Genomic DNA, 57671 nt, shown 5'->3' with positions numbered 1-57671 from the left:
AGGTTATGTCAGTTATTCTTCCTTTTTGGTCTCCGATCTGAATCCTGTCACCCACCGATAATTGGTCTGAAAACATAATAATCAACCCAGAAATCATATTGGTAATATAATCTCTAAATAGGACTGCAATAGCCATTGCAACAATTGTCATACTCGTTATAAAATCCTTTGGATTAATACCAAAGGCGATCATTAATGCAACCACTGCAAATACAGTATTTAAGACGGCTGTTAAACGATTTATCCCAAGAACGAAATTTCCTCGAACAGGTTTTAAAGCATGTTTTGTGTTATACAAAATAATGACCACGAATCTGAGAATAGACAGAACTATACTTGGTATCAAGAATGAATGAAGCCCTTTGATTTTTTGAGGTAGCCAGGCATTTTCTTCAATTTGAAAATAAAAAAGGATCTGAGCTCCAATTAAAAGAGCGACAATGATGATTTTTACAATAAAACCTATCGGTAATTTAGATTTTTTGGGTTCAGCGGGTCCATTCATAATGATGAAGATATTATTTTTTTGCCTTATGCGCAAAACATGAATCAAATGTAATTCCGTATTTTCTTAATTATCAATCTAAAAATATTACGATATTGATTCAGAAATTTAAGTCCAATCAATAAAGGTTTTATTTTTCTTAAAAAAACAACTAACTTAGCTTCGCTTTAAAGGGCAGAAAACAGTTAAATATGGAAACAACATTTGATTTTGAGAAGCCAATCGCTGATCTGCAGACTCAGATTGAAAAGGTTAAACAGGTAGAAGATAAGACCAAAGTTGACATGGGTGCGACAGTCCGCGAGTTAGAGGAAAAACTCGAACAAACCAAAATCGACGTATATAATAACATGACCGGGTGGCAAAAAGTTCAAATGTCAAGACACCCTGACAGACCACAAACCTTTGATTATATTGACCTTATATGTGATGACTTTATTGAATTACATGGAGATAGAAATGTTAAAGATGATAAAGCTATAATAGGTGGTTTAGCAACTATTGGTAATCAATCAGTAATGGTTATTGGTCATCAAAAAGGAAAAAACACGAAAGAACGTCAATTCAGAAATTTTGGTATGGCAAATCCTGAAGGATATAGGAAAGCTTTACGATTGTTGAAAATGGCTGAGAAATTCAATAAGCCTGTAGTTACTTTAATTGATACTATGGGTGCCTATCCAGGCCTAGAGGCAGAAGAACGTGGACAAGGTGAAGCAATCGCTAGAAACTTGTTAGAAATGTCCGTATTGAAAGTTCCGATTATTTGCATCGTTATTGGTGAAGGAGCATCAGGCGGAGCTCTTGGGATTGGGATTGGAGATAAAGTTTATATGTTAGAAAATACTTGGTATTCTGTAATTTCTCCAGAATCTTGTTCTTCAATTCTATGGAGAAGTTGGGAAAATAAAGAAAGAGCTGCTGAAGCTTTAAAACTTACTGCTGAGGACATGTTGGGAAATGGTCTAATCGATGGAATTATATCCGAACCATTGGGTGGGGCTCACCAAGATCCAGAAAAAACGGCTTTAAGTATAAAAAATCGAATATTAGAAGATTTATCAATACTCTTGGCAAAAACTCCTGATGTTCTTGTTAAGGAACGGATTGATAAATTCAGTAATATGGGTGTTGTTAATGAAGGATAAATAACTCTTAACAATCATTCTTATCTGTTACTTTTGAATATACGTTACAAGGTCTTGGATATTTTCAAGACCTTGTATTCTAGAATTCTAGTTAATCATCATTAAATTTTCTCGGTATTTTCTACGTATGGAATGGGATCTTCAAGAACGAATGAAAAATCTAGGTCCTGCTCTCCCCTTTTAACAGTTATTTTAATAAATTTTCCATCACCATTTTGAAGTTTATCCATAATTTGGTTCAATTTTAGATCCCCGACTTTACGACCATTGATTTTAAGTAGCTGATCATCTTTTAAAAGTCCAACCTTGGCTGCAGGAGAATCGTTCCTAACATCAGAGATGACATAGATAGGTTTTAAGGAGAATTCGTATTTAAATTGTTCCTGCAGATAAACCGTAGTTCCACCTGAATTATCATCCCTATTTTTTAAACTTACCTTTGTTGGAACTCGACTTTGAGTCCAAATTAAACCATCATGTTTAATATCCATACCCGTCATATTAATCAGAAATGGTTTCCCAAATTTTTTATTAGGTTTTAAAAACAGTTCCTTCTCGCGATAATTAAATATCACATGAAAATGCTGTAAAACCTGGTTTCCTATCGATCCTTTTCGGTCTTGAGCGAGTTTAGCAGCATGTACTGCATTAGAATCAGGATATGAAACGATAGGTTGTTTTATTTTAAAGCCTGACCAGTCGAAACCTCTAATTCTATTTCTTCGGCCATAGATAACTCCGCTGAACCCTCGGCCAATATAACCATATATACTAGGCTCCCCGATTTGCAGAGAATCTATTAAAAAAGGAAAAATCAACAATCCGTCTGAATTCCCCATATCGACCAACATTTTTGCATCATCTAACTTGATTGTCCCAAGATCTACATCAATATTTACGTATGGCCTACTTCGTTCTATTGATATTGGAATTCTGGTGTAGTTTCTAATTAATTTTTTAGGATAATTATCGGGTGGATATAAACTTATGTTTAACCTACTATAGTCGATCTTAACCATAAAATCCTCAAATAATTTACTTCCTAATATCCCATTTATTGGAATACCTACGTGACTCGATATATCCAATTCTTGAGCATTTATAACATATAAATTATGAGTTGTATCTAATAAAACCTCGCCAACAATTAATTCATTACCAACCGACATAATCCCATCCACACCTTCCTCTATTCCTATTCCAGAAAATTTCACTTTATGAATATTTTCTAAAGGGACCGAATCTTGCTGAGAAGCAAACAAAATTGTCTCTTTAACTCCTGTGTCAAATAAAAATGAGAGTGATACTCCATTAACCTTTACTGGTAGGATTGTCAGATTACCCATCATTTCAAAGGAAAATTTATTTTTATGTTCAGAAATTAATTGAAAATTTTTCTGGCAATACACCTTGCAGCAAGTGAAACTTATAAAAAGTATCAGCAAAATCTTCATCATAAATTAGTTTAAACAATCTAATTTAATGAAAAATAACCTGGAAATTGTTTTTATGACAGAATCAAAAAAAAATAATATTTATTTTAGAATGTTGTAGCGAATTGATTTACTTCAACGTCTTCATTAAAAACCACTTTAATTTTAAAGGCGGTTTTTAAGTAACACATTCCTAATACAACATTTATTAAGTAGAAAATGACCGATATTCTCGGTCATTTTTTTTATTTATTATAAGTATTGCTCACACTAACTTCTCTTTTTATTTTAGAGCATCCTGTACCCCTCTAAAATAACCTACGGATTCGGACAAACCTGCAAGAGGGTCTTTCATATCTTTTTCAAATTCCAAGCTACAACATCCTGTATACTTTATTTTTTTTAATGCAGTTACAAACGCTGGAATGTTAATGACTCCTCGACCCAATTCGCAAGTCGTTCCTTTTGCGGTTGCTGATGTGACATTTTTCAAATGAATATCAAATATCCTATCCTTGTACTTGGTAATATCCTGAATAGGATCTTGGCCATCACGCATATTATGTCCCATATCAAAGCACAATCCAATATGTTTATTTAAATCCTTAATTAGGTTCCAAATAACGGTTGCATTGGGATAAATTTTATCCTCGGGACCGTGATTATGAATTCCAAATCGAATATTATACTCTTTTGCTTTTTGAGCAACATATCCCAAATCTTTAATTTCTGGAATTCCAATCATCAAATCAACAGAGACGCGCTTGCAATACTCAAATGCTCTGTCGATATCTGCCTTGGTTTTCATGTAAAGTGGACCAACTGCATACCCAACAACATTAAAGGAGGTTATTTTTTCATGAAAGTCATTGATTTGCTCGGAGGTACTATCAAGTGGAAGATGAAAATCCTTTATACACAGATATTGAACATCCATCCTTTTCATCATCGCTAAAGATTGGTCAAGATTGAAGTTAACAAAACTATAGCCCGCTATCCCTAGTTTTAAATCCTTTTTTTGATCTAAGTTAAAGCTTTCATTTCTTGCGCGCGCATTTAATAAAGATGACCCAGCTAATAAGGATGATCCAGCAAGGATACTTTTTTGTAAAAATGCTCTTCTACTGTTCGGTTTATTGTTCATGATTTTAGGTTTACGATTAGTCAATATAAATTTATAAAAACAACTGAATTATTCAAACTCTCATAAGATTAAGTTATATACCAAAAAGAGTTTCAAATTAATTTGAAACTCTTTTTGGTATATAAGTAAGCAAATATATAATTCCCTTTTATATGGAATCAATCACTTTGTTTAACGTTGCAGAAGGGCGCATTGCCTGAGCTATTAACTCATCATTTGGGAAATAATATCCATTTATGACTTGAGGTTTCCCCTGAGCGGCTATTAATTCATTATTGATGATGTCTTCATTTTCTACGAGCTGTTCCGCAATTGTTTTAAATTTATCGGCTAATTCTGAATCCTTATTTTGATTAGCAATTGCTTCAGCCCAATAGGTAGCTAAATAAAAATGAGAACCACGGTTATCAATTTGACCCAATTTACGCGACGGAGATTTATCATTTTCCAGAAACTTAGCATTCGCCTCATCTAAGGCATCCGCAAGAACCTGTGCTTTAGTATTATTCTGAGTTTGAGCCAGATGCTCCAAAGAAGCTTGTAGTGCTAAAAATTCACCTAACGAATCCCAACGTAAATATCCCTCAGCCAAGAATTGTTCTACATGTTTAGGAGCAGACCCGCCCGCACCTGTTTCAAATAAACCTCCTCCATTCATAAGTGGGACAATAGACAACATTTTTGCAGACGTCCCTAGTTCTAAAATTGGAAATAAATCTGTTAAATAATCACGCAATACGTTTCCAGTTACAGAAATAGTATCTTCACCATTACGAATTCTGGAAATTGAAAATTTTGTAGCTTCAATTGGAGATAAGATACGGATGTCAAGGTCACTTGTATCATAATCAGCTAAATATAAATTTACTTTTCTAATTATTTCCCTATCATGTGCACGGTTTTCATCAAGCCAGAAAACAGCTGGTGTATTCGACAAACGTGCACGGTTAACAGCCAATTTCACCCAATCTTGAATAGGCGCATCTTTGGTCTGACACATACGGAAAATATCGCCTTGTTCAACCGCTTTTTCAATCAGGATTTGTCCGCTATTATCTACAATACGTATTGTACCATTCGATTCGGCTTGGAAAGTCTTGTCATGTGATCCATATTCTTCAGCTTTTTGGGCCATTAATCCTACATTTGGAACGGAACCCATTGTTTTAGGATCATACGCCCCATTTATTTTACAATCCTCAATCGTCGCCTCATAAATACCTGCATAAGATCGGTCTGGAATAATTGCTAAGGTATCGCGTTCAGCTCCTTGTTTATCCCACATTTTACCACCTATGCGAATCATTGCAGGCATCGATGCATCAACTATAACATCAGATGGAACATGAAGATTAGTTATACCTTTATCAGAATTAACCATCGCTAAATCAGGACCATTAGCAATTGTAGCATCAATGGCCTCTTTAACTTCCTGCTCTTCAGGAATTCCAGCTATTCTCGCATAAATTTCCCCTAAACCATTATTTTTATTAATGTCTAACTCTTTAAATAAAGTACTGTATTTTTCAAAAACATCTTTAAAATATACTTCTACAATAGCCCCAAAAATAATTGGATCTGAAACTTTCATCATCGTTGCCTTAAGATGCGCGGATAAAAGCACGCCACTGTCTTTGGCTTCCTTAATTGTCCTAGAAACAAATGATTTCAATTTGGAAATATCCAGTACTGAAGCATCAATTATTTCGGAAGCTTTAAGATTTGCTGTTGATTTCAATTCTTTAATACTCCCATCTTGAGCAACAAATTCAATTTTGAATTGACCATCAGATTCTACAGTAACAGATTCTTCTGAATCATAAAAATCTCCCTCAGTCATTGAAGCGACCTTCGTCTTGCTCTCGCTAGACCACGAACCCATCCGATGTGGATTAGCTTTTGCATAATTTTTCACAGCCTTAGGTGCACGACGATCCGAATTTCCTTCACGGAGAACTGGATTTACAGCAGATCCAAGGATTTTTGCATATGTATTTTTAATTTTCTCTTCTTCTGGACTTGATGGAGAATCCGGGAAATTTGGAATATTATAGCCTGATTTTTGTAGTTCGGCGATTGCTGCTTTAATTTGTGGGATCGAAGCAGAGATGTTAGGAAGCTTAATGATATTTGCATCTGCCTGGGTTGCTAATTGCCCCAATTCCGCTAAAGCATCATTTGTTTTTTGGTCTTCTGAAAGATATTCGTTGAAATTAGAAAGAATTCGACCAGCTAATGAAATATCCCTTAACTCAACTTCAACGTTTGCCGTTTTAGTAAACGCTTGAACTATAGGTAAAAATGAATACGTAGCCAACAAAGGCGCTTCATCTGTCTTTGTGTAAATGATTTTAGATGACATAATTTTCTCTTGAAATAATTTTTTTTTCCATTTAATCTTAAAAAAAAAGCGATTTAGAACCTATTTTTTAAAATTCGCCTAAAGATAACAAATTGAAAATTAAATCTCCATAAATGGAAAAATATTGGTAGGCAACTAAAAATGTTTAACCGAAAACCGCCTTAAATTGATTAAATATGGATGGACAATTCTGAACATCCTGATTTAGTGACTTAAAATAAATTGATTATCATACACTTCGATTGCTTCATCATTTTCATCAAAAGAAACGTCAATCATAATTTGAGCTAATTTTATTGTACTTATTGGTTTATAGCTTTTTACTAACCCTATTTTATTTAAGAATTTAAGAATTGGAAATAAAATTTTTTCAGAGTTCCGATCGGTATTTGGTCGATCGATTGGTCCAGGTTGAACAATTATAAGTCTAGGAAAATTTAATTCTTTGATTTGGTCCTCCAGACTACCTTTCATCCGACTATAAAAAAACCTAGAATTTCGGTTTGCTTTCCAAGCGGACAATAGGACGAACGTATATATTTTATTTTGTCTGGCTATTTTTGCGAATTGAAGTTGATAATCAAAATCTACATGCCACTGCGATTCCTTACTTTTGGCAATTTTAAGTGTAGTCCCCAATGTGGAGAAAGCTACATCCGCTTCAATATCTTGGATATGATCATTTAACTTATCAAAATCAACAACTACTTCCCTCAATTTAGAATCAGGTGGGAAAAAGGGTTTGCGTACGAAAACAATTACTGATTCGACTCTACGATCAGCTAATAGTTGCAACACTAACTCTCTCCCTGTAGCACCAGTTCCACCTATTACAATCGCTTTCATGACCTAAATTTTAATCATTAAAATAAAACATCTCGTATGTTTACATCTCGGTCAAAAGAAGCCTTCGCAAAAGGACATAATGGTAAAATTTTCATTTCTTTCTCGCGAGCATATTCCACTGTCTTGTCAAGCAAAACATGACCGATCCCCTTTCCTTTTTCCTCCGGATTAACCTCTGTATGATCGATGATCATTTTTTTTGGACCAGCCATAGTGTAGGTCATTTCTCCTATTTTTAAACCATCTTCAATGGCAAGGAATACCCCCTTGTTTCCATTCTCTTCATGTTTGATTAGCATATTATTTTTCAATTTTGATTGATAATGAATCAATAATTTTGTTTTCAATTGGTGCTTTAAATGGTAAGATATCCGAAATTACATCGTTGGGTATCGTCATTGAAAGTACGTATTGTTTTATTAACCATTTTCCATTCACCAGTTCTAAAACACCTGAACCTCTACAAATGTTCATCTGAGTTTTTAATAATTCATCAATCCATGCCGTTTTACCATCTGCAGAAAAATTCACAAATCGTTCTAATGCAGAAAAATTCCAGGATTTGCCGGCTTTAAAATAAGGCCTTGAATAGGTCATAAAATCACTTTTATTCCATCGCTCAGTAGCATCTGTTCCAATAAAAACCGATTCTTCGGCCATATATTTAAAATAGGCATCAAAATCACCTACAGCAGCTGCTTTGTGCCAATTATCTAGAGCCTGATTAACAGCTTGTTTGCTATCTTGAGCTAAAGTTATACTTATGGTCACGAATAAAAAATAAAAAACACTAAAGATTTTCATATTATTAATATTTCATTAAATATAATGAATTCATGCCATATATTAGGTTAAGAGATTATACGGTTAAAAACAAAAAAATAGACTTACTCGATTAACTAATCTACTGCCGTAAATAACGAGTATTGAATTTCAACTACTTCGATATATTCCTAAAATGCTTCATGTTTCTAGTAACATTCATTGAGTTCCAATCTATATGCCTACTAAATTCCTCAGATCGAACTGGACAATGCTCGACCTTGCAATAACAACAGCATTCTGGCATACATGGATCCGGATGAATAAAAAATTCTGATTTGGCCTGTAAATTTGCATTCAGTACTTTGTCAAATTCAGATATGCAATCGTGTACTTGATCCAGAGAGTAATATCTAGGTAGCGTTAAATGACAATCTATGTGTAATTCTTGTCCATATTGTTGGATCCTTAAATTATGTACATCGATCCATTCAAGTTTTCTATTTTTATTTAGAACTGTAATCACCTCTTCCACAACAGCGTTATCAGATTCATCCATTAAACCAGATATAGATCTTCGAAGCAGTTTATAACCATTGTATAAAATAAATGAGCCTAATACGATAGACAAAGCAATATCTATCCAAGCTAATTGGGTTAATTTCATAATGAAAAGACCCGCAATAAGTCCGATAGAACTAATTGCATCAACCTTTAAATGATTTCCATCTGCTTCAATGGTCAATGAACGTAATGCTTTGCCCCTTTTAATTAAATATACACCTACACCAAAATTAATAAGAGAGGTTATAAAAATCAGGAAAATCCCATTTTCTATATTTGTTACTATTTCGGGATAAAATACATTATAAGTTGCTTTTATTAATATTATGCTCCCGGCTATAAAAATTAAAGCACCCTCAACAAATACGGAGAAGAACTCAACTTTTCCATGACCATAAGGATGGTTCTCGTCTTTTGGTTGTGAAGATAAGTAAATACTATAATAAGCAAACCCAGAAGCAACTATATTCACAATACTCTCAGCTGCATCAGAAAAAATTGCACTAGATTCAGTTATGAAATAAGCTATAAATTTGATTAGCATTAATACAATCCCTGTAATTAGGGACAATAGAACTAATCGCATTTGTCTTGACATCTTTCTTTTTTTAAAGCCGCAAAAGTACAAAAATATTATTCCCTCATGTCGCATCATTTCATTTGATGAAAACCGAGATAGGATATCAAAATTATGAGTGACATTATCAAGAATTACAAATGCTTGAGACCCATTAAGTGACATTAAAGTTAGAAATTAAAAGGCAAACAAAAGTATTTCTAAAAGAAGAAAACTTCTAATCCCTTGCAGGTCATGTAAACCTGATATCGATTAAATATAGAATTTATTAAAAACTTCATAATTTATTACATTTTTCTCATCAATAATAAATAGTATATAATATATTTGCAATATCATGAGTACAACATCTTTTTTATCGGATAGAATTAACAATCTATCAGAATCAGCAACGTTAAAGATGACCAAGTTAGGTCGTGAGTTAGCGGCCAAGGGCATCAATGTAATTAGTTTAAGTGTAGGAGAGCCAGATTTCAACACGCCTGAGCATGTTAAAAATGCTGCAAAGAAGGCTTTGGATGAAAATTACACACGGTACTCTCCCGTACCGGGATACCCTGAGCTGCGTCAAGCTATTGTGAATAAACTAAAAAACGAAAATGGGCTGGATTACGATATATCTCAAATCGTAGTTTCAACCGGTGCAAAACAGTCGTTATCAAACGTTTTATTGACCTTAGTAAATCCTGGTGAAGAGGTAATCATACCAACACCATATTGGGTTTCATACTCTGAAATGGTGACATTAGCGGAAGGTAAATCTGTATTTATAGATACTGATATTGATTCTAATTTCAAAATAACTCCAGAACAATTAGAGGCGGCGATTACTCCAAACTCTAAAGTGTTTATGTTTTCTTCCCCATGTAATCCAACCGGATCAGTATACACAAAGGATGAATTAGCCGCTTTAGTTAAAGTATTTGAAAAATATCCAAATATATTTATAATCTCAGATGAGATTTACGAGCATATTAATTTTGTTGATCAGCACGAGTCAATTGCTCAATTTTCATCAATAAAGGACCGTGTTATTATTGTAAATGGATTCTCAAAAGCTTTCGCTATGACTGGCTGGAGACTTGGTTATATTGCAGCGAATAAAGAAATTGCTGCTGCAAATGATAAAATGCAGGGTCAAACTACATCAGGTACATGTTCGATATCACAACGCGCAGGAATTGTTGCTTACGAACAAGGTTTGCAAAGTGTTTTGGAAATGAAAGAAGCATTTTTACGAAGACGTCAGCTTGTTTTCAATTTATTAAACGAAATCCCTGGTGTAAAAACAAACTTACCAGATGGCGCTTTTTATTTCTTTCCAGAAATCAGCTCTTTTTTTGGTAAAAAAGATCCAGATGGTAATTTAATTAACAATTCAGCAGATTTGTCTCTATACCTTTTGAACTATGGTCATGTAGCAACTGTTGGTGGAGATTCATTTGGTAATAACAATTATATTCGCCTTTCTTATGCAGCCTCTGATGAAAATTTAGTAGAAGCGTTACGTCGTATAAAAGAAGCTTTAGAAAAACTCAATTAAGATAATTGGTTCGCCCATTAAGATTTGGTTATTTTTATAATGACGACATCAGGTGATTTTCATTATAAATTCCATACAAATAATTGGTAAATAACAAAGTAATCCCTATCTTTGCACGGCTGTTAATATAAATACAGCAAAAGATTAATTAACATAATTATTTAAACAATGCAACAGTACGAATCTGTAATCATTCTTACCCCGTTGCTTTCAGAAGATGCTGCGAAAGAAGCAATTGCTAAATTCAAAAGTATCTTGACAGAAGGCGGAGCCGAAATTATCGCTGAAGATAATTGGGGTTTGAGAAAATTAGCGTATCCGATCCAGAAAAAAACAACTGGGTTCTATTACTTAACTGAATTCAAGGCTCCAGGAGAATTAATTAAAAAACTAGAGGTTGAATACAAACGTGATGAACGTGTGATGCGTTTCTTAACTATCTCTTTAGACAAGCATGCCCTTGCTTATAATGAGAAAAAACGTAGCGGTGCATTCAACAAAAAAGCTGAAACTAAAACTGAGGAGGTAGCAAACTAATGGCAAACGAAAATATCCAATACGTAACTGCTCCCAAAGTTGAGGACAACCGTAAGAAGTACTGCCGTTTCAAAAAGAATGGCATTAAGTACATCGACTACAAAGACGCAAACTTCTTATTGAAGTTTATAAATGATCAAGGTAAAATTTTACCTCGTCGTTTAACAGGAACATCATTGAAATTTCAACGTAAAGTAGCTCAAGCCGTAAAACGTGCGCGTATTATCGGACTACTACCTTATGTAACTGATTCATTAAAATAGGAGGATACGATATGGAAGTTATATTAAAACAAGATGTAAAACACCTTGGAGAGAAAGACGATATCGTAGTAGTAAAACCAGGTTATGGTCGTAACTACTTGATTCCTCAAGGATTTGCAACGATGGCTACAACATCGGCAAAGAAAGTTTTAGCTGAGAATATTAAACAAGCTCAGTTCAAACAAGATAAAATTAAAAAAGATGCTACTGAATTAGCTAGCAAATTAGAATCAGTAAAATTAACTATTGGTACTAAAGCTGGAGAATCAGGTAAAATCTTCGGTAAAGTTAACAGTATTCAAATCGCTGATGCCCTTAAAGCTCAAGGTTTTGATGTTGACAGACGTCGAATTACTTTCGAAACTGAACCTAAATCATTAGGTGAATATATTGCAAACTTAAACTTACACAAAGAAGTTAAAGTTCAAGTTCCTTTCGAGGTAGTAGCTGAATAAGCTAAATTACTGCATAAATTAAAAAACCATCTTGATGAAAAAAATCAAGATGGTTTTTTAATTATATCGTTAAATATTTCCCTTATATCTTCAGATCATCCCTGTACCTCGACTACCCTATCCATCCTAATTTGTAGTCGACAAAATGAAGAAACCATTTGAAATCTTCAAATGGTTTAAATAACTATAATATATAATGTTTTAAAAGTTTAATACCCTGGCCACATCACATCGTGACGTTTGTATGGCTTATTAGATTTTTGATTTTTGCCTTTGTATTTTTTCTTTTGTTGACCAGGTGCATATCTTTTAGCAGATTTACCACCATATCGTTTCTTCGCTTTTCCTGGAGGATAATGTCCATGTCTATGACCACTCACATAACAAGAGCTGACACTGAAAGCCATAATCACAACCAATAACAAACCTAAATATTTTTTCATCATATTCTTTTTAAACTCTAATCATATACAAGTCAAATACCAAGCCAATTTACAACATATAACTGATTCCATCAGAATCTCACTATTCTTATCAAAGGTGTTGTACAGCACTTAAAAAGTAAACACTATAAAAAATGGATTAGTAATTATATTTTTCCACAGACTTAATTTGATTATTTCCTTCAGTGAAAACCAAAGTAGGTTGATATGATTCTGCTTCCTCTGGAGAAAGATTGATAAATGACAAAATATGTACCGTATCCCCTAATTTAGCATGAAGTGCGGCACCACCATTCATACATACTTCACCACTACCCCTTTTCCCAGGAATCACATAAGTCATAATACGACTGCCATTAATTGCATTGTTAATATAAACTTGTTCATATTTAACAATTCCAGCTGCATCTAATAAATCAGCATCAATAGTAATAGAACCGTTATAACTTACATTTGCTTCTGTTACTTTAACGGTATGAATTTTAGCTTTTAAAATTTTTAATTCCATGATATTTTTTATGTTATTCCTTTAGATTGATTTTTTTAGCTCAAGATCATTCAATTCTTGGGTTAAAAATTCAATTTTTTGATTATTTTGCTCTATAACGTGACGTTTATATTGAACATGATAACTAAATGCATATTTAGCGTGATGGTCAAAGGTTTTATCCGGATAACATTCAACAATATAATCCAAATCTCCTGAAACATTGTATCGACTTATTTCAATTTCTCCTGCTTTATAGTCCAATGCAAACCAACAACCTTCGCCTATTCCACCTAACCACTGAGAATGAGATGGAATATAATTTGGCTTTTCTGGTTCATAAACAAATCCTAGGAAAGAATCATCAGGAAGATTCTTGGATTCATTTTTAAAAAAGTTCGGTTTTAATAATTCGATCTGAAATTTTAAAGATTTCCATCGATTCATATTCCATGTTTTTAATTTCCTCTTTTGAAAGCAAAATATCATTTGTTCGAATGAGGCGTTAACCACATTGCTCATTGGACTTGCTTTTAAGCTTTCAGGATATAAAATTTTGTTTATTCGATAATCTTTTTTTTGCATCGATTCCACTAAAATCTGTGCAACGTACCGTGAACAACTATTGTTATTGCGGGCTAATGCACCGTACAATATTGGACCTTGATTTACTATTTTTTCTGCATATTCAACCCCTTTTTTGAAGGAGACTCCTTTGCAAATTGAGCTGATCAAACGACCACCACCATGGGTTATTTTTTCTTTTGATTCAAGTTCAGATAAGATTTCTTCAAAATTCAAGAGTTCATCTTCTTCAGAAAATGTTGCCTTGGTTTCAAGCATTAATCTAGGATCAAACTCGCTGGATCTCGCCCTACCATACCCCCGTGGTGTTAAATACCTGCCGAAATCGAAATAGCGTAAATTACCAGTACTTTTTTCAACAAGTACAATGGCAGCATGCCCTACCTTAAAATTTAAATTCTTTACAATCCCCAATTTTTTAAAAAAGGCCATCCATAATTCATCACCTCTGGCGGTTTGATCTGGCCAAGCAATTGGGATTGCCAAATCGTTATATTGAAACATTCTTTATCTCCTTTAAGCAATATTCAGTCTGTGGAATGTTATTATATAGTTTACTAACATATCGGTCACCATGGTCTGGAAAATATAGTACTATTTGATCGGATTTCTTCAAATTCATTTTTTCAATATGAAAATCCAGGGCTGCTAAAACTGCTGCACTTGAAAATCCCAACAAATTTCCGGTTTGTACATTTACCAAATTTGCCATTTTACGACTTCTTTTTTCGCTTATTTGAAAAATATCATCAACAGCATTTCTATCAAATGTTCCAGGAATAAATGTTCGACCTATTCCTTCAATTGAATCAAATTTGATTTCATTATCTGGAAATGGTTTGTAATCCATGAATAACGAGTATACAGAGTTATTTGGCTCTACACCCCATATCTTAATATTCTGGTTCTTTTCTTTCAGATATTGACCAATTCCTGATATAGTTCCCCCCGTGCCTACTCCAACCAAAACATGTGTAATTTGCCCATCAGTTTGTTGCCATAATTCTGGTCCTGTCGTCTTATAATGAGCTTTAATGTTGTTGGAGTTATAGTATTGATTTGTAAAATAGGTATTGGGATTATTTGCAGCAAAATTCTGTGCTAAATATTGAGTAGAATTAAAATCATGAAGCCCATTGGAGTTATCACAAATTTGGATTGATGCTCCCAAAGATTTTAGAATTTTTAATTTTTCCTCCGAACAAGAAGCAGAGACAAAAATCTTTGACTTAAATCCTAATTCCTTAGAAAATAACGCTAAGCTAATTCCAGTATTTCCACTACTTGCTTCAACAAAAGTCCCTCCTTGAATTATTTTTTTTGTTTTTATAGCATCTTCAATCATAAACCAGGCTACCCTATCCTTTGATGATTTACCAGGATTATGGTATTCCTCTTTTATTAAAATATTAGTATTATATCTAGCCGTTAAGCCATCGTTTTTCCTTAAAGGCGTATTTCCTATTAATTTTTTAATCAATGTTTTTATAATCTCTATGTTTCACTTTCCAAACTTAAACGTTCGATTTAATATTATATTTTTACAAAAAAACAAATAATTTAAAAGAATCGTGGTGAAACTAAGGTAACATTTTAATCACCTATTTTCAAAAAAATGAGTTTTTAATGTTTCTCAATTGAAATTTATAATATTTAAAAGCCAATAATAATTATGCTGTTTTAGTGTATTGTAACTTGAACAAATTCATAAGTTGATCCACTTAAAGGATATTGACTATCAATTTATTTTTTTAAATTTGGCTATTAAATCAATGACTATGAAACCAAAAACAATTATAATTTCAGTTTTATTAGCAATAATATCTATTGTATTATTTAATAACAAAGAGGAAGCTAGTTTTTGGTTATTTGGTGAAATAAGGACGTCCAAGCTTATTATACTTGGAATATTTTTCTTAATCGGTGTAATTGTAGGGGCTGTTATATTTAGACGACGTTCAAAGCATCCTAAAGAATATGGTATTAGCAATAATACTTCTCCCAATTCTAATTTTATGGAAGAAAATACAAATTCATTAACAGATGAAGATCGGGAGTTCCTAAGTAAGGATTAGTGAATTTTAGACCTACTCTTTAATTTACAAATAGTAAGTTTAGGTACATTTGAAACAAATAGTGCTTTAATACCGAATAAAAATCGATTACTTTTTGCTAAATACTTAAAAAATGAAATAATTCATTAAAACGTAAAATTTCAAAACTCATAAACAAAATTTAAAGAAATTTAATTCTTTTAAAATGAGATAGTTTAAGCTCTACTATAAAAAAAATAGGCTTTAACGTTTGCAAATTCAACGAAAAGCTCTACATTTGCATCACTCTAAACAACGGAGGAGTTCTTTAAAACATCAATGATTCTGTAGCTCAGCTGGTAGAGCAATACACTTTTAATGTATGGGTCCTGGGTTCGAATCCCAGCGGGATCACAAAAAAAGCTTCACAGAAATGTGAGGCTTTTTTTATGCCCGATCCGAAAAAAGCGTTGGGTTTGATTTTTAGAGCATTATAAGGATTACAATTTTATTATTTAGAGCTGTTGCAAGGCTTTTTTCACAGTGTCCTTGTTGGGTTTAGAAATGGGTATTTTTTCTCCAGAAATTAAGAGTAGAATACCACCGTCTTCTTTTAACCAGCTTTTTATGTATTTTGGATTTACTAAATGGCTTTGGTGAGTTCTTAAAAATCCATTGGGACGCAATAAATCTGCATATTCTTTAAGAGATTTAGAAACCAATATTTTTTCATTACTCGAAAGGAAGAAGTGGGTATAAGTATTATCTGCTTCGCAACGTATAATTTCTGATAAAGAAACATACCTTATTTCGCTTTGCATCTGTAGAGCAATTTTACTAACGTTCGTTTCTGGCTTTTTTAGTTGTTGCAGTAAAAAATCGAGCTGCGAAGTTTGTATTTGTGTAGCCAATTTATGTTCTGCTTTATTTACCGCATTCACCAATTCTTCAATATCGACAGGTTTTAAAAGATAATCTAAAGCAGCAAATTTTACAGCTTGTATCCCATATTGGTCGTAAGCGGTAACAAAAACAACTTCGAAATTACGCGTTGGAAGTAGCTTTAGTACATCAAAACCTGTTTGCTTGCCCATTTGAATATCCAGAAACACTAAGTCAGGAAAATGTTTTTCAATGGCATCAACTGCATCACTTACATTTTGCACTGTGGCGATTATAGTTACCTGCGGACAGTGCTTTTCTAGCAAAGTCCGTAGGTTTTCTAAGTTGGAAATTTCGTCATCTATTAAAACTGCTTTCATTATATTATAGCCAATCGGTTAATGTTAAGCTTATTTTAGTGCCGTTAGTTGTTGATTGTATTACTAAGGTAAAGTGATTTTCTTTATAAACACTATTTAATAGTGCTATTCTACTGTCGCTTAATTCAAGCCCCAAACCATTATTCTTCTTTTCCGTGTCAAATCCGTTTCCATTGTCGGTAACAGTTAAGACCAGATCATTTGCCTGCTTAATAAATTCAATCATAATTTTTCCATCGGTAGCTTTTTGCGATATGCCATGCTTCACTGCATTTTCTACAAAAGGTTGTAGCAACATACTTGGTATTTCAATATTATCTAAATCTAAGTTTTCGGAGTAATTAATTTCGTACATAAAGCCGAACCGCAATTGCTCCATTTGTAGGTAATCGTCTAGTAAAGTTTTTTCTTGTGATAAACTAATCAGTTCTTTATCATCAAGTACGTTACGCGTTAAACGAGCGAATTTAGAAAGGTATTTGTTGGCATTATCTATTTCACTTTTGTTTATTAAATTTTGAATGCCAGCGAGTGCATTAAACAGAAAGTGAGGGTTTAATTGTGAACGAATTGAGTTAAGCTGGAGCTTCGCGATATTCTCTTGCTGCTCTTTTTCCGCCAGCTTCTTTTTGTTTCTATTTTTGATGAAGTAAAGAATAATGAGAAAGACTAGTCCAATAGAAAATGTTGCGATTAGCGTATAAATTAAAAGTTCTTTTTTGGTATAGCTCTCTTCATCGAGCGTTATAGAAAGCGTATATCTGTTTATATAATTTTCTACTTCATCTGCTGTAATATCGCAATCAAAGCACTTATCCCATCTAATCAATGGCTGAATGATGATTTCATAATCCCCCGACTTTTTGAAAACGCTTTTATCGATCTTTACGTAAGGTGAAAGTTTACCTGCTTCATTAAGGTAGCCGCCATATAGCCATGAAGTGGATTCAAAGATTATTTTATGTGTTTTCTTGTCTTTTATGGAGGTGTAGTAGAGATAATCAATATCCGACCTTTCTTTAACAATGGTCAGTTCGTCGTCTTTTTCAGTGAAAGTGAGATCTATTCTTTCTTTTGGCTCTGTTATATAGCTATAGTCAACGCCTTTTTCAGTTGCAAAACGCTTTGCTAAGACTTCGATTTTAGCTTTCGGAATAGGCTTCCCGTAAAACACAGTTTTGTAAACATCCTGTGGTCTTTGGATGTCATAAGTTAGTATTGTAATGGTTTTGTCTTTTATAGGAAAAACACCAAGTGTTGTGGAATCGAGTACTTCGTCTTTCCATTCATAATCTTTCCTGAGGACATCTTGTAGTTCCACTTTATTGATCGGCTTGTTTACCACGATTGGTTCATCATCGGCCAAAATGGTGTACCGGTGGTTCTGCGGATTTTCTGTCTTTTGAAAATACATTTGGACACTTACACTGTCAACCTCGGGTAAATAACTAAAGGCGATGTTGGGTTGGTTTGGAAATTTCATGCCATAGTACACGTTTTTAGCAGCGCTATCAACAGCCATGTTTAGTCTTCCTCCAGTAGAGTACCTGACATTATAACCGATGCCCTTTTGCGCATTTACTGTAGATAGCGCAATGATGAAACTGAGAAATGTAAAGACTATCTTTTTCATAATGTTAGTTTAGTTTTCATCAAACTTGTGGCAATAATAGCAAAACGACAACCATAAAACAGGAAAGGTAGTGTTTGAAATAGTAAATGTAGTGTTTTGTGCAGTATTTGAATATTGCAAAAGAGAATACCTTTGTTAAATAAACCCAATTACGACGTTAGCCGAACGGCAGTTCCGATAAAAAGCAGAATTGCATTGATGCCCCTTATATTCTAGCCTTATTTCCCGAAGCTGCAAAGCATAATAGTTTTGGTTGAAATCGCCATTGTCATCTTTTTCAATTTGTTTACCTTTGTCGAAATTTGAAGCTGTTTAGGTTTAGGTTGAGGAACTTTTCCACGAATATATCAGATTGGTATAGGCTGTCTTTTAGTTGATTGATTTTCCTTAAATCTTCCAAAAAAGAGTTCGAGTTTTGTACCAGTGTTCACAAAGAAAGCCATTCTAATAAAATAGAGTGGCTTTTTTAATTTAACGTTATCGGTTTCGGTATCAATTTGATTAGAGTATGGATCATACCGAATTCTTGGATGAAAGTACATTTCAATCCTTCTATTGTGCGACTGATATTTCTACCCGCCGATTTTGTTCTCTCCCGCTTTCTGTATCGTTGGATGCAACCTGCTGGGAAGCACCAAATCCTCTGGCCCTAAGATTTTCTGGTGACACTCCAGCGTTGACGATATAGAGCATGACCGCATTGGCTCTATCCTCAGATAGCGATTGGTTGTATTCGGCCGTACCTTCGACGGATGAATGACCATTGATGATAAAATTAGCCGATGTATCTTTCAGCATTTCTCGGACGATATTGTCCAACACAGTGTAGGACTCTGTTTTGAGTACACTAGAATTAAATTCAAACAGGACGTTCTTGAAATTGAAATTCGGTTTTTCGATCACCGGTTCAGAGTCTTTGGGAGGTTCTTCCTGAGCAATGACAGGTTCTTCTACCATCTCTATGGGTTCTTCTCGTACGGGAGTCTGTTCAATCTGGCTACTTGGATTAATTGTTATTTTTTTGGACTTGCAAGCTGACAGGTTTAAGACCAATAGAGCGCAACTTGTTGCTAAAAGGCTTTTTATTATATGCTTCATAGTATGTTCTTTTATTAATGTGTATACCCCAAAGGTACCATATATTCTCTTATCCTCCTGAGCAAAACGTATGATTTTGGCTTGCGCCATACCTCTTGTAGGTAAACTGTTATTCTATTGCCTCGTCAATAAAACTGGCCGTCTCGGCTAAATTCTTTTCTCATCCTTAGATTTAATGAACGATATTATATCTTTTTGATGGGCTATCTTTTAGCCGATTTATTGTGCTTAAATCAGCTAAAAAGCGGTTCGGATGATATAAATGCAATAATTCAATCCCAGGATTGGTTTTAGGGATCAAGTTGAATTCTTGGGGGGAAATAATAAAAATTTCCTAGTTTAGCGTCATACATATTGATATCTCTTGCAAGACGCTGAACGTAAATTACTATCCCTATTAATGTCCGAAGGGCTTTTAGGCTACTTTCAAATTTTAGAAGTTGATGAGTTTGATGACCAACTCCACTTTTATTTAGATGAACTTAATCTAGCTCCAGCTGGTTTTGAGAATAGTAAGTTGGAGTCGAAAGGTTTTATGCCTTCCACCGATATTATCGACTTTCCTGTTAGAGGTCAGAAAGTTACACTTCATATTTGACGTCGTTGGACCGTTCTTGAAACCGGCCAAATAATTACCAGAGATTGGAACCTCGTGCGTGAGCGTGATCGAATGACTACAGAGATAACCATCCTGTAAGTGCCCATTTTTGGTAGGTCTATTTCTTTCAAATGGACGGCAAGCAACTGCAGGATCAAAAAATTAAATTATGAATAAACCAATTAATCTTGTAAACTTATTATCATTGTTTTATCGACTAAAAATAGGGTCAATAGAATATCTGTTTTTTTTATAAAATAATCTAAATTCGAGAATTGATGTTTTGGTGTTTAATAAAAGATGAACATGAAAGAATTTTATTTGCAAAAACTTTTAAAAATCTCGGGAATCTCTGCCGCCTCAGGCATCGAATATGCGGACGGCCGAATCTATCTCATATCCGACAATAGCAACTACCTATATGATTACCAAGCATCAAAGGGTCAGTTGACCAGACATCTTCTCTTACAGAAATTGCATAAAGAACAGATAGAGAAATCAGAAAAGATGGATCTTGAAGCAATCCTAATTAAAGGTGATACACTATTTGTTTTCGGATCTGGTTCTACCTCTATTCGTGAGTTAGGATTTTCCTTTTCCAAAAGAGATGGACAGGTCACTAAACTTCGTTTAAGCAAATTATACCTTGCTATGAGAGAGTCAGCTAACATTGACCCATCTGATTTTAATATCGAAGGTGTTGCTCTTCACGGGAACAATTGGTTGTTCCTCAACCGAGGAAATGGTCCTGGTGGACGTAATGTCATTTTTAATATCAAAGGTGTTAGTCTGATTGATGATTTCCAAATTACCAGCTATGAAATCATATTGCCTCAAATTGAAGGAATGTCTTTTGGTTTTTCAGGTGCTACTACAATAGATAACACGCTTTTTTTCATAGCCACAGCCGAGGAGGGTAAATCGACATACGACGATGGCAAAATTGGAGGAACAATATTCGGAATGATCAATCTAAAAACAATGGAAATCCATTCCTACCAAAATATTTCGAAAATTCGAAAATTCGAAGGAATATCAGTATACAAGGTGCAGACCAATAGTATTTCTTTTCTATTGTGTGAAGACAACGACGGTACTTCCAATATTGCCACCATTTTCAAACTCGATATACCCTACCCTTTCAACCATTAATCTTTTTTACCTAAGACTGATTTTTTCTATCAAACCCAAACCAGATTGTTGATATTCGTCACTCATAAAACACCTTCATAATACATTCCCAAGCCAGTACTTCTAGCTTTATCTGAATAGGTCTCAGTTGAACTTAGTCAAGTTAAATAATGGTTCTGATCTGTCATCTGTGGTATAGCGATATCATATAACAATTCGAAAAGTCAGATTAATTCTTCCAGTCATGGGTAAAGCTGATTTAGCAATTCTATGCTCCCAATACCTTTGCAGATCTCCTTTCATAAGCAACAGCGAACCATGGCCCAAATCCAAACTATACTTTATTTTATGATTCTCTTTATGACGGAAGTCAAAAGACCTGACCTGTCCTAAACTGACAGAAGCGATTTCTGTTTTAATGCCAGGTACTGTATCCTTATCACTATGCCAGGTAACAGAATCGTTGCCGTCACGATAATAATTCAACAAGACACTGCTGAAGTATATTCCGGTTTTCTCTTCTATCCGGGATTTGATGGCTAAGAGTTCCGGAGTCCAATCCAAGGCAATACTTTCTGATTTCTCTTTTCCTTTACCATACCACGCGGAAAGACGCGGCCGAATCAACATTTTATCATACATTTTCATCTCTCGTTGCTCCCAGGGAACACTGGCTTTGAGTACACGGAGATAGACATCACTTTCCTCTTTGCTGAAGAAATTGGGATAATATTCCATAAGATCACCCGGCAGTTTATAGAAATCAGCATCCTCAAATAGTTTCATTTGTTCCATATCCTTTTATTATCCTTTACTTTCTTGCACTTCCTTTCAATCCCCTAATCTCCCGCAAGATGACCGCTAGATCTGTACCAGCTTCAGGCATCTCCCTGCTTGTGTAGGCATAGAATTTCCAGATTTCTAATACATCTTCAGCTTCAACAGTGTAAGGTTGATAAGTTATATTCAAAGATTGTAAGAGAATGTTCCCGTCTTCCTGAAATGTCATTAGCTTAAATACAAAATCCTGCTGTCCTCTTAAAATTACAATAGCCGGGGTACTCGGTTTCAATTTGGTCCAATCCTCCACAAACTGACCAGTTATATCAGAGCCCTCAGGTATAGGTAGCATTGAATCTCCGCTTATAGGAAAAATGCGAAATGTTCCTTGTTCTGGAATATGAGGGAGTTTGTATTTGGGCAGTTCTGCAATATACTCTGGATCAGAATAACCACCATCTGAATAACCGGCCTTAGCTTTAACAGGAACATATTCTGTATGTTCTGTATTCCTATTGTCTACACTAATTGCAAGCACTCGAATATTTCCACCTTTAACATAGATATCGTTCCCAGCCTCCAATTCCCTTAATTTAAGTTCTCCTAACTTACCCAAGTCTACTTTCAATAAGCTGTCTATACTTATCTTAAAATAATTAGATGTTGCAATATAATCCTCGGGTTGTGGCGCTTTGGTATGTCGTGACTCCAGTGCCGCAAGTTTTGCCCTTGATATATTTAACCTTTTTGAAAGCTCTTCCTGGCTCATTTTCCTGCGTTCCCGAAGAAATTTAAGATTCCCTGCGAAAAAAAAATTTTGCTCCTTCATTTTGAATTACTACTTTAACAAACAACACATTGTTACATATTGTAACAAAAATACATAAAACATTTTGATTATGGAGGGTTTGGCAAAAAAAGAAATCATCAAAGAGCTTAAGGATAGGATACTGGTTCTAGAAGGGTTCAAACACACTGTCAGACAGGAAGATCACCGAGATCTCGGTCTGGATGTTATGGTTTCAGCATTTCCCTATGGGGTCTTCCCTTTTAGTGCGGTGCATGAATTCATAAGTCCAACCGCTAGCTGTTCGGCAGCAACAAACGGTTTTGTTATGGGCCTGTTAACCGCGCTTATGAACGATAACGGAAATTGCCTCTGGATTAGCACAAAGCGAAGTATATTTCCTGTTGGGTTAGCGTATTTCGGGATTGAAGCGGACCGGTTTATTTTTGTGGATGTAAAGAATGATAGAGATGCGCTTTGGGTCATGGAACAGGCACTGAAATGTAATGCCCTTGCTGCAGTAGTAATGGAAATGAACGGAGAGGTAACTTTTGCCCAATCCCAACGATTGCAACTTGCCATTGAAGAAAGTAAGGTTACTGGCTTTCTCCACCGTAAAAGGCCACGAAGGGAAAATACACTGGCCTGTGTTTCCCGCTGGAGGGTTAAGCCGGCACAGAGCATTTTATCGGACGGACTGCCCGGGGTTGGTTTCCCTGTCTGGGAAGTACAGTTGGAAAAGATGCGGAACGGCAGACCAGGAACCTGGCTATTGGGATGGAGGGATAAAAAATTTGTGTCTATCCAACCTCATGCACAAGCCGGTCCATTGGTCAATAAAATCGAACGTTATGCCTAAACGGTTCTTATCCATATGGCTACCCTACCTTGCTATAGACAGGATAGAAAAACTTCATCCGGAGTTGAAGACCAGGCCTCTTGTGCTGTCTGCAAAAGATAAGGGCAAGATGATTGTCAGGGCCGCGAACTTACCTGCTGTCCGAGAAGGAATCACGGCCGGAAAAGTAGTAGAGGATGCTAGGGCAATATTTCCTTCCCTGAAAATCATTGACGACACACCGGAAGAAACAATCAATCTCGTGAAGTCGATTGCCCAATGGTGCCTCCGTTTTTCGCCCATTGTCGCTGTTGATGGGACGGATGGAATTATGCTCGATATCTCAGGATGTCCTCACCTTTGGGGTGGTGAAGAACTTTATCTTAAAGCCATTCTCCATTGCTTTTTCAATGGGGGCTACCAGGTAAGATTGGCTATTGCAGACACTATCGGAACTGCCTGGGCGATTGCAAGGTTCGGAAAAAGACAGACAGCCATTGTACAAGAAAACAAGCAGGCCCAGGCACTGATTCCACTTCCTCCTGAGGCTTTGCGATTGGATGGGACGGTAACCCAGCGGATGCAAAAATTAGGATTTCGTTCTATAGGGCAATTCATGAACATGCCAAAGGCTACTCTGAGACGAAGATTTGGTGAAACTCTTTTACAGCGCTTGGAGCAAACCTTAGGTTCCTACCCCGAAACATTAAAGCCTGTACAGCCCTTAGAGCATTACCAGGAAAAGCTGCCTTGCCTGGAACCAATAAACACATTGGTAGGAATAGAAATTGCGCTCCGACGTCTATTGGAGAAACTTTGCAAGAGACTGGCACGTGAAGGTAAAGGCATGCGCAACGCTTTTTTTAAAGGCTACCGGATTGACGGCAATGTGCAGCAGATAAGTATCGGGACAAGCATGGCTTCCAACAAAACGGAGCACCTCTTCCGTCTTTTCAACTTAAAGCTGAATACAATTGAACCTGCATTAGGTATAGAACTATTTACCTTGGAAGCGCTGCTTGTTGAATCTACTTGCGATGTTCAGGATACCTTATGGAATACTAAAGGGGGCAGTAACAAAATCGCGGAATTACTTGACAATATAGCCGGGAAGATCGGTATGGATGCCATTCGTCGCTTTCTACCCGCTGAGCACCATTGGCCAGAACGCACGGTTAAAACAACAACCTCGCTGGATGAAAAGCCGACTACGCCATGGCCTGTAGATAAATTAAGACCACTTCATCTATTGAAGACACCTGAGCCTATCGATGTCATGGTGTCGCTGCCGGATTATCCTCCGGCCCTTTTTACCCATAAGGGAAAAATATTCAAGGTGGTCAAAGCAGATGGTCCCGAGCGCATTGAACAGGAATGGTGGATAGAGAATGGACAGTCGCGAGATTATTACCGGGCAGAGGACGAGAAGGGTGCACGCTATTGGCTATTCCGATTGGGACATTACGCCGATGGTGATGTAAAATGGTTCTTACATGGATTTTTTGCTTAACTATTGATGGTGGTGGAAATGGAATACGCAGAATTACAGGTAACAAGCAATTTTTCTTTTCTCCGAGGAGGATCACACCCAGAAGAGTTGGTAGAAACAGCAATAGCGCTCGGGTATAAGGCTATTGCCATCACCGATCGCAATACACTTGCCGGTATCGTCCGCGCGCATAGAGTGGCAAAAGATAAAGGCATCCATCTCATCCCAGCTTGCCGTCTTGAACTGCAGGATGGTTATCCGCTATTAGCTTATCCAACCAATAGAGATGCCTACAGCTCGATTTCCTCTTTATTGACCAAAGGAAATATGCGTGCGGAAAAAGGACAATGCTATTTGTATAAGGCTGACGTATACACACACGCAAAGGGAATAAAATTCATTTCTATTCCACCTGCTATATTGAACAGTCACTTTGATTTTGAACCCGAATATATCAGCGCGCTCCAGGAATACAGAGAGGTGTTGGGCAATAACCTGTTTTTGGGCGTTTCCATTCTATATTCAGGTGACGACCTGAAAATGCTATATAGATTATCCCAATTGGAAGACCGGCTAGATATCCCTTTGGTTGCCATCAATGATGTCCATTATCATATTCCCGAACGCAGGCAGCTACAGGATGTTGTGACCTGTATACGCGAAAAGTGTACCATTCAATCCGCAGGTTTCCTGCTTCATGCGAATGCTGAACGATATCTTAAACCTATTGATGAAATGCACCGGCTGTTCCGAAAATTCCCGCATGCTATAAGCAATGCTTTATCGCTTGCTGCAGCCTGTAAATTTTCACTGGATGAACTTCAATATATTTATCCGGAAGAGATCGTATCGGAAGGAAGAACACCTATGGAAGAGCTCATTTATCTCACTTGGAAGGGTGCTCAAGAAAGGTTCGGTGAAAATCTGGATGAAAAGATTAAAGTCACCATTGACATGGAGCTGAACTTTATTTACACAAAGAATTATGCCTCCTATTTTCTCACAGTATATGATCTGGTACGCTTTGCAAGGGAGAGAGAGATTCTCTGTCAGGGACGAGGCTCAGCAGCCAATTCTGTAGTCTGTTATTGCCTTGGCATTACTTCAGTCGACCCGTCGAAATTCAAATTGTTGTTTGCAAGGTTTATGAGCGAAGCCCGTGACGAACCGCCGGACATAGATGTAGACTTCGAGCATGAAAGACGCGAAGAGGTCATGCAATATATTTATAATAAATATGGCCGCGACCGTGCAGGTATCGTAGCTACAGTTACACAAGTCCATTGGAAAGGAGCCGTCCGTGATGTTGGTAAAGTGATGGGGCTGTCTGTGGATACCGTGGACAGGCTATCAAAGACTCGGTACGAGCTTACCGAAGAATGGCTCAATGGTGGTGGAAAATCATCAGAGGGTTTCGATGCCGGTGATCTGCATTTGAGAAAGGTCTTGGAACTGACACATGAATATATAGGCTTTCCTCGGCAACTCGGCCAGCATACTGGGGGCTTTGTGATCACACAAAACAAGCTTTCTGATCTATGTCCAATCATTAATGCGCGTATGGAGGACCGCACGAACATAGAATGGAACAAGGACGATATCGAAACATTGGGTTTCCTGAAAGTGGATATACTGGCGCTCGGAATGTTGACCTGTATCCGAAAGGGGTTTGATCTGGCTAAGCAGCACTACAACTTAGATCTGACTTTAGCCAATATACCGCAAGATGACCAGAAAGTCTATGACATGATCAGCCATGCCGACACGTTAGGGGTTTTCCAGATAGAGAGCCGGGCTCAGATGAGCATGCTACCAAGGTTAAAACCAAGGAATTTTTATGACCTGGTGATTGAGGTCGCCATCGTTAGACCTGGGCCGATACAGGGTGATATGGTTCACCCCTATCTGAAAAGGCGCAATAACGAGGTTCCCGTCGAATATCCATCAAAGGAGCTGAAAGAGATTTTGGGTAGGACGCTAGGCGTACCGCTCTTCCAGGAACAGGCTATGGAGATCGCCATTGTAGCTGCCGGGTTTACGCCCGCAGAAGCGGATGGTTTACGACGAAGTATGGCTACTTTTAAAGCTAAAGGAAAAGTGTCTGAGTATGAGAAAAAGCTCGTAGAAGGTATGATGAAAAAGGGTTATAAAGAAGAATTTGCAAGGCGCGTGTTTCGGCAACTAGAAGGTTTTGGCTCATATGGTTTTCCCGAAAGCCACGCGGCCAGCTTTGCCTTGTTGGTGTATATCTCGTCATGGATAAAATGCTTTTATCCTGACGTCTTTGCGACCTGTCTTTTGAACAGCCAACCCATGGGATTTTACTCTCCTGCCCAGATCGTGATTGATGCCCGAAAGCATGGCGTGGAAATTCGCCCTGTGGATATCAACCATTCACTTTGGAATAATACTCTTGAAGAGCTGTCCGGGAAGTACCATGCTCTGCGTCTAGGTTTTCGGCAGATAAAAGGGATACGGGAAGAAGACATGGCACTGTTACTAACCGGAAGAAGAAATCCTTATAAAACGATCAATGAATTGCTCAACTCGGGGGTAACTCCTTCTGCCCTGGAACGACTGGCGGATGCCGACGCTTTCCGATCTATCGGCCTGGACAGGCGCCAGGCACTATGGCATGTATCAGCTTTAGCAGACCATCCAACAGGTGTCTTCGAAGGGCAGCCATCCGACAGTGAGCAAGAAGATAATGTGGAGTTACCCGCTCAGTCAGAAATGGAGCATGTGATGCAAGATTATGCAACTACCGGGTTATCGCTCAAAGCGCATCCCTTAAATTTCGCAAGGCCGAAGCTCGATACATTAAATGTAACCCAGGCAGGCAAACTGAATACTTTGCAAGATGGCATGCTGGTAAAAGTTTGTGGGCTGGTCACTGTACGGCAGCGCCCAGGTACAGCTAAAGGAGTTCTTTTTATAACAATCGAGGATGAAACGGGATTCGCAAACCTAGTAGTATGGGTCAAAACTTTTGAACAGTTTCGCAAGGTGATCCTCCAATCGCGCCTGTTAATGGTGATGGGTCATGTACAGATAGAAGGTGAGGTTGTCCACGTGATCGCGCATTCCTTGCACAACATGAACCATCTGATGCGCATAGAACCAGATATACAGTACATAGCATCAGACAATCCTATAGATTCAAGTAAAAAGGATTCAGAAGCATCTATCGGAAAAGCGATGCAGGGAGAATTGTTTCCATCCAGAGACTTTAAATAATCTCTGTAATCACATTATTATCAAACACAAGCAGCCAATCTTTACACTATTCTTCTCATTACAGTTTTTATACGGAATCCTAAAAGCATCTATCAGACGAGGTGTATTAAAACGATTGAATTAACATCTATTCCTTATTTCATGGATTAAAAAGGCTCTATTCTCTTCAACTGATTTACCAAAAGTTAATTTACATTCCAGCAATTTCAATGTGAGGATCATAATAGAAATTAACACTTACATTAAAAATGAAATAAGATATTCGAACAGGAAAGCACAGGACAGTGCTTGTTATTTTCTGATTATCTTTAATGATTATTCCGCCCAGTAAAATACAAGACCAATTATGTATAGCAAAAATCGGCAATTTATTTTTAAGAGCTTAAGAATCTCGTTGATTTTCAGTACTATTTTTCTGTTCTATTTTTGTGCATTAGCTATAACACAAGAAACCAGCAATAGCGCTATTTTAGAGCTAGACGAGGTTGATCAAACATGGTGGGGCTGGGTGTTATTAGGTAAACTTCATCCCTTATTAGTGCATTTCCCTGTGGCTTTATTGATTATTGCTGGGATTATGGAGCTTGCAAGGCTACGATCATTTCAATCCACCTTACGTGGGGGCATCAATTGGTTAATATTTATAGGCGCAACAGGAGCAGTACTTGCTGCATTGCTTGGCTTACTGTTGGCTAACACAGGAAATTATAGTGGCGACAGTTTTGAATGGCACCAATGGGCAGGTATAAGTACAGCTGGTTTTTCAGTGCTTACTGCTTTACTGCTTTGGATAATTACGAAATATAATCGTAATGGTTTGATTGCAAGTTATAGAACTGCATTAATGATTACAGTATTGAGTGTTTTTATAGCGGGTCACTATGGCGGATCGCTCACTCATGGGCAAAATTATTTACTCAATACAACACCCTGGGCACCTGTAGATGAAGACCTTGCAGAAATCGCTGGTGGGGTATCATCGAGTGAATTTGATTTTGCATCTTTCAAAAACACGTCCGACAGCCTCACTTACGAGCAACAAGCAAACCTTAACCTAGGAGCTCGAACGATATTTGCACATCATTGCTTCCAATGTCACGGAAGCGATAAAATCGAAGGGAAATTACGCTTGGATAAAAAAGAATTTGTTTTTCAAGGAGGAGAATCAGGAGCAGTAATCCGACCAGGAGATGCAGAAAATAGTGAATTAGTACGGCGTATTTTATTGCCAGCAGGGCATAAAGAGGCTATGCCTGGAAAAGGAAAACCTCTTAAAAAACAAGATATTGCCCTCATTAAACTATGGATAGATAAAGGTGCTCCTTGGCCAGATCAGGTTAAAAGTATCTTCCGCGTAGCTCCCCTTGCCCCTCGCAAACCTATACTTCCTCCGTCTACTTCTGGTATGAATAACCCTGTAGATCGACTGGTTAATGCATATTTCGAAGAAAACAATATTGTATGGCCAAAAGTTGTAGATGACCGCACTTATCTGCGTAGAGTCTATTTTGATCTAATTGGAATACCTCCAACAGCACAGGAACTACATCGTTTCCAGCTCGACACAAATAGTAACAAACGCGAAACCATAGTAGAAGAACTTCTTGATAGAAATCACGAGTATGCTACGCATTGGACCACATTTTGGAATGATCTTCTGCGAAATGATTATACAGGGACAGGTTATATCACTCAAGGTCGTTTTAATATATCTGCTTGGCTTTATAAATCTTTATTGAAAAACAAATCCTACAAGCAGTTTGCAATGGAGTTGCTGGATCCTATGGAAGAATCTAAAGGGTTTATCAAAGGTATTGCCTGGCGAGGCGCAGTTAATAGTAGCCAAACTACCTCCATGCAAGCAGCTCAAAACGTATCACAAGCACTATTAGGTGTGAACCTCAAATGTGCGTCTTGTCATGACAGTTTCGTGAGTGATTGGAAGTTAGAGGATGCTTATGGATTTGCAAATATATTTTCTGATAAACCTCTGGAAATCAACCGTTGTGATATTCCTACCGGCAAAATAGCCGATACTCGAATCTTATGGCCAGAATTGGGGAGTATACCAAAAGATGCAACTGTAAAAGAAAAATCCAAACAATTATCAATCCTGCTCACTCAACCAGAAAATGGTCGCATATACCGAACACTGGTAAACCGTATATGGGCACAATTCATGGGACGTGGTATTGTAGCACCAACAGACGAAATGGACAATAAACCATGGAGCCAGGATTTGTTGGATTGGATGGCTGTCAATTTTGTGGAAGAAGGGTATGATATCAAGAAATTGCTTTATCTTATTACCACATCAAGGACATACCAATTACCTTCTATTAGTGTGAATGATCCTGAAATGCTGAATGCGTCTGATTTTGTTTTTAAAGGTTTTTTGAAGCGAAAGCTTACAGCCGAACAATTCTCTGATGCTGTAAGTACACTAGTATACCCCGTATATACTTCTCAAGCAATTAAATACAATCCTTTTGATAGTCCTCAGGCGTACTTGAATGCTTCAGCTTTCGTACGAGCTGCACTTGTTCAAAACGATCCTTTCCAGACCGCTCTAGGTCGTCCAAGTCGTGAAAATATTACCAGTGCCCGTGAGAGCCAGGCAACCCTGTTGCAGGCGATGGAACTGACGAATGGAAGTAAGTTGAATGAGACCCTAAGTAATGGAGCAAAGAAGTGGACATCGAACTATGATAATCCTGATAAGTTGATCCAAGCAATTTATACACAAAGCCTTGGACGTACTCCTTCGGATAATGAATACCGAATAGCGAAAGAATTATTGGGCGATAACGTCGTTGAATCAACTGTCCAAGACTTATTATGGGCGATTGTCTTGCTTCCGGAATTCCAGTTTATCGAATAACTTAATGTCAGTTTCAAATTTATTCAAAAATTAGTAGATAAATTTTAAACAACATTTGTAAAATTAACGGCAAAAGATGAAAAACAATTATGATAGAAGAGATTTTTTAAAGACCGTCAGTGCAGGCACAATGGCTGCATTGGCTGCTGGCGCCCCCCTTACAAGTTTTTTAACCTCTTGTACGAGTAGCCAAAAATCAACAGCAGACACTGTGATTTTGCTATGGATGGCTGGAGGTATGGCACATACTGAAACTTTTGATCCGAAGACTTACACGCCATTTGAAAAAGGCTTAGATTCCAACAAGGTCTTAAGTACATTTAAGTCAATTCCTACAGCATTGGATGGTATAAATTTTTCGGAAGGTCTCGAATCTATGGCAGCATTAGTGGATAAAGGTATACTTATTCGATCCTATGTTGCGGCAGACTTGGGACATATCCTTCATTCGAGACACCAATACCACTGGCATACTTGTTATGAACCTCCGCAAACTGTGGTAGCACCACATTTTGGCTCCTGGATTGCCCAGGAATTAGGCCCCAAAAATCCTGTTATACCCGCATTTATCAATATTGGTCAGCGATTGACCCTCGGCGAAGGCGAGGAATTGAAAGCATTCCATACCGCAGGGTTTTTAGGTAGTGAATTCGGTCCATTTATGATCCCTGACCCCTCGTCGGGTTTAGATGCAGTAAGACCTCCAACAGGAATGTCCTTCAGTCGTTTTGAACGACGAAATCAGTTATATGCTGAACTATTAGAAAAAAATCCTATCGGTGAATATGGTAGTGACTATCAAAAGGAATCGTTTAAACGATCGATGGAACAGGCCTACAGACTACTTAAATCACCTGAAGCCAAAGCGTTTGATTTATCCCAAGAACCAAAGGATAGCTATGCTATCTACAACACTGGAAAATTCGGATTAGGTTGTTTGATGGCGCGTAGACTTGTCGATCAGGGAGCACGTTTTATAAGCGTAACAACTGAATATGAGCCATTTATGGGCTGGGATACCCATGAAAATGGTCACACACGTTCACGTGATATGAAAAAACTGATTGATGCACCCATTGCTCAATTAATCAAAGATCTTGATCAAAGTGGTCGTCTAGATCGCACACTGATTGTTATTGCCAGCGAATTCAGCCGAGACATGGTAATGGAAGGAAGACCTGGTGCTGAGGTTTTACATCAAGTTCAACAACCAGATGTGATTAATGATATTAAGAATTACGGTATGCACAGGCATTTTACAGACGGGTGTTCTATGTTGATGTTTGGTGGTGGAATCAAAAAAGGGTATGTATATGGTAAAACAGCAGATGAACGACCCTGCAAGACCATAGATAAACCCATTCGAATTGAGCAGATCCATCAATCAATTTACCACGCTTTAGGCATTGACCCACAAAAGCATGTGGTTGTTGAAGGAAGACCTTTTTACACGACCCCAGATGGAATTCATAAACCTGAGCTTGATTTCTTTATTTAATAAGTACTTCTTGTGATTTAGCAAAAAATTAGGTATTTATTTTCCTGATCCATACCATTCTTTGCATCACCTCTTTATTTTAAATATCTGAATACGATGCAGGGGTACAAAGGACTGTCACATTTTTAGATACGTTGTTTTGGTATTCAGGAAGTTGACTCATGGGTTTATAAAGTGGACCAAATGATTTCCAATGAGCATCTCTATCGTCCATATTTTCAAAAGTTGTTAAATAGATTAAATTGGGCATTGTGCTTCCAGCAATAACTTGCCCGTAAAAAACTGCATTAAAATTTAATTTATTAAAAATTTCAATCTCTCCATTATTAAACATAGAGATTTTATTAGCTGACAGCTTTTCGGTTGCTGCTTCATAACTTCTTAGTTCATAAACTCGCTTACTCTTTTCAGAATTAAGCTTAGGGGTGTTCAAATAGGGCATTCCCTCAAATGCTTTCATTATAATCGTTTCTATCCTTGAAAATGGAGCCTCACTATGAACGGCATCCAAGTAAGCTTTACCAGTTTCTAAATAATGGTTGTCTTTCAATAAATTAACATCCAAATTTGCAAATTTTCCAAAGTCATTGGCAGAAAAGAAAACATAGATCAATTTATCATTTGTTATTTTATTTTCAATCGGTTTAAAAACTCCTATTTGCTTAAAGCCTAATTTATGCATTGCCGGAATATATGCATTTTCTAAAAAATGGTCAATAATCTGTTCTTGCTTAGAAGTTTGAAAATGGTATACTTTCAATTGATAGTAATTAATCTTTGGCCTTGAAGAACCATAGGCTTGATTTCCAATGAATAATACCGTAAATAGAATACACATACGGTAGTTCATAAAGTTGATAAACTTTGACATTTCAAAAAGAGTTAGGTTTAGATTCCTATTAATAGGAGATTTTAATTCTCAAGTTCAGTTAGGTTTTAGACTAAAGACTGAACCCTAAATATAATGTATTTTTTTTACAATAAAAGAGCACAATCTATGCAAAATACCATAAATTTCGGTTTGAGATACCTCTCACAATAATATTTTTACCCCATGGATATTTACTCGAGGAATAAAATTGTGAATACAATACTATTTGGGTAATTGCTGCCTCCTTACAAATGCTGGTTGGACTAGCATATTTTATTGGAACCGTTTGCTCGAGATTGTTGCATCCAAAATTATATGGATGAGGCTATGTATTTCAATTGAACTTGGCGTCGTATATGAGAAGATACTTCTCCCAAAAACAGTTTTCGAATATGAATAAAAGACTAATATCTTTTCCTTGTGAATTAGTATAGAAATATCGAGCTACCCCCTTTTGATAAAACCTAAGTACTTTTCTATTTGTACTTACCTCAAAATGAGGGAATTCTTTTCAAAAACAGGTTGTATCCATATTCTTCAAGGTTTTCCATCACAATAATTTACGTATAGATTCCGTGTTCTGGAAAGAAAAATGTCACAAACGAGTGAACAAAGCAACTTTATGATTTATCTATAATATTATAAATTAGTTGATTCTATGCTCTGAAATATAGTGTTGAATTATATTAAGGTCATGTTTTTTTGCCTATAGTTTACTAAGAATTTATCATTCGGATCTAACTCTGTAACTAAAAAATTAATTTGGCTTGTTGGACATATATTTAACCATTTGGTACTATTGAGTTTTTCAGAGATGCTGATTACCGCAACTTTTTTTGCTGATCTTATTAACGCCATTTTTACTTGTACGACTTCCCAGTCCATATCTGTCAATCCTTCTTCAGCCGAAAAAGCATTAGCACCAAGTATGCATAAATCGGCTTTCACCCCAGCCAGTTGATTGACTACACTTGCGCCAATGTGAAGGTTTGCATTTTTCATTAATTTTCCACCAATACTGATTACATCCAAGTTATCGTGTTCGGAAAGGGTAATTGCTACTTGTGGACTAATGGTAATTATTGTGACTTTTAAGTTGTTTGGGATAATTTTTGCCAACTCAAGAATTGTGGTTCCTCCTTCTGTGAGAAGTACCATATTGTTTTTAAAAAGTGATAATGTTTTTTTTGCAATTATTTTTTTAGCCTCTAATGCATAAACAAGGTTTTCTGTATTAAAAGGTTTAACAAACGACTTACTGACGGCTCCACCGTGTACCCTAATAATTTTTCCCTGTCCCGCCAATTCTTGTAAATCCCTTCTGACGGTGTCGTCTGAAACATTTAATTGTTCACTTAAATCAACAGAGAGTACTTTATTATGTAGATCTATTTCCCGCAGAATTACTGCTTGTCTTTTGTCTTTTTTCATTAGCTACTGAGGATAAAAATAATTAGTCTTTTGTAAAACCAGTAATAATACAGTATTTACGCAAATATATCAATTTTTTACATGATACTACTCCAATCAACATGCGAATAAATTGCGGTTATTGATTTAACAATATTTAAAGTACGCATTTTCAAATATCGTGTCACAAAAATATTATAAACAGCCGATTAACGACTAAATAACTGATTTAAAGAGCATATAAACCTATTTTCATCTATACATTAATTCAATTTAACATTGAAAAACCAATTATATACTATTTATATTATGCGGTTTTAATTTGCATTAATCAAGTAATATATTTATTATTGCTCATATTATGCAAGTATAACCAACTCGCAATAAAACCTAATAAATTAATATTAACCTTTCAATAACCATTAAACATGATGCGACTATTTATTAAATCACGACGGCTCCTTCCTAGAATTATAAATTCTCATGTTGGGATATTAGCTATCTTGCTTTTGCTTTGTCCTCAATTTTTACAGTCACAAACGAAAGAAATAGTCGGTCGGGTTATCGATGCCGAAAGCAGGATAATTGCTGGGGCTTCAATTACCATTAAGGGGAGCAATAAATCTACAAAAGCTGATGACAACGGTGAATTTGCTATAGCAGCAGGAAATTCTGATACATTAGTATTCTCCTATATTGGTTATAAACCGTATCAAATTGTTGTGGGTGACCAGACGAATATAACTGTCATATTGATTTCACAAGATAATGTATTAGACGAGATTTCTGTAGTAGGTTTCGGAACACAGCGAAAAGTAACTGTTACAGGAGCCATATCAACAATATCTGTCCGGGAGATGCAAAAAGTTTCGACACCGGCTTTGTCGAATGCTATTGCAGGTAAATTACCTGGTATAATATCTAGACAATCAAGTGGCGAACCCGGATATGATGCTGCACAAGTCTTTATTCGCGGACTTTCTACGTTTGGAAATAATTCACCGTTGATTTTGATTGATGGAGTAGAACGTGATATGAACCAAATCAATGCACAAGAAATTGAAAGTTTCACTATTCTTAAAGATGCTTCCTCGACTGCTGTTTATGGAGTTAGAGGAGCAAATGGAGTAATTTTAATAAACACAAAAAGGGGATCACTGGGAAAACCTGCAATTAATTTTAGAAGCGAATATGCTATGTTAAGAGCTATGCGTTTGCCAAGCTATATAAGCGGAGGTGAATATGCATCTTTAATGAATGAGGCAAGAGTTTTTTCTGGTGAAGATCCACGTTGGAGTGATGAAGAATTGCAAAAATATTATGATGGGTCTGACCCTTATTTATACCCAAATTCCAATTGGACTGATGCAGTGTTGAAGAGAGATACTTGGCAAACAATTAATAATCTAAGTGTAACAGGTGGTACTGATGCAATTAAATACTACACAAATGTCGGATATACTGTTCAGAATGGAATTTATAAACAAGATCCAGAAAATAAATTTAGTACCAATGCAAATATAAAACGATACAACTTTAGAAGTAATGTTGATCTGAATTTGTCAAACTCTTTGACAATGCAATTAGGGATAGGTGGTATTATACAAAATGGCAATTATCCAGGTACTGCGGCGCCAAATATTTTCAGTATGATGCGCGTTATATCTCCGATTGCCTATCCAATTTTAAATCCTGATGGCTCTCCAGGTGGAGCATCAACTTATGTAGGAGGCAATCCTTGGGGTCTGGTCACCCAATCAGGTTATTCTACTCAGGACCGAAGCACACTGCAAGGTACCTTTGGTACTCGTTGGGACCTTTCCAAACTTGTAACTCCTGGGCTTTCAGTTAGAGGTTTGTTTTCATACGACCGCTATGCACAGACAGATAACGCGAGAATCAAAACTTTTGAGGTGAAACGGTATCTCGGGAAAAATCCTGAAACTGGTGAAGATATGTATAGCATACCATTTAGAGAGGAGCAGCCTCTTGGCTATTCAATTGGTAATAGCAGTAACAGAGCTATTTATCTGGAATCACAAATAAATTACGAACGTACTATTCAGGATCACCTCATCACAGGTATGTTGCTATATAACCAGCGTGATTATGTTGCACTAACTGCTGGCAGCTCCATTTTAAACCTTCCCTATAGAAGACAAGGATTGGCCGGACGAGCTACATACAGCTATAAAGACAAATATTTAGCTGAAGTAAATTTCGGATATAACGGTTCAGAGAATTTTCCAAAAGGTAGTCGATTCGGCTTTTTTCCTGCTTATTCAGCAGGCTGGGTAATTTCAAATGAAAGTTTCTGGAAGGTACCATTCATAAGCAACTTCAAGGTAAGAGGTTCACATGGTAAGGTAGGAAATGATCAAATCGGTCAACGTTTTTTATTTTTAAATACCATCAATACACAAGGGCAATCTTATTTATTTGGTGCAGATCAACAACTATTTTATGGAGCTGAAGAAAATCAAATTGGAAATCCAAATGTGACCTGGGAACGATCAACCAAAAATAATATTGGACTTGACCTCGGATTTTTCAACGATAAGTTGGTATTGCAGATTGACGCTTTTAATGAGAATCGTACAGGAATATTGCTACAAAGAAGAACAGTACCGTCATTAGCTGGTTTCTTTCCATGGTCTATTCCATATGCTAATATAGGATCTATTAAGAACAAAGGAATTGACGGTTTAATTGAAGCAAGGAATACAACTTCAGGAGGATTTTTGTATTCTCTGAGGGGAAATTTCACTTTTGCTAAAAATGAGGTCATTGAAAATGACGAACCTGCTCCTCGTTTTTCTTATCTCTCTGGAAAAGGTTTGCCTTTAGGACAATCGTTCGCATTTATCTCCGAAGGGTTGTTCGAAAATCAACAAGAGATTGATTCATGGCCGCGTCAAACTTTCTCTACTCCTCGCCCAGGAGATGTTAAATATAAAGATATTAATGGGGATGGAATGATCGACGCATTTGATCAAATTCCAGTAGGATATCCGCGCTTACCTCAGATTTCATTTGGTTTTGGTGGCACAGTAGGCTATAAAAATTTAGATTTAAGCATTTATTTTACAGGAGCTTCCAGAACTAGCCTTTTTATGTCAGGTCTTTCCATGTGGCCATTTTATGATGGTTTGGGTGTAAACAACGTAATGAGAGAATATTACGATAACCGATGGACCCCTGATAATAAAGACGCAAAATATCCGGCCATCGATATCGGTAATAATCCAAATAATTTCTTGAACTCAACAACTTGGATGAAGAATGGTAATTACCTCAGGATCAGAAATGTTGAAATTGGGTATAGCTTCCCCAATGCGCTTATTAATCCTATAGGTCTAAGTTCCCTCCGACTATTTTTAAATGGAATGAATCTGTATACCTGGGATCACATTAAAGTAATGGATCCAGAGTCCAACGATGGAACAGGTGGATATCCTTTACAGCGTTCATTTAATTTTGGTTTACAGATTGATTTTAAATAAAAAAGAAAAAGGACAATATTAAGTTAATTCTAAAAATATGAAAAAGTTTATTGCTCTATTACTCTTGCAATTCCTCCTATTTACCTCCTGCCAAAGAGACTTTCTCGAGAAAGGACCTGAAGAAGATATAACGATTGAAGAGGCGTTTCTTCAAAGAAGATATGCGGAGGCATTTCTGACAGATATCTATGCTGGAATTCCAAATGAAATATATTTCACTGATATGGCGGACATTAACCCTTTTGTTATTGCATCCGATGAACTGAATGTTCCGTGGCCTGAAAAATTTGCTAAATTAATGAATCGTGGTTCATGGAATTCGTTTAATGTGGCGGGACAAATTTGGAAGAACATGTATGAGGGTATTCGAAAGGCAAATATATTTTTGAAGCATATAGAGACTACGCCTCTTGATGAAACCTTCACCGCCGATGATAAGCAACGCTGGATAGGAGAAGCAGTCTTCTTAAGAGCCTTTTATCACTTCATGCTGATCCGAATTTATGGGCCCGTTCCGATCTTGGATTATGATGTAAAACTTGATGATGATTTCTTAAAGATAAAACGCAATCCCCTTGATGAGTGTGTGGACTTCGTGGTAAGGGAATGTGATGCCGCAATTGGTTTACTTCCAATGAAAGTTGTTGATGACAGGCAATTGGGTAGACCTACTGCCGCTGCCGCTTTAGCACTCAAAGCACGGATACTTTTATACAGCGCTAGTCCACTTTGGAATGGAAACCCGGATTATACTGATATTGCGGACAAAGATGGGGTGAAGCTATTCCCTGCAAGTTACGATAGTGAGAAATGGAAAATAGCGGCTCAAGTCAATAAGGAGTGTATAGAATTAACCGAAGCTGCTGGATATGGGCTTTTTTATGCGACAAATAATAAGCCTGTTGAGAATTACCAACAACTCTTTATAGAGCGAAATAATAAAGAGGTTTTATTCGCAAGAAATTCTGGGATGGATGGTTGGATGGAGAAGTGTGCTTTCCCTGGAAGTATGGGGGGATGGAATGGATGGAATCCCACACAGGTTCATGTGGACGCTTATGAAATGTCGAATGGGATCGCTCCAATTATTGGCTATCAATCTAATGGTGACCCAATTATAAATTCAGAATCAGGATATGTTGAGGCTGGATATGCCTTAACTGATGATCCCAACGGAAACTGGTTGGAAGGAGTTAGAAATATGTATATAAATCGTGATCCTCGGTTTTATGCTACTATTAATTTTAACGGATCAACCTTTATAAATAAACGTTTAGAGTTCTGGCAAACTGGGGCTGATGGTAGAGGGAATGCAGGCAGAGACTATAATACCACCGGATATTTATTAAAAAAGTTTTTAAATCCTACAGTAAGTATTACTCAAGGCAGATTCTCTTTAAAAACATGGATTTTCTTCCGATTAGGTGAATTTTATCTTAATTACGCAGAAGCTCTGAATGAAGCGGATGGACCTGTATCAGACGTTTATAAATATGTAAATGCAATTCGCCAGAGATCAGGGATGCCTGTGTTACCAGCGGGATTGACGCAAGATCAGATGCGCGATAAAATCAGACATGAGCGTCGGATTGAACTTGCCTTTGAAACTCATCGATATTTTGATTCACACCGATGGAAAACAGCACATTTAACTGATAGCGGGCCTGTTTATGGGATGACCATCAGTGCAGGAACACATTTAAAGGATGATGCGTTTTACAAACGAACTGTTATTGAAACACGTGTTTTTCAGAATCCAACCCACTATCTGTTTCCAATACCGCAAAATGAAATAGACAAAAATCCAAGCATTGTACAAAATCTTGGATGGTAATAAATACGCTAAAATTAAATTGTAAATAACTATAAACAGCAAATATGAATACGAAAAAGACGACAATTGACAAAAGCAGAAGAGATTTTATAAGTAAGCTTGCAATAGCAGGGACTGGTTTAGCCGTCGGGTTACCTAATTTTGCTTTCGCAGACAATGGAAAACCTGCAATTTTAGGAGGAACTCCAGCGCATTCAGGTAAGTTTCCTGGGTGGCCCATTTTTGATAAACTAGAAGAAAAAGGTATAGTAGATGTTTTAAACAGTGGTCAATGGGGCCGTTTAGGGGGGCAGGTCATGCCTAAATTTGAAGCTGAATATGCAAAAACCCTTGGTGCAAAGCATTGTTTGGGAGTTTCTAGCGGAACGAGTGCTTTATATACAATTTTAGGATCATTGGATATTGGACCAGGAGACGAAGTCATTATGCCCGTGTATACATTTATTGCGACTTACAATGTCGCTGTGCTAAATTATGCGCTACCTGTATTCGTCGATACCGATATTGAGAGTTTTCAGATCGATTCCAAAAAAGTAGAATCTGCAATCACTAAGGAAACTAAAGTCCTGATGCCTGTTCATATAGGTGGTTCTCCTTGCAACATTGATGATTTTCTCAACATTTCAAAAAAATATAATATCCCCTTTATTGAAGATGCTTGTCAAGCTCACTTAGCCGAATGGAAGGGAAAGAAAGTCGGGACCTATGGTTTAGCTGGCGCATTTAGTTTCCAATCATCCAAAAATTTGAATTGTGCTGAAGGGGGTGCTATCACAACAAATGATTCAGATTTTATAAAGACCTGTTATGGTTTCCACAATCAAGGTCAGGGAGGAAGTACGACTTCTTACGGTACAGGTTCTGGAACCCGTGGCACGAATTTGAGATTGACCGAATTTCAAGGAAGTTTATTGCTATCCCAAATGACACGTTTTGAGCAACAAGCAATTCTGAGAAATAAAAACGCAAAGTATTTAAGCAAAATATTGAGAGATATTGGTGGTGTTGAACCTGCTAAACTTTATGAAGGCACAACCATGAGTGCCTATCATTTATTCATGTTCAGATACCTTAAAGAACAGTTTGGAGGACTTAGTAGAGAAAAATTCATGGATGCCCTACAAGCAGAAGGTATTCCATCCGCCGTGGGATATGGGCAGATGAACAAGGACGAATACGTTACAAGTCTTGCTAAAAACCCTCATTATCTTAAAGTTTATGGAGAGAAAAAGATGAAGGAGTGGCTGGATAGCAACCATTGCCCGCAGAATGATAAACTGACCGGGGAGCAAGCTATTTGGTTTTCGCAAACCATGCTTTTAGGCAGTCTAGATGATATGGATAGAATCGGAAACGCAATTAGAAAAATAAAGAAACATGCCTCGGCAATTGCAAAGTTATAAAGTCAATATATACCCGAATTATGAAAAAGTTTTTGACGAATTGCATATATGTGCTTTTGATAATTAATGTTCTTGCTTGCAGCAAAGAAGTCAAGGTTAATTTAGATTTCCCATCAGCTGATCAATTTGGGAGCTTATATATACCTCAGGCAAATAAAAACCCGATTCTAAAACAAATAAGTCTAACAGATGAGGTATATAATTTTGAATTAAATGCTTTTTATGGCGGTTCAAATAAGGCAAAAAAAGAGATTTCAGTAACCTTTGATGTGAACGAAAGTAAAGTGGATACGTTTAATCAGAAATATAGAACTTCTTATCAAATGATGCCAGCAGGAAGCTTTTCATTAGAAAAGAAGGATACCAAAATTGAAATTGGCGCATCTTCTTCAGAAACTATTAAACTAAGTGTGAAAGGAAAAGGTTTTCTCAATCCTTTCACTTCTTATATATTGCCCGTTACGATTAAATCCAATGATGCACCAATCAACGAGTCGCTAAATACCGTTTATTTCGAAATTGTGGGCTCATATGCTCCCGGAGAGGTTCCAAGAGAGAAAGTTCTATCTCTTGGTAATTACACTGGAGGATTACTTTTTAGCATTAATGATGGCAAGTTAATTGGTAAAAATCCAGCGGGCGAATTACTTCTCTATGAAGCAAATAATGAAGGTATATATGACGAGGGTACACAAATCGGGGCTGGTTTTACTATTTTTCCAAACATGTTTTACTTCCCCCCAAATCGTATTGTGGGGGTCAATATTGATGTAACGCAGTATGAATTTAATAGCAATGGAACTATAGGCGGCAATCGCGTTATTGGTTGGGGATGGAATATTTTCAAAAATGTAATTCCATATAAGGATTACCTCATCGGGATAAGACCGGAGGGATTGACGACCAGTTATCAGTACAATGAAGCTGGTGATTTAGACGGTTCCACAATTAGAGATATTGCAAACGATTGGAACCGTTATAAACAAATTATAGAATATAAAAATTCGATGCTTGCAATTGAACCTAACGGCTCATTATGGCAGTTACCTATGTCTAGTACTGGAATTCCAGGTACAAGACTGCAGATTGGTGAGGGATGGGATATGTATCAATATATCTTAGTATCTGGCACTGACGTTTTAGCCTTGGACTCATCAGGTGATCTTTGGAGATATAAATTTGATCCTAAAGGATTTTGGCCTTTAAAATCAAATGATTAAAAATTTAAAAAAAAATAAAATTAGAACACATGGAGCGTATCACAGAGCAGCCATCATTGTATAGAGATTTAGAACATAAATCCATAGACGAAATAGTTTCTGCTATAAATGATGAAGATAAAAAAGTTGCTATTGCAATTGAGAAAATATTACCGCAGGTCAGTGAGTTGATTTCTGCAATTGTAGAAAAAATAAATACAGGTGGCCGTTTGTTTTATGTTGGAGCTGGAAGCGGAGGTCGTTTGTCTGTTTTAGATGTAATTGAACTACCAACCACCTATGGAATTCCAAAGGGTATAGTGAATGTAATATTAGCTGGAGGAGTTGAACATTTAGCTGAGGCATTGGAGGAAAAAGAGGATGATACTACAGCCGGATGGTTTGATTTACAAAGTCATAATGTAAATTCCAAGGATATTGTAGTTGGTGTATCCGCTAGCGGTTCAACGCCTTTTGTATTAGAAGCGCTAAAAAAATGTAAACAGAATGGTATTACAACGGCTTGCATCGTGAGTAATCCATCGTCCTCAATAGCGGCTGAAAGTGATTTTCCAATTGAAGTAATCACGGGTCCTGAGTTTATAACCGGTAGCACCCGGATGAAATGTGGCACAGCCCAAAAGATGCTATTTGACATGGTAAGTACTGCAACAATGATTCGTTTGGGACGTGTTGAAGATAATAATATGGTGAACGTAGCATTAATCAATGACAAGATAACCGATCGTGCCGTGAAAATGTTAATGGGATCCACAGAGATCTCTAATTATGAGGAGGCAAAATCTCTTCTGCTTGAATTTGGAAGCGTTAAAAAAGCCAAAGAAGCATTTCAAACTAAAAAATATGGAAATGAAGGGTTTTAAATTATTTTCTAAAGCATTGGCCATAATAACGTTCGCTTTACCTCATTTATTAACTGCACAGAATAGTTTTAAAGTAGGTAGCGGTCAAACTAGTTTAGAACCAAATTCGGCTGTTTTTTCGGTCTCTCTGGCGGGATATGGTGCTCCTAGAGAGGGAAGATTCAGTTTGCAATGGATTGAAAAAGATAAACCAAAAGCGATTTTAGACTTATTAAAACAAAAATCAAATCTCTATAATAAGCTCTTTAAGAATGGCAAAGGGTCCCCACATATACAACCAAAAAACAGCAATACTTTTGTGTTATTCAAAAATGATATTTTCGTTATTGACGAAAATAATATTTTATGGAAAGGTTCTAAAGGCAAAAATGGTATTTGGGAGAAAATTAATCTTTCTCCCAATATTATAGATTTGGCTGTGGGCAATGAACAGATTTATGCTTTAACCGATGAAGACGAAGTTTTGCAATATCAACCCGGTGCAGATTGGTTGAGAATTGCTATCAAAAATGGTACAACATATAAACAAGAAATAAAACGCATTGCCGTATTCAAGAACCATTTATATGGTGTTGATTCTGCTAATAGAGCGTATCTAGCGCAACATAAAACAGATAATAATCTTTCGGCTCATGCATTAACAGTTCAAGGTGAAAATGAGCACGTTGTACTTGTATCTCTTGATTTATGCGGTTTTGATGGCGCATTTATTACGGAAGTGAAAAAAGAAATTGAAAAGAAATACCACATTCCAGCTGCTGCAATATTAGTCAATGCCTCGCATACCCATTTTGCACCTGTATCTCAAAACTGGTCGACCTGGGGTCCACACTGTCAAAAACCTGATAGCACATATTTAAATGGAATTGTAAAACCGGCCATTATTGCTTCAATTACGAAAGCCATAAAATCTGAAGAACCGGCTAGTATTTATTTTGGTAGAGGGTTCACTTCAATTGGAGCAAATCGGAGTTTGCAGCAGGTACCTATCCCCTATGATAAAGATGTAGACGTGGTTAAAGTAGTGTATAAAAATAAATCTGCAAGTGATGTACTTTTTATGCATGGATGTCATCCTGTATTTTCAAACCACGGTGAACAAGGAGTAACGCTGAGCGCAAATTATCCCGCGGTTACTCGTGATTTGCTAGAGAAAGATCCTTCGATAAGAAACAGTATGTTCATTCAGGGATGCGCCGGAGATATAAACCCCGTAGACGCAGATCACCGAGTAACTGGAAAAAAATTAGCCACAGCAGTTCAAAATATATTAACAGATAGTATGAAACCGATAAATGGAGTGATTAACTATTATCTAGACACAATTAATTTTGCTGTTAAACCTTGGTCTAAAGAAAAATTGGAAGAATTTAAGAACCAAGACATTTCCCATCCAGGCAATATCGAAGCAGAGAAGAATGTAAGATGGGCGAACTTAATGTTGCAATATGAAAAAACGGGCACAACACCAAAAGAGATGCCCGTATATGTACAAACAATAAACATAGGAAATTGGAAACTCGTTGGTTTATCACGAGAGGTTGTCACTGAATATAGTATTGGCATTAAAAAGCTTTGGCCAAATCAATTGGTAAGCGTAGCTGGATATTCAAATGATGTTTCAAGCTATTTACCAACCAGTAGACATATTCAAGCAGGAGGATATGAGGGAAATGGATCCTTTTTTTGGTATGGTCAACCCAATATATTTCCCAATAATGTTTATGAAACAATTATAAATTCAATTAAAATCAAAAACCGATAAATGAATCCATCTTCAAGCACCCAACAAGCAGCTCCGCTTGGAAAACATCCTATAAATCCGCTGATTATTATTGGTGCCTTATTTTTCATTTTTGGTTTTGTAACCTGGCTTAGCTCTGTTTTGATCCCTTATTTACAAATCGCTTGTGAACTGAACAATTTTCAATCTTATTTGGTTGCTTTCGCTTTTTATATTTCGTATTTCGTGATGGCTTTACCATCTGGCGGTATGTTAAAAATAACAGGTTATAAAAATGGGATGTCGATTGGTTTATTATTAGTAGCAGTGGGTTCCTTATTATTTATCCCTGCAGCCATTTATAGGGAATATGTTATCTTTTTAATTGGTTTGTTTATCCAGGGAGCTGGGTTAGCAGTATTGCAGACAGCATCTAATCCGTATGTTACTATTTTAGGTCCATTAGAAAAGGCAGCCAAAAGAATGAGCATTATGGGAATTTTTAATGGGATAGCTGGTATAATTGCTCCAGCGCTGTTAGGAAGTATCATATTAAGTAATGCAGATACAATAACCGAAGAGCTAACTAGGTTATCAATCTCAGAGAAATCGATTGTCCTAGATTCGCTTGCTCAAAAAGTAATATTACCGTATGTTGCTATAACCGCTTTATTATTACTCCTTTCCCTAGCAGTTTACCGTTCTGGTTTACCGGAAATCAGTGACGAATATGAAGATTCAAAAAGTAGCGATTTGGAGAAAACGAGTATATTTCACTTTCCTCATTTATGGTTAAGTGTATTTACATTATTTGTGTATACCGGTGTTGAAGTAATTGCGGGTAATACAATAATCAGCTATGGAGCGCACCAAAATATTCCCCTATCAACTGCAAGATTCTTTACTTCTTTCACGTTGCTAGGAATGTTGGTTGGCTATTTAATAGGCATTTTATGCATACCAAAATATTTAAACCAACGGACTGCATTAAAAATTTCTGCATTTTTAGGTACAGCCTTTGCATTGATGGCTCTTTTTACGACAGGGATGGTTTCTGTATCATTCATTGCTTTATTGGGTTTTGCAAATTCCCTAATATGGCCCTCAGTATGGCCTTTAGCTTTGAATGGTCTAGGTCGGTTCACCAAATTAGGGTCTTCACTCTTGGTGATGGGAATATCAGGTGCTGCATTAATTCCTTTGTTATATGGTTGGCTCGCGGATAAAATTGATCCCCAACAGGCCTATTGGATTGTTGTTCCGTGTTACCTCATTATTGGATGGTTTGCTTTTTATGGATATAAAGTAGGTAAAAAAAATAAAAAGATACATGATATTGGTAGCTGATAGTGGGTCCTCTAAAACGGACTGGTGTCTTATCACCGTTTCTGGAAAGAAGGTTTTTTTCAATACCCAAGGATATAATCCCTTTTTTATGAAAGCCGAGTATATCATCAATTCAATCAAAGAAGAAATGCCATCAAATATCAACTTCTCAAAGATTGATTCCGTATTTTTTTATGGGGCAGGATGTCAAGGAGAAAAAATAAGAGTAATAGAAAAGGCTTTGAAGAAAGTCTTTGTTCAAGCTGAAAACATACATATTGAAGTTGATTTATTGGGGGCTGCACGAGCTTTGTTGGGAGATCAAGCTGGATTTGCTGCTATTTTAGGCACAGGAACCAATACATGCATCTATGATGGAACGAAAATTATACAAAATATTGATTCCTTGGGTTTTCTATTGGGGGACGAGGGCAGCGGAGCAGCTATAGGAAAAAATATTCTAAGTGACTATTTAAGAAATAGGATGCCATTGGAGGTTCATCAAATTTTCACAAAAGAATATAAATTAAGTCATGAAGAACTACTTGATCAAGTATATGAAACTCAACAACCCAATCGATATTGCGCCTCGTATGCTAAATTCCTTGATTTAGAAGATGTGAATAAGTCTTATGGTGAAAACCTTGTGAAAGAAGCCTTTAATTTATTCTTCAAAAATTTGGTCAGCACGTATCCTCATTACGAACAATACGAGTTTAATTGTATCGGTTCCATAGGTTATACCTTTAGAAATGCATTAGCAAGCGCGGCCAAAAATTACAATATGAAAGTGGGGAAAATAATGTCATCTGTTATTACAAGCTTAGCTGCTTACCATGGTGATCAACTTAAAAATAAATTTTCATAACTATCTTACCAATCGATGAATTAAGAACCATTATAGTTGAGTGGACCGTTCCAATGTAATCGGGAACTTTTTATGAAAGAAGAAAATCGAAGTAAGAATTGTCTACTTTTCATTTTTATTATCATTCCCGTTTCCAAAATCACATTGTTTTTCACTAATTTTCATAGATTAGGATATAATCGATCAAAAGATATAGTATGTTAATCGGGTTACTTATAAAGTATAAATTTATATATGCTTGCAAAAAATAAATCGACGGAATCCTTGACTTTTTGGTTTCCTGGACGTTGGGTTGGTGGAATCTCCATGATTATTGCCCCTCTGCTGTTACTCGCTGGAGAATTATTACGGATACAATTTGATTTTTTTTATCCTGACCAACTAAAAGCGTACGCAGAACACCCGATGCAATTAACGAGTTCTTACAACTTCTTTCTGGCTGGAAATATCTTGTTGTACCCTGCTGTAATCACAATAGCGAATTTGATTGGGAAGAAAGAACCTGCTTGGGCCCTGTGGGGTGCAACGCTGGTCATACTTGGGTTATTTGCACGCAGCTTTCACTATGGCATCAATCACCTCGCTTTTCAATTGGTTAATGTTCAAGATTTAAAGCTTGCTACGAAAGCCATTACTGATTCCTATGGTGCTTTTCACATTGTATCAAGTCTGTCAGCAGCCATCATGTTTGGTTGGATAATTTTGGGTATTGGCGCCTATAAATCAAGAGCTTTAAGACTTTTAGGTTCAATTGGTTTAAGTATGATGTCAGCCATGATGTTGGGAGTCCTTAAAGGTTCAACATTCGTGTCTATACTTTGTGTTGTTGGCCTGTGTACGGCTTTATTACCACTTGGCGTTAGAGTTCTTAAAGATGGTCCAACTCCTAGTATTAGAACAATTATAGGTTCGTGTTTAATTTTATTGATCGTTGCCACTTTTATGTATTTTCTGGGACAAGCAGGCTAACAATAGAATCAACATGGTCATTCCCTTAATTTGAACTACAAAAAAGGATATATAACAATGCTATATTAAATTCAACTTTTTGAGCAAGGACCATGATATTCTTACTCTCAGAAATTGTGAATAATTTTCTTAGACGTTATTCTATCTCTATAATTAGAGAATCACAAAAGATTTTTTAAATACGATAACTCACTTATTTTAAATATATTGGAGTTAATTATGCTTTATCCGTAGAAGCTTCTATTGTTTTCTGTAAAGCATCTAAAAGCACTTCCTTATATTTAATAAAATTAGCCTGACGATCTTCTTCTTCGCCTAATTTTAGTGCACGTTTACATTCTTTAACATGCTCTAATTCATTTAAATAAAGGTCTTTAAATAATTCTTCGAATTTATTTTTCAAAATTCTGACCGAATGCGAATACTGCTCAAATATATCCGTAATGATGGATAAACTTTTATCATCATAATGTTGAAGACCAATTGTTTTTTCCGAAAGCTTCTCAAGCTTTTTTCTCTCTTTTGTCAAACCCATAATTAATGCGAAGGTACAGTTTTTTCAATGATTTTGGACTAATGATGGAGATCAATCATGCTTTAAGGCTCCATCGCACTGATTTCATTCAGGTTATATAGCCCGTCTTGGGTATTGCTTTACTACCAAAATATGGATATTAACATAAATTAATGAGTGGATAAATCGTCATTTATTCAGAAGCGAACCATTTACAAAATGCTTGGATCTTTTATTGGTCCTTGATATCATAAAAGAATAAATGACTTAGTTTTCAATAATAAATCAAACTTTAGCTTACTAAAAATTATACTTTTTAAGACCACCTAATTCATTACGAATTGTGCTAGATAGAACTTCTTAAAATCAGTGCGAATTTGTCCTGGACAAGGGTCTAAATCATATTAGTAAAACACCAATTAGGACGATCAAAAAAGAATATATTTTTATGTGTTTCAATAATGTTCTCGACTTATGATATAGTTGAATTGTTTCCGTTATTTTTATTGATTTTCAAGTTTTCAATCGATTCAAACACACCACTTTTATTCAACAACCACATACCTAACTTTTCCTCTGAGATGCCTTTTGTCATTTTATAGCTAAATACAGGGTTTCCAATTTCATCATTATCAATGTTCATTTTAAAAAAATCGACTAACTTAATTTTTTCTAAATTCCTCGCTAATTCTGTAATATGGGAAGAAACAATCACATAAGGTCCATCGAGTTCTGAAAATTTCGTTATGATTTTAAGAATAGCATTAGATGCATCATTTTGATTAGTACCTTTAAACAACTCATCCAAAATTATCAAAGCATTTGATCCATTATTGAGCTGCTCTACAATAGACTTTAATCGCATTGCCTCAACATAAAAATGACTGTATCCAAGATCCAAATTATCCTGCAAATTTATACTTGTAAATAAACCATCAATTAAATCTGTTTCAATTGAATCGGCAGGTACAGGTAATCCCACATGTGTTAAATAAACGGCAATAGAAATGGATTTTATTATGGATGATTTACCTGCCATATTAGCACCGGTCAAAAACCATATTTTTTTTTCATTCCTTAAGCAGACATCATTTTTCACTGGATTTTTGTGAAAAATATGATACACGCCTTCCATTTTAATCTCACCAGTTTGATTTTTGGGATAGACCTTTGGATAACAAAATGAATGTAATTTAGATAGTTTAGCAATGGCGAAATAGGCATCTATTTCGTGAAAAAAATTTAAGATTTCCTTGATTTTAAATGATAATTCATACCGTAAAAGCCGATCAAACTTTTCGATGCTGAAAATGGAAATTTTTAGCTTATCTACATCAAATTCATTTTTTTTAAAGATTTTCAAAAGACAGAAATCTATCAACTGAATGATCTTCTGTATATCTTCATATTGATGAACTGCATTTACCGATTTATAAAAGGATTGGCATTTTATTAAAAAATCACATGTTTCAAGAATTGATCTTTTTTTATAATAATATGCTGGTGAATTAACCCCAAAAAAGTCCAAAAAAGTCAACGTTGAAATCGAACCGGAATGCGATGTTTTAACATACTTTTCAATATCTTTTAAAATTACTCGGTGAAAAGGAAAGTCAAGTTCCACGACAGATTCTAAACGACGAATTTTTAACTGTCTATCATTAATTACTTTTAAATCAAGGGTAGGGTAATAAAAAAATAAACGAAAATAATCCTGTCCACCCTCCGTGATGGCCATATCAAAAAAATCAAAGACAGAACGACCAGTCAATTCACGAAGTTGAATATCCTTTAATGTTTGCTCATCGGTCTTAAATTTGCTTTCCATATGGAACTTGAATATACATAAAAAGCTGTTAAGTTCCAGTTTTATCTGACTTAACAACTTTTATTTAATTTCCAGTAGTTATAAAAATACGGTACTAATATTTTTTTAAATAGAATTACAGTGTAAATTTCAGCTAATGTTTTCAATTCAAAAATCGCCATGCCGGATGTTATAGCCGCTTTACACGTATATTTTTAAATTTAACGACTGTACCATGTCCCAAGAATGCTATATGCCCGCTTTTATTCATAATTGCTTTAGAATAGCTATCTGGTGGCATATTCTTAACCGCATTTTTTAAGTTTGTTTTTAAAATAACTTCACCATTAACTTTTATAGTGATATTATCTCCCTTTGCAATAACTTCTTGAGAATTCCATTCACCTGGCTTTTTGAGATACCCTCTTTTGGCAGCAGAAATGCCGTAGACAGATCCATGATATTGATAAGGTTTAAGATCCTTGTATTGGGGATCTTCATTATCCAAAATTTGCAACTCCATGCCACTATATCCTTTATCATTAGAAACCTTATCATGTCTTATGCCTAATCCATTATTAGCTCCCGGTGTTAATAAAAAATCAAAATGGAGAATGAAATCAGTATACTCATTTTTCGTATAGAGGTTCCCTCCCATTTCTTGGGTGGGCTTCATTACGATACAGCTATCTTGCAGTACATATTCTGTGGTGTTTCCCTCCCAAGAGTCCATGTTTGTGCCATCAAATAATACTTCAAAGCCTTTTTGAACCTGCTGTGGTTTTTGAGCATAAAGTGTTCCTATTAATAAATTTATCATTAAAGGTATGGACACTAACTTAATTAGATTTATCATGAAATTAAATTTAAATTATTTGTTTTTTAACCTGACTCTCAAAACTCATCAAAGCAGCCGTAGAAGCATTCACACCAAATTCTACAGGAGCAATATTCTCTTTACCAGATCGGATAGCATCAAAAAAGTTTTGAAAGTGAAGAAAATGTGCATCTGCATAATTAGGCTTTACTGTGAACACGTATTCAATATCAGATTTTTTGTTAATTTCCCCAAATCCCGTGATTTGTTCAAGTTTTTTATCTAAACCATTCATTTCAGTAGTCTTCATGGTTTTTACAGTGACCGCATCCCAATTCACTCTCATACTGCCTTTACTTCCTATAATATTGAAATCGGTACTTCCCCAATTATTGGAAACTCCATCAACAATATTTGCACCTAAAGACATTTTGAAGCGTTGTGTTTTTGTATCGTTTTCATAGTCAAACAAGGAATATATAATATCAGGAGTATCTCTGCTCCCATCGGTATAATACAAAATATCTCCGTCTGAATATACTTTATTGGGTTGTGAACTACTCGTTATAAAATGGATACTCGCAATGACATGCACAAATAAATCACCTGCTAGACCAGTTCCATAATCACTCCAGTTTCTCCATGCAAAAAAATGTTGAGGTGTGAATTTTTTCTTTGGAGCTTCGCCAAGAAATTGATCCCACCATAAATTTTCTTCATTTGCATCGGCAGGAGCTTTAAAACTATTAAGTTGACCTGGACCGGACGAGAATCGCGCATCAACAAAATTGATTTCCCCTATCACACCAGAATCCAGAATAGCCTTCGCTAAATGCATTCCAACAGCAGAAACGCCTTGGGTACCCATTTGGAATATTTTCCCACTCTCTTTACGTGCTTTGATTAACGCCCTACCCTCTGATCTTTTATGAATTATTGGTTTTTCACAATAAACATGTTTACCTTTTTTTAAAGCTTCAATAGCTATTTTCTGATGCCAATGATCTGGGGTAGCAATAATCACAGCGTCTATGTTTGGATCATCTAAAATTTTCATATAATCCCTTTCGATCTTTAGATGATTACCCCATTGTTTCTTGGCATCGTCTAATCTAGGTTTATAGATGTCACAAACAGCAACCAAATCAACCCCTGCAACCCGGATTGCAGTATTGGTGTCCGCAGTACCCATCCCCCCCTTTCCAATTAATGCTAATCTAATAGGGGATTGCGAATTATCTACTAAAGAAAAAACTTTGGCATTAACCGTGAGCGAGGTTCCGCCCAAAGCTATGCTATTTAAAAATGAACGTCTATTCATGATATGAAAATGGTATTAATGCAAAATTATTATTTGGGTCGATCTTGTTCAAAGACACCTGTTTAATTTGAATAGGTAAAATATAGTTACCGTATACTGGCTGATCCTTTCCACTTGAAAGCTTATCTTTAAAAACCTTAATGGTTACTCCCGCGTAGTCAACACCTAAAGGAATTTTTGTGTTACTTTCCAATTCATAAGCACCTTCAGGCATGACCATATAATCCGATTTATTTTCCTGATTATATTGTTCAATCAATGATTGATAATCTTCTGCTAGACCGATTGAAAATTCTACGTCCTTTTCAGGAGCATAATTTATTTCAACTTTTGAATAGTAGGAAAGCGTACTTGCACTGCTAGGTAGTATATTATTAACATCAGTTAAAAAACCAGATAGGCTTAACTTAATATACGGCTCTATAACCTTAGGAATAATAATTGTCTCCATTTTGCTCAACTCACCTTCAACAGGGTTTATTATTGTAACCTGACACGGTATGGCGAACTTTGCTTCTGGATCTTTTTCAACTTCTAAAGAAAATTTCTGTGTATCAAAGGCGATATTGAAGGGTACTTGATAAGTTTCCTTAGTCATTTCTGCCGAAGTATTCTCAAGGGTATACACGGATTCATCTAACAATTTGTATGAGGTTCCGTTTGCTTGATTATAAGCTGTTAAAATCGAGGCATCGACCGTCAATTTTAATTCAACCTGACGCTGACCTACGCCAGATTTCATCACATTAACAGCAATTATTGGCTGATCGATGTTGTACACCTCAACTTCTGTCAATCCATCATTTAATAAGTAGACTTTATCATCTACCATATTATTAAGCATAGTGTCTTCGCAGGATAAGCAAAAGGAAATTGCAATACCACAAACTATGCTTGTTATAAATTGTTTTATTATATTTTTCATAATTAGGTAATCATTTAATTTACCAACCATAATTCTGTGTAATATTCCGCATTTCACTTAATTGATCCTGATGGATTGGAAAGAAGTAGTGTTTTGGTTGAAAAACTCTTTCCCCAGGAAACAATGCTGTGGTCCGAGACCAAGAACCTTCATACGTTTTTGATAATAAATTACGTGTAAAATAGGGTTCATTCATTTCCTTCTCAGCAATCATCCAAGTTCTCACATCATGGTAACGATGTCCCTCAAAAGCTAACTCTACCATACGTTCCTTTCTTAATAATTCGCGCAATAAATCTTTGTTGCCGATAACCTCCGGATAGGCTACCTCAAGGTTATTCAGGCCACTTCTTTTCCTGATCAAATTGACATACCTTAAAGCTTCTTGCTCCTCACGGTTAGGTTTTTCATTACACGCTTCCGCGTAATCTAAATAAATTTCACCCAAGCGGTAGATAGGCCATGAGAATTGTCCCCATTTCCCTTCTTCAATATCGTTACTCGGGTCACTCATACGCCTCCATAAATAGCCAGATTTTACGCAGTCTCCAGTTTCTGTATAAGACGACGTACCGCCTGTAAAAAACGTAACCAATTTTTGGCCATGGAACCGATTAATCCAATTCATTCCATTTGCCAAGATTGAAGCGTAGAATCTAGCATCTCTGCCGACTATACTATTATGTGCTTTAATAGGCGCATAATTATCCAAAGGATGTATGAAACCATCGACAAAGCCTGATTCAGAATAACCTGATTTGGGGTCTATAATGGGGGCACCATTTGTTTGATAGCCCGTCAATGGAAATCTTCCTGAGCTGGCCATAGGGTACGTGTCCACTAATTTTAAAGAGGGCGCAAATCCCCCATATCCTTCTTTAACCACCCTTGGAGGAGCTGCCCGAACATTATAACCGAACCCATCTGAGGTCCAACGCCCCCAAATAATTTCAGAATTCCATTCTTCAAAATATATGCCCATATAAGATTTAATAGCCTTACGCATTGGGTCTGATTCAGTTTTATCTTCATAAAGAGTATATCGATTAAGATCGATTACATCCTTTGCTGCATTGGCTGCTAATTCCCATTTATTAGGATCTGCTGTTTGAGGAAAAATGAATTCACCATCTTTATTCTTAAATCCATGATATAATTTAGCTCCGTTGAATAAAGGTCTCGCCATATATAATAATAGCTCCGCTTTAGCAGCCATAGCAGCTCCCTTGGTTAAACGTCCCATCCAAGCCTGATCCGTTATCTGAGTTGGCAAGACAGCTATACTTTTCTCATATTCAGACACAATGAAGTTCACATTTACATCTAGAGGATGACGATCAATCGATTCTGCAGGAATAGTAATATCCGCATCCTGATCACCCCATATATATACCGGGCCGTATCTTCTTAACAAACAGAAATAATAATAAGCACGAAGAAACCTTGCCTCAGCCTTCATCACATCTTTCGATTCTTGGCTTAATTCAACATTCTTGTCCACGTTATTAATAAATATAGTCGCTTGATTTATGCCTCGATAATTGTGCGTCCATACCTGATAATCTGAGGTAGTTGGTCCCCAAGAACCACTATTTATGTTAACCCAAGGCACCCAGGCAAGCCATGAAAACAAGGCTTCATCACTTAAGGGTACCATTCCTCCTTCACCGCCTACCATATCGTTTTCTGAAGGAAGGAAGCCATAAACCTGCGCAAGGTATGCTTCAGTAGTTTGCCTTTTATTGAAGACTTCTTCCATTGTCATCTGATTTTGAAGCTCAACTTCCAGATACTTATCACAGGAACTAGTAGAAAAAGCAAATACTAATCCTAGCATTATATATTTATATATTTTCATATTCTTCATGTTTATAAAATTACATTTAGACCAAAATTGAACACACGCATTTGTGGATAGATTCCACCGTTAGAAGTGTCTAATTCAGGATCCCATAATTTGAACTTGCTAAATGTGAATACATTCTGTCCCTGAACATATAGTCTTATTGAATTAATTTTAAAGCGACTAGTCCAATCCTTATTTAAAGAGTATCCCGCCTCCAGATTCTTCAACCTAATGAAACTCATATCTCTCTGCCAAAAAGTAGACGATTGCGTATTGTTTTTATTCTCCGACATGGATAATCGAGGATAAGTTGCATTAGGGTTTGGATTTCTAGCCGACCATCTATTGTCAGCAACATCAGAATAAATTTGACCATAGACTAAAATATTGCCACTACTGCCATATAACGGTCCGCCTCCTATAACGCGTGTTACATTATCAACACCATGGAAAAATACAGAAAGATCAAACCCTTTATAAGAAGCGCTGGCTCCAAATCCATAATTTATTTCAGGAATATGGGTATCGCCAATTGCAACAATATCATAAGAATCAATAATACCATCACCATTGATATCTTTATATTTGATATCACCTGGATTTACCGTGGAAAACTTTTGTTCTGGACTATTTGCGATCTCTTCTTCTGAAGAAAATAGGCCTAAAGCTAATAACCCTCTTTGTTGATAGAGTCTCTGACCAACTTCCGTTTGATATGCCCATACCTTAGTTGGTATATCGTCATATATCTTTTTATTTCTATTATAGGTAAAGTTTCCTCTCCCTTGCAATACAAAATCTCCAGCTCTATGAGTGAATTCTAGAGAAGCATCAACTCCTTGATTCTGCATGCGCCCAAGGTTCACGTATTGCTGAACATTTATACCAACAACAGAAGGAACACTACCTTGTAAAATATAAATTCCTTCACGCTTTTCATGAAAATAATCAGCATTCAAGGTTAACTTGTTAAATAACCCAAGCTCTAAACCAATATTCTTTTTTATTGCACTCTCCCAAGCAACATTTGGGTTTCCCGGGTGACCGGTTGCTATACCATCTCTCCATTGCTGACCATTACTTCCAAAATGATAACCACCTGTCCAAGCCATTTCTGAGTTATAAGCAAAACGGCGAGTTCCACCTATTTGATCATTACCGATTTCCCCCATGGAACCTCGAATTTTCAATAGGTTAATTGAAGGTAGCGCTTCTTGAAAAAATGCCTCATTACTGATAATATATCCCAAAGCCAGTGAAGGGAAAAAACCAAACCTATGCCCAGGCGCGAAGTTTTCCGAACCATTATACCCAAAGTTACCCTCTATAAAATAGCGATCTAAATACGAATAAGTAACACGAGAAGCGATACCAATATTTCTAAACGGAAATGCTGCAATATAATCACCAGGAAAATTATTGGTTCTTTGTCTCATGCTAAAAAGGAACAACCCCCCAACATTATGTTTTTCTGAGAACATTCTATTATACATTAGGGAGGACTCAAAATTAATAGAACGTTCCCCCCTGTT

The 57671-nt window shown here is 36.4% G+C and carries 48 protein-coding genes and 1 tRNA gene (2 of these 49 only partly in view); 23 read left to right on the top strand and 26 right to left on the bottom strand.

The genetic code is table 11. From position 1 onward, the window contains the following. A protein-coding gene (locus AC6CHH_RS02685; protein WP_498279460.1) for a mechanosensitive ion channel family protein crosses the window boundary here: on the bottom strand, positions 1-505 show its 5' portion. 377 nt of this gene lie to the left of the window's left edge; only the first 505 of its 882 coding nucleotides appear in the window; its start codon is at positions 503-505; its stop codon lies off the left edge, out of view. A gap of 191 nt (positions 506-696) precedes the next feature. Here AC6CHH_RS02685 and AC6CHH_RS02680 point away from each other — a divergent pair, with 191 nt between their 5' ends. Continuing rightward, on the top strand, positions 697-1653 hold the full coding sequence (locus tag AC6CHH_RS02680) for an acetyl-CoA carboxylase carboxyltransferase subunit alpha (protein ID WP_498279458.1): 957 nt from the start codon (positions 697-699) through the stop codon (positions 1651-1653). A gap of 101 nt (positions 1654-1754) precedes the next feature. Here the strand turns inward: AC6CHH_RS02680 and AC6CHH_RS02675 are convergent, their stop codons facing one another. From AC6CHH_RS02675 to AC6CHH_RS02645, 7 genes are all read right to left on the bottom strand, one after another. Then, positions 1755-3002 (bottom strand): PDZ domain-containing protein, encoded by a 1248-nt coding sequence (locus tag AC6CHH_RS02675; protein WP_498279456.1) that lies wholly within the window; start codon positions 3000-3002, stop codon positions 1755-1757. Between the two features lie 367 nt (positions 3003-3369). Next, positions 3370-4230, bottom strand: coding sequence for a sugar phosphate isomerase/epimerase family protein (locus AC6CHH_RS02670; RefSeq protein ID WP_498279454.1), 861 nt, complete (start codon positions 4228-4230; stop codon positions 3370-3372). 148 nt (positions 4231-4378) lie between these two features. Continuing rightward, a complete protein-coding gene (locus AC6CHH_RS02665; protein ID WP_498279452.1) occupies positions 4379-6592 on the bottom strand; it encodes an NADP-dependent isocitrate dehydrogenase in 2214 nt (737 codons plus the stop codon). 204 nt (positions 6593-6796) lie between these two features. Further along, a complete protein-coding gene (locus AC6CHH_RS02660; protein ID WP_498279450.1) occupies positions 6797-7438 on the bottom strand; it encodes an NAD(P)H-binding protein in 642 nt (213 codons plus the stop codon). Between the two features lie 17 nt (positions 7439-7455). Beyond that, positions 7456-7737, bottom strand: coding sequence for a GNAT family N-acetyltransferase (locus AC6CHH_RS02655; RefSeq protein ID WP_498279448.1), 282 nt, complete (start codon positions 7735-7737; stop codon positions 7456-7458). A 1-nt stretch (position 7738) separates the two neighbouring features. Continuing rightward, positions 7739-8242 carry a nuclear transport factor 2 family protein gene (locus AC6CHH_RS02650; RefSeq protein WP_498279446.1) on the bottom strand — a complete coding sequence of 168 codons (504 nt, stop codon included), beginning with the start codon at positions 8240-8242 and terminating at the stop codon, positions 7739-7741. Positions 8243-8375: 133 nt separating this feature from the next. Continuing rightward, the gene (locus AC6CHH_RS02645) at positions 8376-9362 is read right to left on the bottom strand and encodes a cation diffusion facilitator family transporter (RefSeq protein WP_498279444.1); all 987 of its coding nucleotides are present in this window, start codon (positions 9360-9362) and stop codon (positions 8376-8378) included. Between the two features lie 316 nt (positions 9363-9678). Between AC6CHH_RS02645 and AC6CHH_RS02640 the strand changes: the two genes are divergently transcribed. The 4 genes from AC6CHH_RS02640 (at position 9679) to rplI (ending at position 12139) form a co-directional block, all read left to right on the top strand. Next, entirely contained in the window at positions 9679-10884 is a 1206-nt protein-coding gene (locus AC6CHH_RS02640) for a pyridoxal phosphate-dependent aminotransferase (RefSeq protein WP_498279442.1), read from the top strand. Between the two features lie 168 nt (positions 10885-11052). Next, entirely contained in the window at positions 11053-11421 is a 369-nt protein-coding gene (gene rpsF, locus AC6CHH_RS02635; RefSeq protein ID WP_498279440.1) for a 30S ribosomal protein S6, read from the top strand. Beyond that, on the top strand, positions 11421-11684 hold the full coding sequence (gene rpsR, locus AC6CHH_RS02630) for a 30S ribosomal protein S18 (RefSeq protein WP_498279438.1): 264 nt from the start codon (positions 11421-11423) through the stop codon (positions 11682-11684). Before rpsF ends, rpsR begins: the two co-directional genes overlap by 1 nt. Before the next feature lie 11 nt (positions 11685-11695). Continuing rightward, positions 11696-12139, top strand: coding sequence for a 50S ribosomal protein L9 (gene rplI, locus AC6CHH_RS02625; RefSeq protein WP_498279436.1), 444 nt, complete (start codon positions 11696-11698; stop codon positions 12137-12139). Positions 12140-12348: 209 nt separating this feature from the next. Here the strand turns inward: rplI and AC6CHH_RS02620 are convergent, their stop codons facing one another. From AC6CHH_RS02620 to AC6CHH_RS02605, 4 genes are all read right to left on the bottom strand, one after another. Continuing rightward, on the bottom strand, positions 12349-12582 hold the full coding sequence (locus tag AC6CHH_RS02620; RefSeq protein WP_498279434.1) for a quinol oxidase subunit 4: 234 nt from the start codon (positions 12580-12582) through the stop codon (positions 12349-12351). Positions 12583-12721: 139 nt separating this feature from the next. Beyond that, a complete protein-coding gene (gene panD, locus AC6CHH_RS02615) occupies positions 12722-13090 on the bottom strand; it encodes an aspartate 1-decarboxylase (protein ID WP_498279432.1) in 369 nt (122 codons plus the stop codon). Between the two features lie 21 nt (positions 13091-13111). Beyond that, positions 13112-14158: a DUF6695 family protein gene (locus AC6CHH_RS02610; protein ID WP_498279430.1), complete on the bottom strand. Its 1047-nt coding sequence runs from the start codon at positions 14156-14158 to the stop codon at positions 13112-13114. Then, entirely contained in the window at positions 14145-15134 is a 990-nt protein-coding gene (locus AC6CHH_RS02605; protein ID WP_498279428.1) for a PLP-dependent cysteine synthase family protein, read from the bottom strand. The genes AC6CHH_RS02610 and AC6CHH_RS02605 overlap by 14 nt, the downstream gene beginning before the upstream one ends. A gap of 298 nt (positions 15135-15432) precedes the next feature. Between AC6CHH_RS02605 and AC6CHH_RS02600 the strand changes: the two genes are divergently transcribed. After that, the gene (locus tag AC6CHH_RS02600; protein ID WP_498279426.1) at positions 15433-15729 is read left to right on the top strand and encodes a hypothetical protein; all 297 of its coding nucleotides are present in this window, start codon (positions 15433-15435) and stop codon (positions 15727-15729) included. A 299-nt stretch (positions 15730-16028) separates the two neighbouring features. Beyond that, positions 16029-16101, top strand: a tRNA-Lys gene (locus AC6CHH_RS02595). A 101-nt stretch (positions 16102-16202) separates the two neighbouring features. Here AC6CHH_RS02595 and AC6CHH_RS02590 read toward each other — a convergent pair. The 3 genes from AC6CHH_RS02590 to AC6CHH_RS02580 form a co-directional block, all read right to left on the bottom strand. Then, a complete protein-coding gene (locus AC6CHH_RS02590; protein WP_498279424.1) occupies positions 16203-16949 on the bottom strand; it encodes a LytR/AlgR family response regulator transcription factor in 747 nt (248 codons plus the stop codon). A 4-nt stretch (positions 16950-16953) separates the two neighbouring features. Then, positions 16954-18582, bottom strand: coding sequence for a sensor histidine kinase (locus tag AC6CHH_RS02585; RefSeq protein WP_498279422.1), 1629 nt, complete (start codon positions 18580-18582; stop codon positions 16954-16956). Between the two features lie 552 nt (positions 18583-19134). Beyond that, positions 19135-19770 carry an OmpA family protein gene (locus AC6CHH_RS02580; RefSeq protein WP_498279420.1) on the bottom strand — a complete coding sequence of 212 codons (636 nt, stop codon included), beginning with the start codon at positions 19768-19770 and terminating at the stop codon, positions 19135-19137. A 274-nt stretch (positions 19771-20044) separates the two neighbouring features. Between AC6CHH_RS02580 and AC6CHH_RS02575 the strand changes: the two genes are divergently transcribed. Then, positions 20045-20278 carry an ISAon1 family transposase N-terminal region protein gene (locus tag AC6CHH_RS02575; RefSeq protein WP_498279418.1) on the top strand — a complete coding sequence of 78 codons (234 nt, stop codon included), beginning with the start codon at positions 20045-20047 and terminating at the stop codon, positions 20276-20278. 306 nt (positions 20279-20584) lie between these two features. Further along, positions 20585-21430: a DUF6929 family protein gene (locus tag AC6CHH_RS02570; protein WP_498279416.1), complete on the top strand. Its 846-nt coding sequence runs from the start codon at positions 20585-20587 to the stop codon at positions 21428-21430. 183 nt (positions 21431-21613) lie between these two features. Here the strand turns inward: AC6CHH_RS02570 and AC6CHH_RS02565 are convergent, their stop codons facing one another. Together AC6CHH_RS02565 and AC6CHH_RS02560 are read right to left on the bottom strand one after the other, a co-directional pair. Further along, positions 21614-22195 carry an alpha-ketoglutarate-dependent dioxygenase AlkB family protein gene (locus AC6CHH_RS02565; RefSeq protein ID WP_498279414.1) on the bottom strand — a complete coding sequence of 194 codons (582 nt, stop codon included), beginning with the start codon at positions 22193-22195 and terminating at the stop codon, positions 21614-21616. Positions 22196-22220: 25 nt separating this feature from the next. Beyond that, positions 22221-23018, bottom strand: a complete 798-nt coding sequence (locus tag AC6CHH_RS02560) for an XRE family transcriptional regulator (protein ID WP_498279412.1) — start codon at positions 23016-23018, stop codon at positions 22221-22223. A gap of 70 nt (positions 23019-23088) precedes the next feature. On the opposite strand from AC6CHH_RS02560, the gene AC6CHH_RS02555 reads away from it, so the two are divergent. The 5 genes from AC6CHH_RS02555 to AC6CHH_RS02535 all read left to right on the top strand — a co-directional run bounded on the left by AC6CHH_RS02555 (position 23089) and on the right by AC6CHH_RS02535 (position 32919). After that, entirely contained in the window at positions 23089-23835 is a 747-nt protein-coding gene (locus AC6CHH_RS02555; protein WP_498279410.1) for an ImuA family protein, read from the top strand. Continuing rightward, positions 23828-25324 carry a Y-family DNA polymerase gene (locus AC6CHH_RS02550; protein WP_498279408.1) on the top strand — a complete coding sequence of 499 codons (1497 nt, stop codon included), beginning with the start codon at positions 23828-23830 and terminating at the stop codon, positions 25322-25324. The genes AC6CHH_RS02555 and AC6CHH_RS02550 overlap by 8 nt, the downstream gene beginning before the upstream one ends. A gap of 18 nt (positions 25325-25342) precedes the next feature. Then, a complete protein-coding gene (locus AC6CHH_RS02545; protein WP_498279406.1) occupies positions 25343-28540 on the top strand; it encodes an error-prone DNA polymerase in 3198 nt (1065 codons plus the stop codon). A gap of 346 nt (positions 28541-28886) precedes the next feature. Beyond that, positions 28887-31421, top strand: a complete 2535-nt coding sequence (locus AC6CHH_RS02540) for a DUF1549 domain-containing protein (protein ID WP_498279404.1) — start codon at positions 28887-28889, stop codon at positions 31419-31421. 76 nt (positions 31422-31497) lie between these two features. Beyond that, on the top strand, positions 31498-32919 hold the full coding sequence (locus AC6CHH_RS02535) for a DUF1501 domain-containing protein (RefSeq protein WP_498279402.1): 1422 nt from the start codon (positions 31498-31500) through the stop codon (positions 32917-32919). 79 nt (positions 32920-32998) lie between these two features. Here AC6CHH_RS02535 and AC6CHH_RS02530 read toward each other — a convergent pair whose 3' ends face one another. Together AC6CHH_RS02530 and AC6CHH_RS02525 are read right to left on the bottom strand one after the other, a co-directional pair. Further along, positions 32999-33790: an NIPSNAP family protein gene (locus AC6CHH_RS02530; protein WP_498279400.1), complete on the bottom strand. Its 792-nt coding sequence runs from the start codon at positions 33788-33790 to the stop codon at positions 32999-33001. A gap of 681 nt (positions 33791-34471) precedes the next feature. Further along, positions 34472-35221 (bottom strand): DeoR/GlpR family DNA-binding transcription regulator, encoded by a 750-nt coding sequence (locus AC6CHH_RS02525; protein WP_498279398.1) that lies wholly within the window; start codon positions 35219-35221, stop codon positions 34472-34474. Between the two features lie 407 nt (positions 35222-35628). Between AC6CHH_RS02525 and AC6CHH_RS02520 the strand changes: the two genes are divergently transcribed. The 9 genes from AC6CHH_RS02520 to AC6CHH_RS02480 all read left to right on the top strand — a co-directional run bounded on the left by AC6CHH_RS02520 (position 35629) and on the right by AC6CHH_RS02480 (position 48909). After that, positions 35629-38703 carry a SusC/RagA family TonB-linked outer membrane protein gene (locus AC6CHH_RS02520; protein ID WP_498279396.1) on the top strand — a complete coding sequence of 1025 codons (3075 nt, stop codon included), beginning with the start codon at positions 35629-35631 and terminating at the stop codon, positions 38701-38703. Positions 38704-38740: 37 nt separating this feature from the next. Further along, positions 38741-40537, top strand: a complete 1797-nt coding sequence (locus AC6CHH_RS02515) for a RagB/SusD family nutrient uptake outer membrane protein (protein ID WP_498279394.1) — start codon at positions 38741-38743, stop codon at positions 40535-40537. Between the two features lie 44 nt (positions 40538-40581). Further along, positions 40582-41940 (top strand): DegT/DnrJ/EryC1/StrS family aminotransferase, encoded by a 1359-nt coding sequence (locus AC6CHH_RS02510; RefSeq protein WP_498279392.1) that lies wholly within the window; start codon positions 40582-40584, stop codon positions 41938-41940. A gap of 20 nt (positions 41941-41960) precedes the next feature. Continuing rightward, positions 41961-43160: a BT_3987 domain-containing protein gene (locus AC6CHH_RS02505; protein ID WP_498279390.1), complete on the top strand. Its 1200-nt coding sequence runs from the start codon at positions 41961-41963 to the stop codon at positions 43158-43160. A 29-nt stretch (positions 43161-43189) separates the two neighbouring features. After that, positions 43190-44023, top strand: a complete 834-nt coding sequence (locus AC6CHH_RS02500) for an N-acetylmuramic acid 6-phosphate etherase (RefSeq protein WP_498279388.1) — start codon at positions 43190-43192, stop codon at positions 44021-44023. Then, a complete protein-coding gene (locus tag AC6CHH_RS02495; RefSeq protein ID WP_498279386.1) occupies positions 44010-45788 on the top strand; it encodes a hypothetical protein in 1779 nt (592 codons plus the stop codon). Before AC6CHH_RS02500 ends, AC6CHH_RS02495 begins: the two co-directional genes overlap by 14 nt. Then, positions 45789-47093, top strand: coding sequence for a sugar MFS transporter (locus tag AC6CHH_RS02490; RefSeq protein WP_498279384.1), 1305 nt, complete (start codon positions 45789-45791; stop codon positions 47091-47093). Next, positions 47077-47940, top strand: a complete 864-nt coding sequence (locus AC6CHH_RS02485; protein WP_498279382.1) for an N-acetylglucosamine kinase — start codon at positions 47077-47079, stop codon at positions 47938-47940. Before AC6CHH_RS02490 ends, AC6CHH_RS02485 begins: the two co-directional genes overlap by 17 nt. 234 nt (positions 47941-48174) lie before the next feature. Next, positions 48175-48909 (top strand): hypothetical protein, encoded by a 735-nt coding sequence (locus tag AC6CHH_RS02480; protein ID WP_498279380.1) that lies wholly within the window; start codon positions 48175-48177, stop codon positions 48907-48909. Positions 48910-49126: 217 nt separating this feature from the next. On the opposite strand, the gene AC6CHH_RS02475 is transcribed toward AC6CHH_RS02480, so the two are convergent. From AC6CHH_RS02475 to AC6CHH_RS02445, 7 genes are all read right to left on the bottom strand, one after another. Further along, entirely contained in the window at positions 49127-49444 is a 318-nt protein-coding gene (locus AC6CHH_RS02475) for a hypothetical protein (RefSeq protein ID WP_498279378.1), read from the bottom strand. Positions 49445-49895: 451 nt separating this feature from the next. Further along, a complete protein-coding gene (locus tag AC6CHH_RS02470) occupies positions 49896-51251 on the bottom strand; it encodes a MutS-related protein (protein WP_498279376.1) in 1356 nt (451 codons plus the stop codon). 169 nt (positions 51252-51420) lie between these two features. After that, the gene (locus tag AC6CHH_RS02465) at positions 51421-52086 is read right to left on the bottom strand and encodes a 3-keto-disaccharide hydrolase (protein WP_498279374.1); all 666 of its coding nucleotides are present in this window, start codon (positions 52084-52086) and stop codon (positions 51421-51423) included. Between the two features lie 10 nt (positions 52087-52096). Continuing rightward, positions 52097-53368 carry a Gfo/Idh/MocA family protein gene (locus AC6CHH_RS02460; protein WP_498279372.1) on the bottom strand — a complete coding sequence of 424 codons (1272 nt, stop codon included), beginning with the start codon at positions 53366-53368 and terminating at the stop codon, positions 52097-52099. After that, positions 53361-54293, bottom strand: a complete 933-nt coding sequence (locus tag AC6CHH_RS02455; RefSeq protein ID WP_498279370.1) for a DUF1735 domain-containing protein — start codon at positions 54291-54293, stop codon at positions 53361-53363. Before AC6CHH_RS02455 ends, AC6CHH_RS02460 begins: the two co-directional genes overlap by 8 nt. Before the next feature lie 19 nt (positions 54294-54312). Beyond that, positions 54313-56151: a RagB/SusD family nutrient uptake outer membrane protein gene (locus AC6CHH_RS02450; protein WP_498279368.1), complete on the bottom strand. Its 1839-nt coding sequence runs from the start codon at positions 56149-56151 to the stop codon at positions 54313-54315. An 11-nt stretch (positions 56152-56162) separates the two neighbouring features. Then, on the bottom strand, positions 56163-57671 hold the 3' end of the coding sequence (locus tag AC6CHH_RS02445; protein ID WP_498279366.1) for a TonB-dependent receptor. 1812 nt of this gene lie beyond the right edge of the window; the window shows 1509 of its 3321 coding nt (coding positions 1813-3321); its start codon lies off the right edge, out of view; the stop codon is at positions 56163-56165.

The organism is Sphingobacterium sp. GQ94, assembly GCF_059758715.1.
Note: the sequence above shows the minus strand (reverse complement) of the source record. Positions and strands in the feature narration are given on the sequence as shown.

Excerpts from the sequence above, each read along its gene's own strand:
- AC6CHH_RS02680 (WP_498279458.1), top strand. The coding sequence starts at position 697 with ATGGAAACAACATTTGATTTTGAGAAGCCAATCGCTGATCTGCAGACT.
- AC6CHH_RS02675 (WP_498279456.1), bottom strand. The coding sequence starts at position 3,002 with ATGATGGGTAATCTGACAATCCTACCAGTAAAGGTTAATGGAGTATCA.
- AC6CHH_RS02670 (WP_498279454.1), bottom strand. The coding sequence starts at position 4,230 with ATGAACAATAAACCGAACAGTAGAAGAGCATTTTTACAAAAAAGTATC.
- AC6CHH_RS02665 (WP_498279452.1), bottom strand. The coding sequence starts at position 6,592 with ATGTCATCTAAAATCATTTACACAAAGACAGATGAAGCGCCTTTGTTG.
- AC6CHH_RS02660 (WP_498279450.1), bottom strand. The coding sequence starts at position 7,438 with ATGAAAGCGATTGTAATAGGTGGAACTGGTGCTACAGGGAGAGAGTTA.
- AC6CHH_RS02655 (WP_498279448.1), bottom strand. The coding sequence starts at position 7,737 with ATGCTAATCAAACATGAAGAGAATGGAAACAAGGGGGTATTCCTTGCC.
- AC6CHH_RS02650 (WP_498279446.1), bottom strand. The coding sequence starts at position 8,242 with ATGAAAATCTTTAGTGTTTTTTATTTTTTATTCGTGACCATAAGTATA.
- AC6CHH_RS02645 (WP_498279444.1), bottom strand. The coding sequence starts at position 9,362 with ATGTCAAGACAAATGCGATTAGTTCTATTGTCCCTAATTACAGGGATT.
- AC6CHH_RS02640 (WP_498279442.1), top strand. The coding sequence starts at position 9,679 with ATGAGTACAACATCTTTTTTATCGGATAGAATTAACAATCTATCAGAA.
- rpsF (WP_498279440.1), top strand. The coding sequence starts at position 11,053 with ATGCAACAGTACGAATCTGTAATCATTCTTACCCCGTTGCTTTCAGAA.
- rpsR (WP_498279438.1), top strand. The coding sequence starts at position 11,421 with ATGGCAAACGAAAATATCCAATACGTAACTGCTCCCAAAGTTGAGGAC.
- rplI (WP_498279436.1), top strand. The coding sequence starts at position 11,696 with ATGGAAGTTATATTAAAACAAGATGTAAAACACCTTGGAGAGAAAGAC.
- AC6CHH_RS02620 (WP_498279434.1), bottom strand. The coding sequence starts at position 12,582 with ATGAAAAAATATTTAGGTTTGTTATTGGTTGTGATTATGGCTTTCAGT.
- panD (WP_498279432.1), bottom strand. The coding sequence starts at position 13,090 with ATGGAATTAAAAATTTTAAAAGCTAAAATTCATACCGTTAAAGTAACA.
- AC6CHH_RS02610 (WP_498279430.1), bottom strand. The coding sequence starts at position 14,158 with ATGTTTCAATATAACGATTTGGCAATCCCAATTGCTTGGCCAGATCAA.
- AC6CHH_RS02600 (WP_498279426.1), top strand. The coding sequence starts at position 15,433 with ATGAAACCAAAAACAATTATAATTTCAGTTTTATTAGCAATAATATCT.
- AC6CHH_RS02590 (WP_498279424.1), bottom strand. The coding sequence starts at position 16,949 with ATGAAAGCAGTTTTAATAGATGACGAAATTTCCAACTTAGAAAACCTA.
- AC6CHH_RS02585 (WP_498279422.1), bottom strand. The coding sequence starts at position 18,582 with ATGAAAAAGATAGTCTTTACATTTCTCAGTTTCATCATTGCGCTATCT.
- AC6CHH_RS02580 (WP_498279420.1), bottom strand. The coding sequence starts at position 19,770 with ATGGCGCAAGCCAAAATCATACGTTTTGCTCAGGAGGATAAGAGAATA.
- AC6CHH_RS02570 (WP_498279416.1), top strand. The coding sequence starts at position 20,585 with ATGAAAGAATTTTATTTGCAAAAACTTTTAAAAATCTCGGGAATCTCT.
- AC6CHH_RS02565 (WP_498279414.1), bottom strand. The coding sequence starts at position 22,195 with ATGAAACTATTTGAGGATGCTGATTTCTATAAACTGCCGGGTGATCTT.
- AC6CHH_RS02560 (WP_498279412.1), bottom strand. The coding sequence starts at position 23,018 with ATGAAGGAGCAAAATTTTTTTTTCGCAGGGAATCTTAAATTTCTTCGG.
- AC6CHH_RS02555 (WP_498279410.1), top strand. The coding sequence starts at position 23,089 with ATGGAGGGTTTGGCAAAAAAAGAAATCATCAAAGAGCTTAAGGATAGG.
- AC6CHH_RS02550 (WP_498279408.1), top strand. The coding sequence starts at position 23,828 with ATGCCTAAACGGTTCTTATCCATATGGCTACCCTACCTTGCTATAGAC.
- AC6CHH_RS02545 (WP_498279406.1), top strand. The coding sequence starts at position 25,343 with ATGGAATACGCAGAATTACAGGTAACAAGCAATTTTTCTTTTCTCCGA.
- AC6CHH_RS02540 (WP_498279404.1), top strand. The coding sequence starts at position 28,887 with ATGTATAGCAAAAATCGGCAATTTATTTTTAAGAGCTTAAGAATCTCG.
- AC6CHH_RS02535 (WP_498279402.1), top strand. The coding sequence starts at position 31,498 with ATGAAAAACAATTATGATAGAAGAGATTTTTTAAAGACCGTCAGTGCA.
- AC6CHH_RS02530 (WP_498279400.1), bottom strand. The coding sequence starts at position 33,790 with ATGTCAAAGTTTATCAACTTTATGAACTACCGTATGTGTATTCTATTT.
- AC6CHH_RS02525 (WP_498279398.1), bottom strand. The coding sequence starts at position 35,221 with ATGAAAAAAGACAAAAGACAAGCAGTAATTCTGCGGGAAATAGATCTA.
- AC6CHH_RS02520 (WP_498279396.1), top strand. The coding sequence starts at position 35,629 with ATGATGCGACTATTTATTAAATCACGACGGCTCCTTCCTAGAATTATA.
- AC6CHH_RS02515 (WP_498279394.1), top strand. The coding sequence starts at position 38,741 with ATGAAAAAGTTTATTGCTCTATTACTCTTGCAATTCCTCCTATTTACC.
- AC6CHH_RS02510 (WP_498279392.1), top strand. The coding sequence starts at position 40,582 with ATGAATACGAAAAAGACGACAATTGACAAAAGCAGAAGAGATTTTATA.
- AC6CHH_RS02505 (WP_498279390.1), top strand. The coding sequence starts at position 41,961 with ATGAAAAAGTTTTTGACGAATTGCATATATGTGCTTTTGATAATTAAT.
- AC6CHH_RS02500 (WP_498279388.1), top strand. The coding sequence starts at position 43,190 with ATGGAGCGTATCACAGAGCAGCCATCATTGTATAGAGATTTAGAACAT.
- AC6CHH_RS02495 (WP_498279386.1), top strand. The coding sequence starts at position 44,010 with ATGAAGGGTTTTAAATTATTTTCTAAAGCATTGGCCATAATAACGTTC.
- AC6CHH_RS02490 (WP_498279384.1), top strand. The coding sequence starts at position 45,789 with ATGAATCCATCTTCAAGCACCCAACAAGCAGCTCCGCTTGGAAAACAT.
- AC6CHH_RS02485 (WP_498279382.1), top strand. The coding sequence starts at position 47,077 with ATGATATTGGTAGCTGATAGTGGGTCCTCTAAAACGGACTGGTGTCTT.
- AC6CHH_RS02480 (WP_498279380.1), top strand. The coding sequence starts at position 48,175 with ATGCTTGCAAAAAATAAATCGACGGAATCCTTGACTTTTTGGTTTCCT.
- AC6CHH_RS02475 (WP_498279378.1), bottom strand. The coding sequence starts at position 49,444 with ATGGGTTTGACAAAAGAGAGAAAAAAGCTTGAGAAGCTTTCGGAAAAA.
- AC6CHH_RS02470 (WP_498279376.1), bottom strand. The coding sequence starts at position 51,251 with ATGGAAAGCAAATTTAAGACCGATGAGCAAACATTAAAGGATATTCAA.
- AC6CHH_RS02465 (WP_498279374.1), bottom strand. The coding sequence starts at position 52,086 with ATGATAAATCTAATTAAGTTAGTGTCCATACCTTTAATGATAAATTTA.
- AC6CHH_RS02460 (WP_498279372.1), bottom strand. The coding sequence starts at position 53,368 with ATGAATAGACGTTCATTTTTAAATAGCATAGCTTTGGGCGGAACCTCG.
- AC6CHH_RS02455 (WP_498279370.1), bottom strand. The coding sequence starts at position 54,293 with ATGAAAAATATAATAAAACAATTTATAACAAGCATAGTTTGTGGTATT.
- AC6CHH_RS02450 (WP_498279368.1), bottom strand. The coding sequence starts at position 56,151 with ATGAAAATATATAAATATATAATGCTAGGATTAGTATTTGCTTTTTCT.